This is a genomic window from Candidatus Methylospira mobilis (assembly GCF_009498235.1).
Taxonomy (GTDB): domain Bacteria; phylum Pseudomonadota; class Gammaproteobacteria; order Methylococcales; family Methylococcaceae; genus Methylospira; species Methylospira mobilis.
Window position 1 is genome coordinate 4,601,513 of the sequence record NZ_CP044205.1, and the last position, 56,239, is coordinate 4,657,751.

The window sequence follows — 56,239 nt, forward strand, 5'->3', positions numbered from 1 at the left end:
GCCCCCCGCTATTTGGGTGCCAGGGCTAGCGCCAGAAAATCGCTGCCGGCAATTCTTGCGCCGCGCCGGTCAATGACTCGCCGCCGGTTTCGCGCAGCAGCTGATAGATTTTACCGATAGCGGCTTTTTCAGGGTTTCCCCATTGATTGACGATACCGGCGCAATAGTCGCGCCTCAGTATTTTTAATATGTTTTTATCGTTTTCCTGGGTAAGCGGCGCGATTTTGCTCCAGGCCTGATCCGAACTGCACAGCAGGCTGCGTGCTTCCGCCGACGCGGCGATAAAGGCATCCAGCTCTTTGCTGTTTTTGAGCGCCCAGCCGTTTTTGAAAACATACCCGAGATTGGGTACGGCGACTTCTATTCCTAGCCCGCGTATCATGTCGCGCCCGTCGAGTATGCGCCGGTAGCCTTGCGCTTCCTGGCGCGCGGCAAAATGCCAGAAAGTGAGAAGTGCATCCAGTTTCCCGTCCTGCAACTGCTGATTAAGCAGGGGTGGCGCGGCAAAAACCGGTTGCGCGTCGCGTTCCAGATTCAGCCCTGCCAGGCGGGTCGCGTAGGTTTTTAACAACAACCAGTTTTTGTCCAGACCGCCGCCGGCGATTCCCAGCCGTTTGCCGCGCAAATCGGCCAGCGAGCGGACGGCGCCGCCAGCCGAAGCCATGATTGCGCCGGCTTGCGTTGAAAAAGGAATGAACTTGAAGTCTGCGCCTTGTTGATATTGGTGGGACACCCAAATCCAATCCGTTGCGATGATATCCAGGGTGTTGGCTTGCAGTCCGATTTTGCCGGCATCGGGGTTGGCGAGCAAATGCACGTCAAGCTCGACGCCATATTTTTTATCAAGTCCTTCGTTACGTATGGCCTCCAGTTCCCAGTTAACGGTTCCGAAAGTCAGCACGCCGATTTTTATGCTGCCGGATGATGCATCGGCCAGGACGGGTACGGACAGTATGAGTGCGATGAGTGCGGCGATGAATATACGTATCGACATGATCTATTTCCGGTGCCGGCTAAAAGGCGCAGCAGCTTAATGTGAATGAAATGCTTTTGGACGTTTGCGCAGGGCGTTCGTGTATGCTTGCATTCATGAAGCGGATGGAAAAGCGTTGCTTGCCTCCGCTAAACTCGGCGAAGTAGGGAAGCCGGTCATCCAGCTCGACCTGCAGCATCTGGAACGGTAATGCTGCATCCAGGGATTTCTGGAAAAAGCCGTTGTCCGCTTGCTCCTCAGTGATGTTTGCGCTGTTTCTTATCAGATGCAGCGAGAGGTCTACGGCTTTGCGCAGGGTATCGAGCGAACCGATCCAGCCTAGAAGATCCTGCCTGCGCAGATCGTCGTCTTTTCTTAGCCAGTAATGGTAGTAAGGCAAATCAAAAGCGCAGATGGCGCTGAGTGCGGTGCCTTTTTGGCCTACGGCCTTGAGCAGTTCGTTTTCGGCCATGCACAAGCCGATCTTGTTCTGATTCGAGTATAGCGCTTCGCTGGTTTGCGCTATTTCCGCCAATAATTTTTCAAGCGCGCCATGCTCTACTTCAGGGTTGTCCATCAGTTTTTCCAGTGAGCCGGTGTAGCGATCCAGCTCCTTGATGCATTCTGATTTCAGATCGACACGGCCTAAAAAACCAAGTAATTCGAGCAGGCTGCCGACGGTGGAGCTGCTTTCGAACTCGCTGTCGCCGCGCATGAAAAAATCGATGGTATCGAAAAGGCGTTCCAAGCGCAAAAATGCGCGTATACGCTCGTTAAGAGGAAACTCATATATGATAGGTGAACTCATCTTTGAGTTTTTCAATTGCTGTGGTTAGGTAAGCGCATTGGCTGTTAAAGCCACTAATCTTATTGATTATAGCGATTAATCTGGCGGAATTGGTAACTTTCGGCGGTCGGGACGGTGGTATTTTTCCGGCAGAAGGCGCAATTTCGTTGACACGGCGGCCAACGCTTGCGCCAGCGCCTGTAGGTGCGCTTATTTATAAAGCGGGCACGCATTCACTCTGTCTTCTATGAGCTGTTTAATTTCCTGAAACTCCGCTGATTCGACACTGTGGAAGCGCGTCTGAAAAGCGTATGAACTCAGATGCTCCGGTAAATCCAGAATACGAGGCATATAAATGGTTTCTTCTCTTGTTTGGCTGATTTTATTTTGAGTAGTGAGCGCATCTTTGGGGCTGCGCGTCGCCATTTTTCCAAACAAGGTGCCTGCGCGATCGGCGGCGAGATCGGTGAAACTGAAGCCGCTGCCGCTATGTATATCATTGATTTCTTTTGCAAATCCTATCATATCGGAAAGCGTTCGGTTGCCAGACATTGCCAGCGTGGCGGACAGCATGAAATGCTGAGCGGTGTCGACCCGCCGATTGAGCAGCGTGCCAAGACGCGGTAATGGCTCCGGTGCGGGTAATGTGCCATTGTCCGTCAACAGACTCCAGCCGTTTGCGTATGCGGTCAAAACCAGTATTAATGCACGGTTTTCTTCGACGGGATCGCCCAAGCTTGCAGCGGCTGTTTCCGTACGTGCCTTTGCCAGTTGAAACAGCGGCTGCATCAATGAGCCCAGGCTGATAAAGCGTTTCTTGCCGGATTGCGCTATGAGTTCCGCCAGCCGGTTGTGATAACTAAGCAAGCGATCCCTGTTTGCCAGGTCTGATTCGAGTTCCTGCGCCTGTCCCGTTGTTGAATTGTTCCAATGCAGTGTAATGCTGACCTGGTCGCTGCCGATATGAACGCCCTGTACTATCCGGGTGGCGAGGTCGTCATAGTGTTTAATCGAAGGAAATAGTCGCACTGCTTTCATCAGAACATAAACCAGCGGTTCCGGAATGACCAGGTGGCCGATATCCAGCCGTCTTATGATGGCGTGCGGCGTGTCGTCATCGGCGATCAGCGCAATATTGAGGTATATATTTTTTTGCTGCGTCGGCAATTTTATGGCGGCGCGAAACTCCAGGTGTTTTTCCTTGATGCGCGTTTCGATACGACCCGCCAGCTCTTTTTTCATGAGCAGAAAATTAGCGATGGCGGTAATGTCTTCCGCCGTTAATCTGAGTGAGCGTAGCGATTTTTGCTGCAAAGGATTTTCACTTGCAGGCTGCAGGTTGATATGCGGGGTAGGGAGCGCCAGTGGGTCCGGGTCGTTTGGAAATACCGAGGCTTTCCCCTGAAATGCCAGTTGTACCAGCAATAGTGGAAGTGTGACGAGCAGGCAGCCCGCCAGTAACGCTGTTTTGAAAAAGCGTCTTTCGTGCATGGTAAGCGCTGATTTAATGGTTTTTCCGGTAAACCTGAAGCAGGTTATTGATTTTATATTAAACGGCGTTGATCAATGTCGAAAAAAATCAGCGCTCAGCATGGTTTCAGCCGGTAATCTCTATTAAAACCGCATAGTCGGGGCCAGCCCGGCCTGCTATTGGCAGGTTTTGCTGGTTAATTATATCCGAGGAGCGGCGGGTCGGGCATTTTATGACTCCGTGGGCCTATAGGCTGCGCGGGTTGTTTATAATGTACTATTTTACTTGGTAATAGATGTTGTTGTATAATCATTTCAAATAATGAGGGAGTGCCGTGAGACTGACAACCAAAGGCCGCTATGCAGTTACCGCCATGCTTGACCTGGCATGCCATGCCGACGGGCGACCGGTTACGCTGACCGATATTGCGAAACGGCAAGCTATTTCCTTGTCTTATCTCGAGCAGCTCTTTGCCCGCTTGAGGCGGGGAGGCATGGTTGAGGGCGTACGCGGCCCCGGCGGCGGCTACCAATTGAGTAAAGATGCGTCCGAAATCAATATTGCAGAAATAGTCGCCGCCGTGGATGAGGCGATAGACTCGACGCGCTGCGGCGGCAAAGCCAATTGCCGGGGGGCGGAGCCTTGTTTGACGCATGAACTATGGATGGGGCTTAGTGAGCAGATCAGGCAGTATCTGTCGACGATAACGCTTGCGGATGTTTTGCAGCAGCGCTCGGCGCGAGGTGCGGAGTCGGCAGCTAACCGTCATGAACAACATGTCGAGGTAACCGCCCGCGTCGCGCTTGATTTCAGATAGCAGCGGAAATCGTCATAGCTGTGCTTTCACGGCTGCCGCCTGTTCAAGTTCGGCAATGCGGCTGTTCAGCAATGCCTGGCGTTTTTGTTTGATCCAATCGTACCATTGCGACAGTCCTTCACCGCCGGTCGCGGTCAGCTGAATAATGTCGGCCTCGGCATTCACCTGGCGCACATAGTGCAGACAACGCTCCAGATCGAAACTCAAATACGGCAATAAATCGATCTTGTTGATCAGCACCAGCCCGGCGCGATGGAACATGTCCGGGTATTTCAGCGGCTTGTCCTCGCCTTCGGTAACCGACAAAATCACCACTTTGGCGGCCTCGCCGAGATCGAACAAGGCCGGGCATACCAGGTTGCCGACATTTTCGATGAACAGCACGGAATGATCGGCCGGTTTCAGCGTGATTATAGCCTGTTCGACCATGCGCCCGTCCAGGTGGCAGCCCTTGCCGGTATTGATCTGTACTGCGCCTGCTCCGGTGGCGCGTATGCGCTCGGCGTCGTTTTCGGTTTGCTGATCGCCCTCGATCACATTCAGCGCATACTGGTTTTTCAGGTCTTGTATGCTGCGTTCGAGTAAACTGGTTTTACCGGAGCCGGGGCTGGACACCAAGTTGAGCGCGAGTATGCAGTGTTCGTCGAAATAGCGCCGGTTGCGCGCTGCGTCGGCATCGTTGCGGCCGAGGATGTCCTGTTCGATCTTGATGATGCGCGCCTGACTCAGGCCGCCGATGTGCAGACCGGCAGGCCCCAGCCCATAGTGGTGATGGTGGGAATGCCCGTGCGCATGGTCGTGAGGATGATCGTGGTTATGTTGATGATCGCCGTGATGATGTGCATGCGCAGTATCTTCCGCATGGCTGTGAGTGTCGCCGCAACCGCATACTGTACACATTTACTCTACCTCCAGAGCTGTAATTTTCAATTCCTCGCCGCCGGTAATTTGCAGCTGGTGTCCATCGCACAGCGGACAAGGCGCTTGATAATTGCCCACGGAGACCTGTCTGCTGCATTCGAAGCACCAGGCCGTTCCGGGAGTTTCGGTAATTTCCAGCACCGCCTGTTCGGCGGGGCCGTCCTTGCGCAGAAACTCGAAACCGAACTGCAAAGCCTCGGGATCGACGCCCGCCATCGGGCCTATCGCCAGACAGACCTTGCGCACGCGCGTAAAGCGCTGTTCGCGCGCCTGCGCGTCGATGATATCAATGATGCCCTGGCAAAGCGATAGTTCGTGCATGGCTGTTATTGTACGCCATGTTCGAGTAGAACATTAAACGCAACGCAAGGGTCCAGCGTTGCAACCCAGGCTTCTATCCGCCGTTGCAGATGTTCTTCATCACGGGCATCCTGGCCGGTCAGCGCGGAAGAGAGCAGGCCCAGTGGATGAAAGTTCCATTGCGTCGGCGCGATGATGCGGTAAGCGGCGATCAGTCCGTCACGCACTTCTACGCGATGCAGCAAACGACCGCGCGATGCCTCGACCTGCACCAGCGCCGTGCCGTTGGCCGCAGGCACCGCGCAGGCGGATAACTTGCTGCATGTGGGAAGCTGTCGAGGCAGGCTATCGAACAACAGGCGTATTTCCAGTAAACGCGCCAGACTGCGTGCGTATAAACCGTTGCCATGCGTGGTCACGGCTTCCCTGATCAATGGATGAACGGCCAGACGCGTGTAGGCATTGGTTTCACAAGGTTTGCCGCGCCAGTGGGGCGCGGCCAGGAACGCCTCGGCGTTTGACCCGCTCAGTACGGCTTCCAACTCTTCGGTTGCAGTCGATGGCAAGTGCTGGGTGTCGGCCTGACCAAATCCGGCCCACTCCGTTTGTGCGTAATGTTGCATGTAGCGTGCCGCAACACAAGCCTGGTCGCGTTGCCATTCGCCGACACCGGTAAGCGAAGGGTGGGTCCAGCCGAGAAAATCGCCCAGCATCGCATGCAGGCCAGACGACAATGCGCATAACGCCTGTTCATAGGCGGACGCGTCAGGCGCAAGCGTCCCATAGGGAAATTGATAGAGCGCGGAGCTGTCCAGCGCCTTGCCGAATGCCTGCGCCGCCGCCAACATCGCTTGCGGCAACTCGGGTGTGATCTCTCCCGAAGATAAGTTAAGCAGCAGGTTCAACGCATGCTCCTTGATGATTTCCACGCTGCCGGCTATGGCGCGAAATTGTCCGACTGCAGGTGGAGCCGGAGCCAGCAACGCCTGCTCGAACGCGTTGACTGCGGCGCGCTGATGCGCATGTCCGCACAGCGCAAACATCAGCGAGAACAACTGGATGGCCTCCTGCGGCGTTTTTCCGTACGCCAGCTTGTCGACCGTCTGCACGGCGCGTCCGTGCAGTTTGACCCCGGCGATCCTGCCGTCAGCTATGCCGCAACGAATCGATAGTTCGCTTTTGCGATTCACTCGCGTTCTGTCGCGTCCGCACAGGCCAGAAACACCTGCCTGGGGTTATCGCATTGCGGACAGCTCCAATCCGGCGGCAACTGCTCGAATCGGGTTCCGGCGGCAATCTGCGCACTGTCGTCGCCCAGTTCCGGGTCGTAGAGATACCAGCAAATCCGGCACTCGTAACAGCCTGAACGGCTCATGTTTCGTTTACCGTTTCCAGCTCCGCGCTTATGGACCGCAAACGTTCGAGCGTGTCTTCCAAGTCTTCGCGCGCGGCGAGGGCGACTTGGGGCATATCGGTGACTTCCAGCGTATTCAGTATTAACTGCTCGCCGGAGTTGAAATACTGCACCCACCAGACATGCGGAAAGCGCGTCAGGCTGATACGGCAATCGCCATAGCCGCGCGACAATATCGACAATCCGGCCAGGCCCAGCGTTTCCACCAGAAAAGCGTTGTCTTCCGGCGACAGCGGCAACAGGGACAGGTTTATGATTTCTTCGCGCCCGGCGGCAAACGCCCCGGACTTTGCGGACAGTTCATGGAGCAGGGCGGGGGCGTTCATGAGCCCGGTCGGAAAGGTTTGCGGCAATTCAGCTTTCAGATCCTGGGTTTTTGCTGTCGCGAGTATGATGCCGGGGATATCGCCTGTTTCCAGGTAATCCTGCTGCAACTGCCCTCCCTGTGCGATTTGCACATGCCAGACGCCGGTAAAAACGGCCTCATCGACCATTACACTTTGCCCGGATCGATCTGCCAGGATGCTGATTTCCCCGGTGCCGAGCAGTTCGCGCGTAAATTTTACCGTTGCGGCATCGTGCGGCGATAGATCGACAGGGGTGCTGCCGACGCCGTTTAAACAATTGACCAGCCCTTGTTTCAGCTGTGCCAGGATGTGGCGGCCATCTCCCTCGACGGAAACATCGTATAAGGAAGGCGCGGCAAAGGTATGCATCGCCTCCGGCATCGCTACATAGCGGCAATCGGGATCGTCGTAAGGGCTGATCGGCTCAGCGCAGTCGGAAGCTATTTCGAGATGTTTATCGAGCACTTGGTTCGCCCAGTTCGGTTAAATACCAGACATACGAGAATATTGGCGCAGTCCTTCACAACCGCCCGGCCAGTAAAAACACTATAAATGATTAACCGTTGACCTTCCAGCGATAGTTTTGCCGCAAAGCTGCGAAATCCAATCGGCTTTTGGCGTCCTGACAAAAAATCGGCTCGTCAGCCTTAATCGCAGTTCCTTGATTGAACGTCATTTTCTGTTTTATTCCAAAGTGCAGGCCTGAACATTGACCATACTCCGACCAAGATCGCCGGAACACTGAGCCATTGCCCCATACTCAGCGCCCAGGCGCTGTCCAGCGTGGACTGATCAGCCTTGAAATATTCCATGACGAAGCGCGCTCCGAACACCAGCGCCAGAAAACGCCCGAACAACAGGCCCGGAGGGCAGTTCGATGTATGTCGCAGGTAAAAACGTAGCTGCAAGAGAAAAATCAGCAGGTAACACAGCGCTTCGTAGAGTTGCACTGGATGGCGGGGAACCGCATCGATGCGCGTGAACACCACGGCCCAAGGCTGATCGCCGGGTTTTCCGAGGATTTCCGAGTTGCAGTAATTGCCCAGACGAATCAGAAAACCGCAAGCCGGCGCCCAAATGGAAATCCGGTCGCATATCCATAAAAACGGCTGCTCAGGAAAACGCCGTGCATACAGCCAAAGCGAAATCAGCACCCCGACTACGGCGCCGTGACTGGCCAGGCCTCCTTCCCATATCGCGAAAATCTTCGCCGGGTGCGCGAAATAGAAATCGGGATTGTAAAACAGCACATGGAACAGTCTGGAGCCGACCACAGTGCCGGCGATGATATGGAACAGCAGGTCGTGCACCTGATCGACAGGCTTGTTTTCGCGTTTGAATATCACCATGAAAAACGGCGTGCCCAATGCGAAAGTTGAAGCAAACAGCAGGCCGTACCAGTACACCGGCACTGTGGTGCTGCCGAAGTGCAGCGCAAACGCGACGGGGTCCGGATTCCAGGTCAGCATAGGGTAGTGCTAGCCGGTCTGAGTGATGCGGATTGCCTGGGTCGGGCAATATTTTTCCGCCTGCCGCGCTTTTTCCAGCAGCGCGTGATCGGCCTGCGCATCAAGCAGCGTAACGCGTCCTTCTTCATCGACATGGAAAATTTCCGGCGCTTCCCCCGTGCAGGCGCCGTGACCTTTGCAAAGATCCATATCGATTTCTACCTGAAAGCCGGCCGCTGCGTGCGGGCAACCTCCGGCAGCCTGGTGGTGTAGACCGGGCGATGCGTTGTCTGAGCTGGCGGTTGACGCGCGGTTATTCCGCTGGTAGCGGATCAAGCAGGGCGAGCCGGGCTCGACTACCATTTTTTTATAGTCGTCGCGGTAGCTTTCCGCGGGGGCTGACAGTTCGAAGCGGTAGCGCATCAGTAACACGCTGATGATGGCTTTGATCTGGAACAGCGCAAAGGCATTGCCGGAGCATTTGTGTCTGCCGCCGCCAAATGCCTGCCAGCCGTACAGATTGCGGTCTTCGCCGCGTTCGGGCGCATACCGGTCGGGGTCGAATTGCTCGGGGTTCGGAAACAGCTCGGCGCTGCGATGTGTTACCGAAGGCGCGGCGCAGACAAACTGTCCCGCCTTGATCACAAAATTCTTTACGCGAAAATCCTTGACGACTTTGCGCATCAGGATGATCAACGGCGGGTGCAGTCTCAGTACTTCCCTGATTACATTTTCCAGGCGCGGCATCTGCCGTAACGATTCGAAGGTGACCGGGTTGCCGTCGCCGAACAACCCTTCCAGTTCCTGTTGCACCGCTTGCAGATGTTCTGGGTGACGCAGCAGTTCGATCAATACCCAGGCGGTAGTGCCTGAGCTGGTGTGGTGGCCTGCAAATACCGCGGCGATCAGCATGCCGGTGATTTCGTGCGCGCTGAGTTTGCTGCCGTCGTCGTAGCGCGCGTCGATCAGCGCCTGGAAGACGTTGGTCGACTGTTCCCGGCTGTGCGCGCGTTTTTCCATGATGGCGGCCACCAGCTCCTGCAGGCGCGCGCGCGCGCGGTCCCTGCGCTTGAATACCGGCAGCGGCAGGTAGGGGAAAACATAGGCTACCGGCTGTATGCCGTGTTCCAGATCGTGATAGATTTCGGCGAACTGCTCGTTGAGCTCGTGGCGGAATTCCGATCCGAGCAGACAGTGGCTGGAAGTATAGATGGTCAGCAGTTTGGTGAATTCCAGCAGGTCGAGTTGCCCGCTTTCGCCCCAGTTTTGAATCAGTCCTTCGACTTCGGCAACGATGGTGTCGGAATAGGTGCGCATCGGTTTGTCGCGCAGCGCCGGCATCAGCATTTGCAATTGCTGGTTTTTACGTTCGATCGGCGCATCGAACACCACGCCTTTTCCGAATATCGGCGTCATGATTTTGTAGGCCGGCCCTTGATCCAGCACATCGTCAGGAGCTCGGTAAAACGCCTCGCTGGCTTCGGCGCCTGTCAGCAATACCATGTTCTGATGAAACATTTTGAATTCGGCGACATCCCCGAGCCGGGCGCGCAGTCGCATCATGAAGTCATGGGGGTTCTTGCCGAAGTCGAGTATATGTCCGAGCAGCGGCAGCGAGCCGCTCAGTTTGGGCGGTGTCAGGGCGTCTTGATTATTCATGAGTGTCCAACGAATCCGTTATGGGATGATCCGGTGATGATAAAGTATTGCTATGATATTTATTAGATGCGCCGCACATGAGAACATCTTTTTTATCGTTATTTATCTTTTTTATCTTTTAATCAACGCAAATTTATCTTTTAATCAACGCAAAGGAAAAATCAACGTGCCTGCTTACCCTCGTGAAGAACTGGAAGAAATGGTGGCGCGCTGGCTGCAGGCCAACCGCGTGGCGGAAAACCAAGGCGACTGGATTAAAAGTCTGGGCGCTATGTACACGGAAGACGCTGAATATGGCTGGAACATGGGACCTAACCGCGAGTTTCTGGCGCGCGGGCGGCGTGAAATCGAAGAATGGGCTTTGGGCGCTCACATGGAAGGGTTCGAAAAATGGCGTTACCCTTACGACAAGATTATCATTGATGATAAACAAGGTGAAATAATCGGCATCTGGCGTCAGGTAGCGCCGGTGCTGCGCCCGGATGGCAGCGAATACGAAGTAGCCGGTCTGGGCGGTTCGTGGTTCCGCTATGGCGGTAACTTTCAATGGAGCTGGCAGCGCGATTTTTTCGATTTGGGCAATGCGAAGGCTATGTTCATGGATCTGGCGGCCGATGGCCGGCTTGAACCTTCGGTCAAGCGGCGTCTGGGTAAGCTGGCGCGCGGACAGGCGCTTCCCGGCGTATATGCGTTGCATGCATCGCCGGGTGTTCTGCATGGCGCGAAAGCGCTCTTTACCATGGCGCGGATTGCCTTACTGGGAAAATAAGCTTTGGTAGTTTTGTTTATGTATTTGTATTTTAGTACAGTAATGGTAATAGGCAGTCCGCCGATAATTATTTGTAGACGCAAGTATTGTTTTGTCGCAGAATATCCACAAAGTGTGGAAAGTATACCAGTAGTGTGGCGGGTCAGATTAAAGCCTATGAGTTAGTCAGGCAATTTCGCGCACAGGAATACGGGCTGTACACTCCGTGGTGAGATTTTCGGCCGATGTGGATGCAGTCTTGTCACGCTTGAAAGAATCCGGAAATATTTGGTCACATGACAGTATCGAATAAGGACGACCCACAAGACAGTGCGCTATTAACCCGGGAAGCAATACTCGGGTCGTCTAGACGAGCTCAACAGTATCTGCTGTCATTGCAGAAAACGGAAGGGGATTGGGAAGGCGAGATGGTTTGGTGCAGCATGATACTTGCCCAGGCAGTGATCGTGCGCACCATCACCGGGCATCCCTATACTGAAAGTGAAAAGCGGCTTATTGTCCGGCATTTTAGCGTAACTCAAGCGACGGATGGTTCATGGGGGATGCATCCGGAATCTCCGGGCTATGTTTTTTTCACCACGCTTGCCTATGTAGCGCTGCGTCTGCTCGGGCTGTCTCCACAGGATGATCTGCCGGCGCGCGGACTAAGCTGGATACATGCGCAGCCGCAGGGCGTCAAAGCCATACCTACCTGGGGAAAATTCTGGCTGGCCTTGCTGGATCTGTACGACTACCGCGGTTTGAATTCTGTCCCGCCGGAGTTGTTTTTGTTGCCTGAATGGCTGCCGTTCCATCCCCGCCGTTATTATTGCCATACACGCCAGATTTATCTGGCGATTGCTTATCTTTTCGGTTTGAGATTTCGTGCCGAATTGCCGGATGGATTGCGTGACAGCCTGAGGCAGGAGCTTTATGGCGATGAGTATGCGCAAATAGACTTCGCTGCGTTGAGACATCTGTTGGCTCCCAGTGATGTTTACGTGCCGATTACCCCGCTGTTGCGCGGTGTTTACGATCTGCTTGCCGCCTATGAGAGCGTGCATAGCAAGGCATTGCGCAATAAAGCCTTGGGGTTGTGTTTGAAACATATCGTTTATGAGCTGAAAGTCAGCAATTATCAAGGTATTTCCCCGGTAAGCGGTCTATTGAACTGCCTGGTGTTGTTTGCAACGGATAAGCAGCACCCCGAATTGGCGCCGAGTCTGGCCGGAATAGAGACTTGGCGCTGGCAGGATGAAGAGGAAGGTTTGCGATATGTGGGCGCACACTCCAATACATGGGATACCGCTTTTGTATTGCAGGCGCTGGCCGAGATGCGTGCGCCGGCTCCGGAGGTTAATGGTGCGGTCAATCGCGCGCATGCCTTTTTGGCGCGCGCGCAGATCGTTGACGAATTGCCCGATTACCAGTCTCACTGGCGCGATAGCGCGCTGGGTGGCTGGTGTTTTTCCGATGGCCGCCATCGCTGGCCGGTCAGCGATTGCGCCGCCGAAGCGTTAAGCGCGTTGTTGTCGCTCTATGAGCATCCGGACATGTCGATAGACCGTCCGTTCGAGCGCCTACGCCTGGATCAGGCTGCGGACTTCATTCTGTCCAGGCAGAATGCCGATGGCGGTTTTGGCACCTACGAACGCCGGCGCGGTGGTAAACTGCTGGAAAAGGTTAATCCATCGGAAATGTTCGGTCAGTGCATGACCGAGCTTTCCTATATCGAATGCACCAGTTCGTCGCTGGCGGCTCTCGCGCATTACCGTAAACGCTTTCCATCGCATACAATAACAGGATTAAATGGCGCGATAGCTCGGGCTGTGACTTTTTTGCGTGCCCAGCAGCTCAAGGATGGTTCTTTTCAGGGGTTTTGGGGCATCAACTATACTTATGCCTGTTTTCATGTCGTGCGTAGTTTGCGCATGGCTGAGGTTGCAGTGGATGATGGATTAGTGCAATCTGTGGCACAATGGTTGCTGACGCATCAAAAGCCAGATGGCGGTTGGGGCGAGCATTATACGAGTTGTCTTGGCGGTCGCTATATCGAACATGAGCAAAGCCAGGTCGTGATGACCGGTTGGGCGCTGATGGCGCTGGTTGAGGTATGCCCGCATGATCATGTTGCGATTCGGCGCGGTTACGGCTGGCTGCTGACGCAACAGCTTGAGAGCGGCGCATGGCCGCGCCAAGCGGTAAATGGGGTTTTTTTTGGGGCAGCCATGCTGGATTATCGTTTATATCACAGCTATTTCCCCGCTTGGGCGATATTCCGTCTGGCGCGCTTGCTGGGTGAATAGGGTTAAGCGTACTTGATCAGCTGCGAGGTTGACTGGTGCGGTTTGGAATGGCCGTGGGCATGTGGCGAATTTGCCAGCATATAATTTTAGCTAATTTCAGGAGCTTGAAATGCAAGAAACGACAGCTAACCGTGAGCGTGTAGATGTCCTTATTGCCGGAGGGAGCATAGCGGGTGTCGCGGCAGCGGCGGCGCTTGCTCAGTTGGGATTGCGGGTATTGATCGTCGAGCCTTCGCCGGACCAGGGCCGGCGTCTCGCCGGAGAATTAGTGCATCCACCCGGTATCGATGGACTACGAGAGCTTGGGTTGCTTGCCGAGCACGATGGTTTGGGGCAGAAGGTGCAGGGATTCGCCGTGTTTTCCCAGGGAGGGGAGGCCGGACCGCAGCCCATGGTCTTGCCTTACGGCGAGGTAGACGGCAAACGCCCGGTAGGGCTGGCTATCGAGCATACGACTCTGAAGGAGCGATTGCTGGAGCGCGTAAAAACCTTTAACGCCGTTGACGTCTGGCAAGGAGCTCGCGTAACCGCGATGAATTCCGTGGAGGGAGGATCGTATGTTGCTACTGTGGATACCGGTTCTGCCGAGTCTGAATTGCGCGTTCATGCCAGACTGATACTGGGGGCGGACGGGCCGATGTCGCAAATGCGCAAGATGATCGGTATCCAGTACGAAACTCAGCGCTATTCCGGCATGATGGGTACGGAAGTCAGTGATGCGCATTTACCCTATCACGGCTATGGTAATATCTTCCTGAACCAGGTGGGAGTGTCCTATGCCTATGCGATAGGCGGCGGCCGCGTACGCGTGATGTTCGAAATTCTGAAGGGTGCGGATCAGAAGGGATCGATAGCTGCGCATTTGGCGGCGTTCCCTGATGAATTCAGACGGGAAGTGCAGGAAGCCATGATGGCCAGCAAACCGCTGGCGGCGGCGAACTACTGCATCATTCCGGAAACCACGGTCAAAGGCAACGTCGCCCTGATAGGCGACGCGCGCGGCTGCTGTCATCCGCTGACGGCGTCCGGCATCACTGCCGCCGTTAAGGATGCGTTTGTGCTGCGCGACGCTTTGCGTAAGCATAACCTGGATGTAACCGCCGCCCTGCGCGAGTATGCGCAGGTGTGCGATCAATTGCAGCTAACCCGTCGCACTCTGGCGGAAGAACTGCGCGAAGCGTTTCTTGCCGAAACGCCGCAGGCGAAATTGCTCAAGCAATGTATCTTTTCCTACTGGAAAACCAGTCCGCAGGGACGCGCCGAGTCCATGAATCTGCTGTCCACGCTGAATAGCAGCATTATTGCGCTGGCAGTGCAGTACGCGATGGTGGCGCTGCAGGCTTTCCGGTTGCTGCCGCAATGGATAAAAAGCAATGCGCTGATGGATTGGGTCCGCGGCGTGATCGGTCTGCTTTTCAAAAGCTTGAGCTTTCAATATGTGGCGATAACACAGCGAGTCAAATAGTCCGTTCCGTCCTGGCGTTCGCGCCGGGCTTGATAGTTGATTCGGATTCGAGAAGCAGGCCGCGCACGCGCGGCCTGCTTTCGTTCTGCTCAGGGCTTGGTAAGCTGATCCAGCGACCAGCGCGGACGCACCCGTATTTCGCTTCCTGCCTGGATTTCGCCCGACAAAAACCGTTGACAGCCTGCAAACGCTATCATTGCGCCATTGTCTGTGCAAAACTCGGGCCGAGGGTAGTACACTTCGAAGCCGTCCTGGCGCGCCAGTTCCGTAAAGCGGGAACGTATGCGTCCGTTGGCGCTGACGCCTCCGGCGATGACCAGTGTTTTGATTCCGGTGGCGGCAATGGCGCGGCGGCATTTAATCGCCAGCGTATCCACAACCGCTTCCTGGAAGGCGACGGCAATGTCAGCCTTGTCTTGACGGCTGCCCCCGGTGGCGGCGAATGTCGTGAGGGCGTGGGTTTTGAGACCGCTGAAGCTGAAGTCCAGGCCTGGGCGGTCGGTCATCGGGCGCGGGAATTTAAAACGTCCGGGTTGCCCCTGTTCGGCCAGTTTAGCCAGCTCGGGTCCGCCTGGGTAAGGCAGTCCCAGCATCTTGGCTGTTTTATCGAAGGCTTCTCCTGCCGCATCGTCAACCGACTCGCCCAGGGTTTCGTAATGTCCCATCGTCGCAACCTTGACCAGTAGTGTATGTCCGCCCGAAACCAGTAATGCGATAAAAGGGAAGCGAGGCGCACGGCTCTCCAATAAGGGAGCAAGCAGATGCCCTTCCAAATGATGGATGGCCAGCGCCGGGACGCGCCAGGCCCATGCGATGCTGCGCGCTACCGATGCGCCCACCATTAGCGCGCCGGCCAGCCCCGGTCCGGCGGTATAAGCGACACCGCCGATGGTTGGCTCGCCGGCATCACGGATAACGCTGCGGACCAGTGGAATAATTTTTCGAACATGATCGCGAGACGCCAATTCCGGCACTACGCCGCCGTACTCCTGATGTATGCCGATCTGACTGAAGAGCCGGTGCGCCAACAAGCCTTGCTGCGCATGGTAAATTGCGACGCCGGTTTCATCGCAGGAGGTTTCAATGCCAAGGATATTCATGAATTAATTGTACTGTAGTTTACTGTTTGGCAGAAATTTTCGAGTTTTAGCTTTTAATTTATGCTGTCAGGCGGGTATAATCGTGAATTCGAGTGGGGGCGACCGGTAGGGTCCGGCCTCCGTGTCAGAATAGTTTGTGTAGATAACGCGGGAAGTTACATGCCATCCATCAGAATTAGAGAAAACGAGCCTTTTGAAATCGCCATTCGCCGCTTCAAACGCGCCTGCGAAAAAGCTGGCGTACTGTCCGAAGTGCGCCGCCGTGAAGCTTACGAGAAGCCTACCGAAGAGCGTAAGCGCAAAGCGGCGGCAGCGATCAAGCGCCATTTGAAGAAGCTTTCCCGCGAACGTTTTGCCTTGCAGAACCTGCGCAAAGGGCGTCCGGTAGTTTGATTGCAGTCTGGTTGTGAGCTATGACAGATACGCTTAAGCGCCGCATACAGGATGACATGAAGCTCGCGATGAAAGCGGGCGACAAGTCTCGTCTGGGAGTCATCCGTCTCATCCTTGCTGCCGTGAAACAGCGCGAAGTGGATGAGCGCATAGAACTGGATGATGCCCAGGTTCTTGTCGTGCTCGATAAAATGGTCAAGCAGCGACGCGAATCCGTTTCCCAGTACTCTGCCGCGAACCGTAATGATCTGGCTGAAGTAGAGCAAAACGAAATCCTGATCATACAGGATTATTTGCCGCCAGCGCTGAGCGCTGAGGAGATCGAAGGGATGATAGCAACAGCCGTCAAGGATGCCGCGGCCACCACTGTAGGCGACATGGGCAAGGTGATGGCCTTATTGAAACCCTTGCTGCAAGGCCGGGCGGATGTAGGGGCGGTCAGCGCCCAGGTCAGAGCAAAACTGAGCGGCGCTTAATTTCTCGCGAGGCTCTGTCGCAATGATGCAGGATGTATAGTGGCGCTGTCCTGCTGATATCTACCGCGCCTGCTACTGTGTGCAGGTTCGTTTATGGCTGGCAAGATACCGAAATCGTTCATCGACGAATTGATCAGCTGCACCGATCTGGTTGATCTGATTGATGCGCGTGTGCCTCTAAAAAGAATAGGGAGCAATTTTACGGCTCGCTGTCCATTTCACGATGAGAAAACTCCCAGTTTCAGTGTAAACAGAGAAAAGCAGTTCTATCATTGCTTCGGCTGTGGCGCCAACGGCAACGCCATCAGTTTTTTGATGGATTACGAGCGTCAGGGCTTCGTCGAAGCCGTCGAAACATTGGCCGATATGGCCGGTCTGACCGTTCCCAGCGAGGCGGTGAACCAGCATACGCCGGTTGACAATAATCAGAACGTCTATGCTTTGCAGCAGCAGGCAGCCGACTATTACACTCAACAGTTAAAGGAACATCCCGAGTCGAAACGCGCGGTCGATTATCTGAAGCAGCGCGGCGTCAGCGGTGAAATCGCCGCGCGTTATCACTTGGGCTATGCATCCTCCGGTTGGCAGAATCTGCCCAAATCGTTCTCGCCCGAGCTGTTGCGAGCAGCCGGACTGAGCGTCACTAATGAGCAAGGTCATAGTTATGATCGTTTCCGCAACCGCATCATGTTCCCGATTCGGGATCGCCGTGGCCGGGTCATAGGCTTCGGCGGGCGCGTAATTAATACGGAGGATACGCCTAAGTATCTGAATTCTCCGGAAACGGTGGTTTTTAAAAAGGGCCGGGAAGTGTACGGCCTTCACGAATTGCTTGCTGCGGTACGAAAGCCGGAACGAATTCTGATAGTGGAAGGCTACATGGATGTAATCGCGCTGGCGCAGATGGGCTTTCCCTGCGCCGTGGCGACGCTGGGAACTGCGACATCGGGCGAGCACGTGCAATTGCTGTTCCGCTATGCTCATGAGCTTGTTTTTTGTTTCGACGGCGACGTAGCGGGACAAAATGCCGCCTGGAAAGCGGCGGAAACCAGTCTGCCCTATCTGCGCGACGATAAGCATATACGTTTTTTATCGCTCCCGGCGCAGCACGATCCGGATACGCTGATTCGGGAAGAAGGCCTGGAGCGTTTCGAGCTGCGCGTCAAAAGCGCTCTGCCGTTTTCCGAATATTTTTTCCAGCAATTGGGACAAAAGATAGACGCCGGGTCAATTGAGGGGCAGGCCAGTCTGGCGCAAATGGCAAGGCCGCTGCTCGAAAAAATTCCGGCGGGAGCATTTAAGGACGGGATGCTGGCGCGTCTTGCGGATAAAACCGGTCAGGAACGGAAACAAACATTGCTGCGGCCCCGGCGCACCGGAAACGTCAGACCTGCGCTTGCACGCACCGTACCGTCGACATTGCGAGCTATTGTCGTGATGTTGCTGCAAAATCCTTCGTTTTTCGCATTGATGGATGCAGAAACGCGTGTGCTGCTGGAAACGCATGAAAAGGCCGGTTTGCTGATCAGAAAGCTGGCGCATGTCTGGGAGGGGAATCCTTCCATTCAACTCGGAGGAATACTTGAATCTTTCAGGGGTGAGCCTGAAGAAACTCAAGTGCGGCAGCTGAGTGTATGGGATGACCCGCTACTTGCCAAAAAGACCGAGGTTGATTTTCTGGATGCGATCAGAGCTTTTGTGCGCAACCTCAAGGAAGAACGGCTCAGTACTTTGATAAGAAAGGCAAAAGTTATTGATCTGTCGGACGTTGAACGGAACGAAATGCGAAAGTTACTGTCCCAGAAATGATATTTCGCGACACAGGGCCCTTGAAGAATGAAGGGCTGATGACTATATTGCTTTAATCTGGTAATACTTTTACTTATAATGAAAAGTTGGATTTTTGTGGCGCCAGGAACCAATCGGATCAGTCGATGACTCAAGAACAGCAGCAATCACAGCTTAGAGAACTTATTGCCAAGGGTCGGGCGCAGGGCTACCTGACTTATGCCGAGGTAAATGACCATTTGCCTGGTGATATTGTCGATCCCGAGCAGATGGAAGACATAGTCGGGATTATCAGCAACATGGGCATCGAAGTCCATGAAGAAGTGCCTGATACCGACCTGATCGCCGGCAATGCGGTCGTATCCGAAGACGATGAGGATGAGGCGGCGGAAGTTGCCGCGGCCCTCGCATCGGTGGATGCGGAGCTCGGTAGAACCACGGACCCGGTACGCATGTACATGCGTGAAATGGGTACGGTAGAACTGCTGACCCGTGAAGGCGAGTTGAAAATAGCCAAACGTATCGAAGCAGGTTTGAACCGTGCTGCGATGGAGCTGGTGCGTTTCCCGTTGGCGGTCGAGCACTTTATTGCTTCGTTTGACCGTCTGGAAGAAAACGGCTTGAAAGTTTCCGATCTGATCTCGGCGATTGTCGATCCCAACGCGCCGGAACCGGTGGTGCTGGACGAGGGGGTCGAAGCTGAAGTGGCCGAGGATGCCGAGAGCGGGCCTGATCCCGAACTGGTGCGCGAAAAGCTCGAAGCGTTTAAAAAACAGTATAAAGTTGCCGTGCAGGCACAGAACAAGCACGGTAAGGATCATGAGCGTGCAGCTAAAGCATTTGCCGATCTGGGGGAAAGCTTTCTCGAATTCAAGAAAACGCCGCTCTTTTTCAAGGAGCTGACCGATACCTTGCATGGTTCCGTGGAAAAAATCCGTGAACAGGAACGGTTCATCATGAATCTAGCCATCAGCAAGGCAAAAATTCCGAAGAGCGAGTTCCTGTCTGCTTTCCTGGGTAACGAAACCTCAGCGGAATGGCTTAATGTGATTCTTGGACGCGGAACAGCTTCTGCGCAGGCGTTATCCGGCTATGCGGACGATATCAAGCGCGCGCAGTCGAAAATGGCGGCGATCGAAAAGGAAAGCGGCTTGTCGGTGGCTGAGATCAAACAGATCAACAGTTCGATGTCTATTGGCGAAAGAAACGCGCGTGAAGCCAAGCGCGAAATGATAGAAGCCAACTTAAGGCTGGTCATTTCCATCGCGAAGAAATATACTAACAGGGGTCTGCAGTTCCTCGATCTGATTCAGGAAGGTAATATCGGCCTGATGAAGGCGGTCGACAAGTTCGAGTACCGCCGGGGCTACAAATTCTCGACCTATGCCACGTGGTGGATACGTCAGGCGATTACGCGTTCGATTGCGGATCAGGCTCGCACCATACGCATACCGGTGCACATGATCGAAACGATCAACAAGCTGAACCGTATTTCGCGGCAGATGCTGCAGGAGATGGGCCGCGAGCCTACCCCGGACGAGCTGGCGGTGCGCATGGAAATGCCGGAAGACAAAGTGCGTAAAGTACTCAAGATCGCCAAGGAGCCGATCTCCATGGAGACGCCAATAGGCGACGACGAGGATTCGCACTTGGGAGATTTCATTGAAGACTCGCGCGTGATGTCGCCGATTGAATCAGCGACGGTTGCGGGGCTCCGTGAAACCACCCAGCAGGTGCTGGCAGGTCTTACCGCGCGTGAAGCCAAAGTACTCAGAATGCGCTTCGGGATCGATATGAATACCGACCACACGCTGGAAGAAGTCGGCAAACAATTCGATGTAACCCGAGAGCGCATACGGCAGATAGAGGCAAAAGCCTTGCGTAAACTACGGCATCCGTCGCGGTCCGAGCAGCTCAAGAGCTTTCTTGACATAGAGTGACAATTTCGGGCCCTTAGCTCAGTTGGTTAGAGCAGGGGACTCATAATCCCTTGGTCCAAGGTTCAAGTCCTTGAGGGCCCACCAAGAAAAACAAAGGCTTGCATGCTATGCAAGCCTTTTTTATTTCACCAATTTGCCTCTCAGGTACAATTTCGGTACAGTGCTCAGCACAAAACACTGTAGCGAGGGTCTTGTGGCGACCATTGTTAAGACAGATTCCGGCACCTGGAAAGCGGTTATCCGAAAGGCCGGATGGCCGGACTGCGGCCAAGACTTTTCGCACTAAACGGGATGCTGAAGATTGGTCACGACGCACTGAAGATAAAATAGTTCGCGGTATCCATATTCAGCGTGCACCCGCTGAACGCATGACGGTTAAAGCCGCTCTTGAAAAATACCAGACCGAAGTAACGCCGACCAAACGGCAATCAACGCAATCCGCAGAGGTTAGAAGGGCAGCAATTCTGATAGCTAATTTAGGGAAATATTCCCTTATTGCCCTTACTGCTGAAATTATTGCCCAATATCGCGATGAGCGTCTTGCCGGCGACTTGAACGATAAAGGCGAGCGCGTGCCACGTAGTAACAGCACCGTTCGCCTGGAGCTTGCCCTTCTGGGGCATATGTTCACGGTGGCCACCAAGGAATGGGGCTTGGGGTTGACCTATACCCGGTTCTCAACATCCGTCGCCCTGCTCCCTGCCCAGGGCGAAACCGCCGACTTTCTACCGAAGAAGAACAGCGGCTTTTCGAAGCTGTTGCCGCGTACTCAAACCTCATGCTGGGTTGGATTGCCGGTATCGCCATTACCACTGGCATGCGTTGGTCTGAGATTTTGACGCTGCGTCGCAACCAGGTTGACATTGAACGCCGCATCGTGCGGCTGCTCGAAACCAAAAATACCTCTCCGCGCACCGTGCCATTGAGCAAGGAAGCTACCGAGTATTTTCGGCAGGCGCTGAATAATCCGATTCGCCCCCTTGATACGGATTTGATTTTGTTTGGCGAGCCGGGCAAGGATGGCAAGCGCAAGCCTTATCAGTTCAACGCAGTCTGGGTGCGGCTGAAAAAGAAGCTGGAGTTAGATGACTTCCATTTCCACGATTTGCGCCATGAAGCGGTTAGCCGCTTTGTCGCGTCGGGTTTGAGCGATCAAGAAGTTTCCTCGATCAGCGGCCACCGCTCGATGCAAATGTTGAAACGCTACACCCATTTGCGCGCTGAGGATTTGGTCGATAACTTGGATAAGTTGGCCACAATCGACTCTTTAAAGTAACGGCGACATTTTTTTATTCTATCTGAAACGGATTTTTTGTGACGGATATTTAGGGTATCCGCTATTTTCTGTTGACTCAATCCCTCCCGCTGCATCCTTAGAATTTGAATATCAAGCTCTTTCAAGCTTGGTGCGTGTGCATAATCATAAGCAAATCGTCTGATTACCTTATCGGCTTCAATATCGACGCCGGGGAAGCAGCTCAAAATACTGTAGCTTTGTATCAGAGTCGATTGAAACCGCTCCTTAAGCTTTTTGCGGGCGATTCCATTTTGTTGGCTAAAATTGCCGTAGTCGTGATCTCTGCAAAAGCGTCGGCTGTTGTATGTATCGTTTTTATTCTCTTTTTGGTTATTTTCGTTTTCTGCGTGAGCGGAGAGCCGCCAACACATCTCGCAAAAGGGATAATGCTCATTATTATGGAGTGGCAGTTCGTCAATTGCGCCGCTATTTCCTGGTTGCTTGCGGCTGATTAGAGACTCCAACAAACATAGCAAAGATTCTAACGTAGCTATTATGGGTTCAACTTCGCTCCGCATCGATTCATATTGTCCTGTAAGGTGCAACGCTCTGATACAGGCTCTAAACTCACCCTCAATGGATATCAAATTTCCTGTTTTTGCAAAACAACGCTTAGCTTCCTGGGACAGCGTCGAGTCCGAGTAAAATAAATCCGCCAATTGCGAAAGATAAGAGCGGACAGCACCATCAATATCCCGCCGCAAAAAAGTCCACACCGAGCGGTTTTTCATATTTAGGCTGAGCGAAGGGCGGTCGTCAACGTTTTTCGTGAATTTGGAGATGGCAGCCGCAACTACAGGATCGCAGTTTGGCCGTGGCAAACAAAAATCGATCAGCGGGTCAGGCCGGAATTCGGTTTTCGTGCGCTTTTTTCTCGGTTTGATTTCGGTTGGGAACTGGCCCTCTACCAGCGCTGAGGCGAGCATTGAGGTGAGCTTTTCCATGCTCCAACCGCAATTATTAACGATTACGAAATGACCCGGCGGAATTGGGGGATCTAACTCGCCTGTCGGCCAGACCTGTTTCTGTTTTTGGGGTTTATAAATCAGCTTTTTCGTTCCGTCAGGATATGTGCGCCAAACCTCGCCTTGCAGAGTGCGCATGAGACATGGGGTGGAATGCCTGATAAAAGTTTTGTCCATAACGGATACGTTTTTTGTCTGGTTGTGGGGTCTACGGGTTTCTATTGAAAACCCCGTGCACATTGGCAGGCCTCGCAAGTCTCACTCGCGTATACTAGTATATTATAGTTTTCTAATTCATTAGCGTGGGCGGGTAAGGGGGGCGCAGGTTGTTATGTTCGGCCCGACAAGTTCAGGTAACTTTCAGGCTTGGAACAGACTGGGTATCGTGTCGTGATACTAGACTATATGTGAGTCAACACACCGGAGCATCGCATTGAACCACGCACTTAAAAAACTGAACGACGAACTGTCCGCCGCACGCGCAACATTGACGCAGGCGCTTGTTGCTGGCGAAGACACGACGGAGGCGCGGGCGGCTATCGCGAGGATCGAAAGCGAGATTGCCTTACTGGAACGTCAGTCCCGCGAATCTGCTGAGTCGTCCAGGCTGGCGGCTGAGTCTGTCATTGAGAGTATGGCGCTCGAACTTGCACACCAGACGCACGATGCCATTGCAGCCGCCGCCGAATTGCCGGGCCTGACAGAGATAGCGGGCGAGCCGTTGCCTGAATTGCCCAAAAACCCGGAAATTGCGCGTGCTGCGTTTGCCGTTGCCCGTGCAAGCGCCGCGCTGGAGCGGGCCGAGGCCGATTTTAAGCCGCACGCCGCGGGTGTCAGTGCGTTACGGGAGCGGCAAGCCGATAACTGTCTGTTATCAAATCAATTAAGCAGCGGCGTCTGAATGGCGATGAGCGTGCCAGTGACGCTATCGAACTTGAGTTGTTGATGTCCGACGCAACCGCGCTTGGTGCGCTGGATGTTGCGCATACCGAACTGGAGCGATTGCAAAAAGTGGCCGTTTTTGATGCGGCCAAAGCACGCGTTCAGCAGGCTGAGGCCGTGTTTGTTGATGCGTGGCGCTTGATGGTTTCGAGTGGTCGCGCGGTTGGCAAATACTCACCCTGGGCTGAGTATCAGGCCAACCCTGCAATGCGCCGCGCGGTCACTGGACTGATTGTTCCGGGCCTTGCGGCAGGGGATTTTTTATACGCCTGCACAATCCAGGCCGGGCTGTTACTTTCGTTGATGAATTACTTGACCGTTGTTCCTTCCATGCTTGCGGAGATGCCTCGCGCCTATCCGTTGGTTCCGCGTTACGAGGGCCATGGGATCAGGCGTTGCGCGTATCGTGATTACCTGATTTTCTACCGGGTCATGGACGACCTCATTGAGGTCATCCATATCCTGCACGGCGCTCGAAATTACGAAGCGCTGTTGTTTCCTGAAGACTTATCAGCTTAACTGCGCTGATAAACCTCCCCCCCCAATTTCAAAAACTCCGCCGACATCTCCTCCATGCCTTTTTCCAGCGCTTCGGCTTCAGCCAGACCCTGCTGTCTGGCGTAATCGCGCACATCCTGGGTAATTTTCATCGAACAAAAATGCGGCCCGCACATCGAGCAGAAGTGCGCCTGCTTCGCGCCTTCCTGCGGCAGGGTTTCGTCGTGGAATTCCAGCGCCTTCTCAGGATCTAGGCTGAGGTTGAACTGATCGGCCCAGCGGAATTCGAAACGCGCCTTGGACAGCGCGTTGTCGCGCAATTGCGCGCCGGGGTGTCCTTTAGCCAGGTCTGCCGCGTGCGCAGCGATTTTGTAGGCGACAATGCCGTCGCGCACGTCCTGCTTGTTCGGCAACCCTAAATGCTCCTTCGGCGTGACGTAGCAGAGCATCGCGGTGCCGTACCAGCCGATCATCGCCGCGCCGATCGCCGAGGTGATGTGGTCGTAGCCGGGAGCAATGTCGGTGGTCAATGGTCCCAGCGTGTAGAACGGCGCTTCGTCGCAGACGGCGAGCTGTTTTTCCATGTTGGCCTTGATCATGTGCATCGGAACATGACCGGGGCCTTCTATCATGACCTGCACATCGTGCTTCCAGGCGATTTTGGTCAGTTCGCCCAGCGTTTCCAGTTCGGCGAACTGCGCGGCGTCGTTGGCGTCGGCGATGGAGCCGGGCCTCAGGCCGTCGCCTAATGAAAAGCTGATATCGTAGGCTTTCATGATTTCGCAGATGTCTTCGAAATGCGTGTACAGAAAGCTCTCCCGATGATGGGACAGACACCATTTCGCCATGATGGAGCCGCCCCGGGAGACAATGCCGGTGGTGCGTTTTGCGGTCAGAGGAATGTGCGCGAGGCGGATTCCGGCATGGATGGTGAAATAATCCACGCCCTGTTCGGCCTGCTCGATCAGTGTGTCGCGGAAAATTTCCCAGGTCAGGTCTTCGGCCTTGCCGTTGACTTTTTCCAGTGCCTGATAAATCGGTACGGTGCCGATCGGCACCGGCGAGTTGCGCACGATCCATTCGCGCGTTTCATGAATGTTCTTGCCGGTAGACAAATCCATCACCGTGTCGCCGCCCCAGCGTATCGACCACAGCATCTTTTCGACTTCTTCTTCTATCGATGAACTGACCGAGGAATTGCCGAGGTTGCAGTTGATCTTGACCAGGAAGTTGCGGCCGATAATCATCGGCTCCGATTCCGGGTGATTGATGTTGGCCGGTATGATCGCGCGTCCGCGAGCAACTTCGTCGCGCACAAATTCCGGAGTAATAAACTCTGGAATACTGGCGCCAAAAGACTCTCCGGGATGCTGATTTTGCCACTGTTCCTTGACTGCGTGCAGTTTCTGGTTTTCGCGGATCGCGATGAACTCCATTTCCGGGGTAACGATGCCCTGACGCGCATAATGCATTTGCGTGACATTGACACCGGTTTTGGCGCGCCGCGGTGCGCGGATGTGTTCGAAGCGCATATCGGCAAGTTGTTCATCCACCTGACGCAGACGGCCATATTCGGAACTGGGGCCGCTCAATTGCTCTGTGTCCCGGCGTTCTTCTATCCATTGTTGCCGTATGGCCGGCAGGCCCTTGCGCAGATCAATGGCGAGCGCAGGGTCGGTATAAGGGCCGGAAGTATCGTAGACGTAAACGTCCGGATTTTTTTCCGCGCCCTGGGCGGATGGCGTGTCCGATTGAGATATTTTGCGCATCGGTACACGGATACCTGGTCGACTGCCGCCCAGATAAATTTTCTCCGAGGCGGCAAAGGGAGCGATAGAAGCCTTTTTGGCCGTTACTGCATCATGAAGGAATTGTTTTGGAACTGCGCTCATTGCCTACTCCGGATACTTTATTAAAACCAAAGGGGAAGGCAGCGGGTATTGAGACTGTTTGCGGCTTTACCTACGCCGGTATTATCCGGATCAGGTTCAAAGAGTGTCTCTCAGCCTTTGCTTTTACCCTTATTAAAGTTAAAGGTTAAGCGCGGGCACCCCCAGCCTTAGCTGGGGCTAAACTAAGCCATTAGCGTCCGTTTTGCAAGTGTGACGATGCACTGGAGCCTGCTTGTCTGCCGGGGGCGAGTTGATTTGGGGTGTCGAAATGCGTCAGCCTGCAAAGATGGCTTTCCGTTTCGCACCAGCGTTCCGTCGTCAGAGTAATCGATGCGACGCCGCAGGTCGGGATGTTGGTGATATGCGCGTCGGTGAGGTCGTTCGTCAGCGTGGTCAGGTCGGGGTTATGCCCTATCAGCAGCACGCATTGCCATTGATCGGAGAAATTGCGTATCAGTTCGAGCAAAGCGTCGACGCCCTGCATGTATATGGCTTCTTCGATGAGGATTTGATCGCGCGGGTAGTCCAGTAAATCCGAGATTATATTGGCGGTTTTGATAGCGCGCGCGGCGGGGCTGGAAAATATCCTGTCCGGGTGTATGTCCATCTCGCGCAGGCGTTGTCCTATGAGATAGCGATCCTGTTTTCCTCGCTTGTTGAGAGGCCGGTCGCGGTCGGTGAGATCTGCGTGCTTCCAGCTGGATTTGGCATGACGAATCAGCGTCAGTGTTTTCATTCGGATATTTTTATCGGTGCTAAGCGCCGGTTGCTGAAATTGCCTGCCGGACGTTAAATTTTGTCAAACTTAAAGATACTGCATTTTTACCTGTCAATGTATACTTGGCGCATAATAGAAGCTGTATATCCATAAATGGCGCATGCAGCTCGTTTCGATGTTCTGCGTAGCGCACCGGTTGCCGGGTAAGGACCTGGCGAACACAAAAATCAATGAGAGGAGTTCCCGGTTTTAGCCATGAGAAAACCAATCGCGATGTTCTGGTTGTGTATGCTTTTCCTGTTTACACGGCTTGCGTTGGCCGAGGAAGGGGCTCAGCCCCCGGTTGCCGCGCTTCAACCCAGGGTTTTTGCGTTCGCCGAAGTCGAACAGCAGGCAAAGGATCTTGCAACGCGCCCTTATGCGAAAGACGATGGCGGGTTGCCGGAGTTTCTTGGGAAGCTGGATGCCGATCAATACCGCGCCATCAATTTTCGTCAGGACAAGTCGCTCTGGCGCGATGAAGGCCTGCCGTTTCAGGTTCAGTTTTATCACCGCGGTTTTATTTTTCGCAACAGGGTAAATGTCAATGTCGTGGAACAGGGTAATGCGGCGCGTCTGGCCTATAGTCCCGAGCTGTTCGATTTCGGGAAAAATTCGCCTCAGGGGCCGTTACCTGCCGATTTGGGCTTTGCCGGCCTGCGTTTTCATTATCCGTTGCATCGCGACGGCAATCCCGACGAATTTGCCGTTTTTCTGGGGGCCAGTTATTTCCGGGCGGTAGGGCTGGGGCAGATTTACGGCATTTCGGCCAGAGGGCTGGCGATCGACACCGGTTTGCCCAAGGCGGAAGAGTTTCCCGTTTTCAAGGAGTTCTGGATTGAAAAGCCGGCCCGGCAGAGCGACCAGCTCGTGGTTTACGCATTGCTCGACAGTCCCAGCGCAACGGGAGCGTACCGTTTTGTCATTCATCCCGGCATGGAAATCGGTATGGAGGTCAGTGCGCATATCTATGCGCGTAAAGGCACGGAGCGTATCGGTATCGCGCCGCTGACCAGCATGTTTTTCCATGGAGAGAACACTGACCGGTTTTTCGACGACACGCGTCCGGAGGTTCACGATTCCGATGGATTGCTGACCTTGCGCAGCAATGGCGAACGTGTATGGCGTCCGTTGAACAATCCCAAGCATTTGCGCATCAGCGTCTTTCGCGACCAGAACCCCCGCGGGTTCGGCCTGATGACGCGAGATCGCAATTTCGAGCACTACCAGGATTTGGGGTCGCACTATGAGCAGCGGCCCAGCGCCTGGATTGAAACTATCGGGAACTGGGGCGCGGGTTCCGTGTATCTGATCGAAATACCCAGCGATGCGGAAAAGTACGATAATATCGTTGCGTTCTGGGTGCCGGACCAGCCCATGGACGGAACCAGGGATTTCAGCTTCCAGTATCGGTTGCATTTCAGGCCGGATGAGCCGGCAGCTCCTGATCTGGCGCATGTCAATGAAACGCGTATCGGCTCATCCCTGCTCTCCGGGGCCGAAACGGATGCGCGACATTTCGTGGTAGACTTTCAAGGCGACGCCATGAATCGCTATGGCGACAAGGCATTGATCGATGCCGATATCAGCGCCTCTTCCGGTCAGGTGAGCCACGTTTCGGTACAGAAAAATATAACAACCGGCGGATGGCGCTTGAGCTTCGATCTGACGCCTGAAAAGGATAAAGACCCGGTCGAGTTGCGCGCCGTATTGAAGTCGAAGGAAGACATTTTGACCGAAACCTGGGTATATCAATGGAGCCGCTGGTGACGATAGCCATGTCGAGCGCAGTTTTGCCTGATAAACCGGCCGGTTATGGCGCAGTTACCGATGTTGTTCGTCAGGAATCCGGTCCATTTGCTGCCGATAATGCCGCTACGGCATTAGCCGGCGGCGATATCGATTTTCCACAGCTTCGGGAGCGTCTGATAGCCTATTTGAACGTGCTGGGCATCAAGGATGCCGCAAAAAGCGATGTAATTGCTGCGGATGCGCTGGCGCGCGCGCGCCGCAAGGTTGCGCCCGGATTGCATGAAGAGCTTTTCCGGCGCGCGCTGGAAGATATCCAGCGTAATCTCGATCTGGCATTGACGCGCGCTTTAGGCCTGGGCCTTGCCTCCGATGCGCGCGCGGTTTCAGGTGCGCGCGCGGCGGTTTTGATGGGACAAGGCATCCCGGCGGACATTTTGCTTGACCCGGCAGTCCAGCAGGCGATCGATATTGAAGGTTTGCGCCGCGTGCTTCCCCAGGCGACGCCTCCCGAGTCGGCTTTATCCATGCAGGAACAGCCGCTCAGCTTTTTCTTTGGCGCCTCCTCTCTTGCGAAAACGAAATAAAACCAGCGTGCTCATTGATCGCCACATGACTTCTCAACAAGTAAAGGTAAAATCGGCGCCTTCGCGCCTCTGGCGGCGCACCCTGTTTTTTTCGCTGGTGGTGCTGACGACGCTTTTGGCCATGTTCATGATTACCAGCGCGTTTTTTCAGAACGGGTTGACGCCGCAGGAAACTGTGCTGCTGATACTGTATGCAATGCTCATTCTATGGGTAAGTACCTCGTTCTGGACCGCGCTCATCGGTTTCGCGGTATTGCTGCTGGGAGGGGACCCCGGTTCGATAGGGCGCATGCCGCCGCGTCCGGCGCCGGAAGAAGGGGACAAGAGTCCGGCGTGCACCGCGTTGGTGATGCCCATTTATAACGAAGATCCCGCTCGTGTTTTTTCCGGGTTGCGCGCGATATACCAGTCGCTGCTCGAAACCGGGCGCGCGGACGAATTCGAACTTTTTATCCTGAGCGATACCCGCGACCCGGACACCTGGATGCAGGAGGAAAGTCATTGGTACCGCATGTGTTGCGACTTCGCCGCGCATGGCCGCATCTTCTATCGCAACCGCGAAAAGAATTTGAGCCGCAAGAGCGGCAATATCGAAGAATTCTGCAAGCGCTGGGGCGGACGTTACCGTTACATGATCGTGCTCGACGCCGACAGCGTGATGGGCGGCGGCGCGCTGACGCGTATGGTCGACCTGATGGATGCGCATCCGCAGGTGGCGCTGATCCAGTCTCCCCCGCTGCCTGTAAACCAGCGTTCGTTGTTCGCCCGCATACTGCAATTCGGCAGCAGTCTGTATGGCGATATGTTTGCCGCGGGCAGTTCATGGTGGCAGCTTTCCGACAGCAATTACTGGGGACACAACGCCATTATCCGCATGCAGCCATTCGTGAAGCATTGCGGTCTGCCGAAGCTGCCGGGACGCGAGCCGTTCGGCGGTGAAATTTTCAGTCACGATTTCGTTGAAGCCGCCTTGTTGCGCAAGGCAGGGTGGGAAGTCTGGCTCGGCTACGATATACAGGAAAGCTATGAGGAATTGCCGCCGACATTGATCGACTACGCCAAACGGGACCGGCGCTGGTGCCAGGGCAACCTGCAGCATCTGCGCATGATTACCGCGCGGGGTTTTTCCGGACTCAGCCGTTTGCATATGTTGATGGGCATCATGTCCTATGTTTCCTCGCCGCTATGGCTGCTGTTTTTATTGTTCACCGGACTGGAAGCCTATGTGCAAACGCAGACGGTACCGGTGTACTTTTTCGGCGACAACATTTTTCCGGTATGGCCGGAGTCTTATACGGTGGAAATGACGACGGTATTGCTGGTGACGCTGCTGATGCTGTTCGCGCCCAAGGTGTTCGGTTTGTTTCTGCTGTTTGTCCGGCATGACAAGGTCAAAGCCTACGGCGGCTATCTGCGCGTAACGTTGAGCGTGGTGCTGGAAAGTATTTTTTCGATGCTGACGGCGCCGGCGCTGATGCTCTATCAAAGCAAGTTCGTAGTGGCAATACTGTTGCGGCGCAGCGTCGGCTGGCCGCCGCAAAACCGCGGGGAGCACCGCCTGGGTTTCGGCGAAGCGGTTCTGGCGCATGGCGGACAGACCCTGACCGGGTTGGTGGCCGGATATTTAAGCTATACCTACATCCCCAATTTTTTCTGGTGGTTTATTCCGGTTTTGACCGGATTGATACTGGTCATACCGGTTTCGATTATTTCCAGCAGTACGTCGCTGGGACAACTGACGCGGCGCATGGGCTTGTTTCTGACTCCCGAGGAGTATGCGCCTTCAGACGTGATACGTTATTTGAAGGAAAATTTGTCCCGGCTCGAAGCGGAGCAGGAAGGCGGCGATGACGCCATATCAGGCGGCGTCCGCGATCCGGCTGCATGCAGCCTGCATCTGGCTTTGCTGCCGCATCGTCCGGTCAGAAAACGTTTTCGTCATGAATTAAAGGCCTTGCTGTACAAGCTGGTCGAAGAGGGGCCGGAGCGTCTGTCATCGCAGGATAAACGCACACTGATCTCAGATCCGGAAACGCTGATGCGCCTGCATAATCTTGCGTGGAGCAGCCGGAAGGATGGCAACACGGTTTGACTCGCGAGAGTCAAAGCCTTGAACAAAAAGTCACGAAAGCGTAACTTGTAGCGTATAGAGTTAGAACGGTGTTGAATCGGCGTATACGGAAGGAGTGAGCGGCTCATGTACGAAAATCTTGAAACAGCGACTAATCCTGAAAGTTTGAGACGTGTTGTCATCGATCCGGTTACCCGGGTTGAAGGGCACGGAAAAGTGACCCTGCTGCTCGACGAAGACAATCATGTCAAACAGGCTCGATTGCACATCGTTGAATTTCGCGGTTTCGAGCGCTTTATCCAGGGGCGGCCTTATTGGGAATTGCCGGTCATGGTGCAGCGATTATGCGGGATTTGCCCGGTAAGCCATCATCTGGCCGCCGCGAAGGCGGTTGACCAGCTGGTCGGTGTCGATCGCTTGACTCCGACAGCGGAGAAACTCCGGCGTTTAATGCACTATGGGCAGACGCTACAGTCGCATGCGCTGCATTTTTTTCATCTCTCCACTCCCGACTTGCTGTTCGGTTTCGACGACCAAGCGGAGCACCGCAACATTGTCAGCGTATTGAAGGAATATCCCGAGCTGGGATTGAAGGGCGTAAATCTGCGCAAATACGGACAGGAAGTGATCCGCGTGGTGAGCGGCAAGCGCGTACATGGCACGGCTGCGCTTCCGGGGGGCATGAACAAGGCATTGACCGCAGCAGACAGGGATTTTCTGCTTAAGGATATAGACGAGGTGACGCTCTGGGCCGACGAAATAGTCGAGCTGATACGCCAGATATTCCTTGCCAATCCGGAATACCACCAGCATTTCGGTAATTTCCCGTCCAACTACCTGGGGTTGGCCAGAGAGGATGGCGCTTTCGAGTTGTATCATGGCGGACTCAGGGCAAGAGACGAACACGGCAAATATATTTTCGATCATGTCGATTACCGGAAATATCCGGAGTATTTGCGTGAAGAAGTTCGTTCCTGGACTTACATGAAATTTCCGCATATTGTCAGCTTGGGGCGCGATAACGGCTGGTATCGGGTTGGTCCGCTGGCGCGCTTGAACAACTGCGATTTCATTTCCACGCCGCGCGCCGAAGCCGCGCGCCGGAACTTCATTGCTTACGGCGGCGGAAACCCGGTGAGCGCTTCGCTGGCTTATCACTGGGCGCGCATGATCGAATTGCTGTATTGCGCCGAGGCGATACACGAACTGCTGGAAGATCCGGAGCTGCTGGGTACCGATCTGGTTACGCAGGGCGAGAAGCGTTTCGAGGGCGTCGGTGTAGTCGAAGCGCCGCGCGGCACCTTGTTCCATCATTACTGTATCGATGAAAACGATCTGGTTACAAAGGCAAACCTGATCGTGTCGACCACCAATAACAATCAGGCGATGAATGAGGCGGTTCGCGCGGTGGCGGCGCGTTATCTGGATGGTCAGGAGCTGACCGAGGGTTTGCTTAATCATTTGGAAGTTGCGATACGCGCTTATGATCCTTGTCTGTCCTGTGCAACCCATGCGCTGGGAAAAATGCCGCTGGAGCTGGAGTTGCTGAATGCGGAAGGTGCTCGAATAGACCGGCTGGCACGAAATAGTCAAGGCGAGTTTTGTCAGACGCTCGGATGAGCGCTGGTCTAACGGCTTCAGTGCTGATTAGCGCTTGCGGTAATCCCAGCCGGGGCGACGATGCGCTGGGGCCGCTGCTTCTGGAGCGGCTTGCCGCGGCGGGCGTTGGGGCGGGCGTCGAACTGCTATGCGATTTTCAGTTTCAGCCTGAACACGCGCTGGATTTGGAAGGGCGTACGCTGGTGCTGTTCGTCGACGCCCATGTCGAATGCTGTCCGCCATATTCTTATCAGCGGTTGACTCCACGCCGCGATAACAGTTATACCACGCATGCAATGAGTCCGTGGTCGGTGATGCAGGTATATCGCGATATAAAAGGCATGGAGCCGCCTCCTGCTTTTTTGTTGAGCCTGCGTGGAGAGCGCTTCGAATTGGGGGACGACGGATTAAGCGGGGCGGCTGCGCAACACCTTGATGCCGCTGCCTCCTTTTGCATAAGGCTGTTGGAAAACCGGAATATAATTTTTTGGGATAGCTTCGCTGATCCTATTGAGAAACTCTGATAGATTCGAAAATCCCTCCTCACGATACGAGGAGGGGTGGTGACCATACACGCGGCGCTTGTGGCTAGAAGTTGGGTTTTTCAGTCGCCATTGCGTAACGCTCAATGCTTTCGAGGATTTCCTTCTCCGCTTCTTCACGATTGCGCCAGCCTTCGATTTTGACCCATTTTCCGGGTTCCAGGTCCTTGTAGTGTTCGAAGAAATGGGAAATCTGCGCCAACTGCGATTCGTGTATGTCTTCGTAGGAGTTGACGTTTTTATAGAGCGGAGAAAGTTTGTCGACCGGCACCGCCAGGATTTTGGTGTCGCCGCCGGCTTCGTCGGTCATCTTTAAAAGACCGATCGGACGGCAGCGCGCTACCGAGCCGCTCAGCAGTTTGGACGGAGCTAAAACAAGCACGTCTATCGGGTCGCCGTCTTCGCCCAGCGTGTGGGGGATATAGCCGTAATTGCAGGGGTACTGCATCGCGGTGCCCAGGAAGCGGTCGACGAAAAGTGCGCCGGTTTCCTTGTCAACTTCGTACTTGACCGGATCGCTGAATGCCGGGATTTCAATAACGACATGGATGTCGCTGGGGATGTGTTTTCCGGAACTGACTTTCATCAATGCCATGGTGATGAGGCTCCTCGGTTATGTGTGGATGGAAAAACTTGAATGTGAATTATAACAACTCGAAGCGTTTCATAGCGGTTTCGAATTATAATCCGGGAAAATCGTTATCGTCTGTCAGCCGGGGAACCGTATCTTGATCGAATCAGCACCTTATCAGCCCTTGTCGTCTTCACATGAATAAAACAGTTCCAGCCGCTTCGAACATGCAAAAAAAATCCTCCTTCATCTCAATTTTACTCAAAGGCGGCCTGCTGCTGATTTTACTGGGGTTAGGTGCGCTGGTGTATTTTTCTCCGATCCGCGTTTGGCTGGCGCAGGGCGCGTTGATAAAAGCGCAACTGGCGCAGTTCGGCATGGCTGCGCCAGCCGTATTTACCCTGTGCACCGCGATGCTGGTAGCGATAGGAGTTCCGCGCTTATTGTTGTGTTCTCTGGCCGGGGTGATTTTCGGCTTTGCCTGGGCGATTACGCTGACGCAGATTGGTACCGTGTTGGGGGCCTACTGTACCTTTTTATTCATGCGTTTGCACGGGCGCGACTATGCATTTCAGCATTTTCCGCGTTTACGCAGGTTTTCCCGGAAACTGGAAGGGCATGGGCTGATGTCGGTGCTGATTGCGCGGCAGCTGCCGGTTAACGGCTTCTACAACGATATCATTCTGGCGTTGTCGCCGGTAAGCCACCGCAGTTTTCTGGCCGGTACATTCATTGGTTTTTTGCCGCAAGGTCTGACAGCTTGTCTTATCGGCGCAGGTCTGATTCAGGCCGATACGACGCAAGGCATCCAGTATATGGCTTTGGCATTAATCCTGTCGCTGTTACTCGGACTGGGCTTGCGCCGCTGGATCAGCGTCAGAAAAGCCTCGTATACGCTACGGTAGGAAGAGAGTTCCCGCATGCAAAAGAAAGTCATTTTTACGCTGCTGTGTTTTCTATTTTTGAATAAAGCCCAGGCAGGTTTTTCGTCGGTCGAACCTGCTCCGAATGGCGGTTTACCGACCGAGCAGCCGCTGAGCGATCTGACGCCCGCGGCATTAAGCTATGAACAGGCGCAGCAACTGGAAGCCGCGGCAGAAAAAAACGATAGCCAGGCCCTGGAACAGCTGCGGCATGCTGCCGAGGCGGGCGACGCCGAGGCCCAGAACGGCATGGGCCTGTATGATTATAGCCAGCGAAAATACGCCGACGCACTGAGCTGGTACAACAAGGCCGCCGCTCAGGGCAATGCCCACGCAGAGGCCAATCTTGGCGTACTTTACACCTATGGTCTGGGCGTTGCGCAAAACTACGCGCAAGCGCTGTCCTGGTACCGCAAGGCGGCGGAACAGGGCGAAGCGCGCGCTCAAACCAGTCTGGGCGATCGCTACATCAGCGGGCAGGGCGTTGCGCAGGATTTCGCTCAGGCAGCCGTCTGGTACGGCAAGGCAGCCCAGCAAGGCGATGCGTATGCGCAGAACGGCCTGGGAGCGCTCTATGCCGGCGGGAGAGGCGTGGCGCAGAATTTTTCACGGGCGGCTTCCTGGTACTGCAAGTCGGCAGTGCAGGGCAACGTGCGCGCGCAGTCCGGGCTTGGCGATTTATACGCCAGAGGCCAGGGCGTTGCGCAGGATTACGCCAAAGCTTCTTATTGGTTGTGCAAAGCGGCAAGAAAGGGCTATGCGCCGGCAGAGGCCGTCATTCAGCAGTATTCCCGTAGCGGACTTATAGCAGCTCAGTGCGCCGATACTTCCGCGGGGCAACAGATGGACTGCCCCGGCAAGTAAGCAGGAACGCGCTATGTTTCCTGGACGCAGTCGCTTCTTTTCCACATGCCGGAACGCCCTCCCGATTTTTCCAGCAGGCGCACATCGCAAATTACCATGCCCCGATCTACTCCCTTGCACATATCGTATATGGTTAACAGCGCAATCTGGGTTGCGGTAAGGGCTTCAATTTCAACGCCGGTAGGGCCAACCGTCTTTGCCGTAACCGTACAATGCACTGCGCTGTGAACGTTATCCGCTTCAAGATGAATATCGATATGAGTGAGTGCTATGGGATGACATAACGGGATCAGATCGGCGGTGCGTTTTCCCGCCATGATGCCGGCGATGCGCGCTATGCCTAAAACATCGCCTTTACTATGTAGTCCCGATACGATCAGCGACAGGGTTTCCGGCTTCATTTCGATGCGGCCCTCGGCGATGGCGACGCGTTCGCCGGCGGTTTTCATGCCGATATCCACCATGTGCGCGTCGCCGGATGCGTTGAAGTGCGTTAAGAGCGTCATGAGGGTTTCCGAGGTGTAAGATATGGAATACAGTGCTGGTTTAAGCCCATCATTACCGAATTTATCTCACCATGCAAATTTTACCGCGCGATTTTATTGAAACCGGCGAAGGACTTTTTTTTGCGGTAGTCGACAGGGTGATGGAAAATGAACGCGTCCTGTGCTTCCTGCGTTATGGCAGTCCGCACGGAATTACCGTCAAACTGGATACCGCAGCCGCTAATTCACTATTACAGACGTACTATCCAGCCTATTTGTATTATTCACGCCGTCTGAACGCAAACCTGCATGCGGTACCGCTGGAAAATATCAAACATCACCACTCTTCGCGCGTGCGCGTGCAGAGCATGCTCGAGTCAAATATATCGGCAGGACCCATCGTGAACGCGATCGAGCTAAAGCTGGTAACGCTGATTCGTTATCTGGAAGCGCAGGGCGTAAGACCTGAAGATGCCGGTGTAACCGGGTCGCTTTTGATTGCACAGCAGCATGCCGCATCGGATATCGACCTGGTGTTTTACCGGCGCAGCAGCTTTTTTCTTGCGCAGCGCGCCGTTGCAGCCGGAATCGAAAACGGTGACTTGCAAGCGCTGGATGAGGAGGACTGGCAGGCCGCCTGGGGCAGACGTGGCTGCGAGCTGGATTTCGATAGCTATGTGCGGCACGAGCGTCGCAAGGGTAATAAGGGTATGCTGGACGGCACCAGGTTTGATTTGGCGCTTGTTGTCGATGAGTCTGGAGAGGAAGACCGTGGTGTTTGGGTAAAGCTGGGCGCCAGACAAATTCAGGCGCGCGTGAGCGAAGACGCTTATGCCTATGACCAGCCCGCGCGTTATATGCTGGATCATGACGAGGTTGGCGAAATTCTTTGTTTTACCCACACCTATGTGGGGCAGGCCCGTGCCGGCGAGATGATAAGCGCATGCGGCATGCTGGAGTTGTCGAACGATGGGCGTCGCCGCTTGATAATAGGTTCCAGCCGCGAAGCGCCGGGAGAATATATTCGGGTATTGTGGGGCGAATGAATGGGGATGAAGCGCCTGCCGTCAAGTATGACGCAAGCGATTGAACCCGCCGGAAACAGTCTCTCCGGCTGGCGCAATCGCTATTTCAGCTCAGGCAGAAGCTGCGCGTTTATTGCCGCAATTCGCTGTCACGATAGTGTACATCGATCCAGCAGCGGGGCAATTCTTCCCCTGATGGAAAGATCAGTTCCGATTTTTCGAAATTTTCAGGGTCCTGTAGTTCTTCGCCGTAATGCGAACGTCCAACTGCTACCTTGAGCAAGGGGTTGAATAAATCGCTGAGGCTGAGTATCTCGACCAGATGATCATCTTGTTTTCTTTTGAGAAACATGACACTGCACTCCTTATTGTTTTGATTAGGAAATACCGATCACTATGGAGTTACGCCGGAGATGCGCCGACGGGCCTGAAACCCACCGTCCTGTTTCAACAATATCTGAAGCTGGGTGCCCCAGACAGGTTGGAAAGCGAACAATCAACACTTCCCCGGCAGCTATCGTACCACCGGTATATAAACCGAACCACTCACTAATCCCCTTTATCGCGAATAACGCCCTTTATTTCTGCTCCGCTGACAACTTCCTTCTCCTGTAGCAGCTTTGCCACGGCATCAAGGGCTGCACGCTTATGTTCGAGAATTTCCTGGGCGCGCCGCTGACTGTCCTCAAGCAAGGCTCTGACCTCGGTATCGATAAGCCGCGCAGTTTCTTCACTGAAGTTACGCTCTTCGGGACCTTCGACATTCAAATATTGCAGGCGCTGTCTTTTTCCGTAGCTGAGCGGCCCCAGGATCTTACTCATGCCCAGTTGGCAAACCATGGCGCGCGCAATTTCAGAGGCTTTTTCCAAATCGTTCTGGGCACCGCTGGAAACACAGCCGAAAACAAGGTATTCAGCAGTACGTCCGCCCAGCAGAATGGCGAGTTGATCCTTTAGTTCAGCTTCCGTCGACAAAAACTTTTCTTCTACCGGCAATTGCAAGGTATAACCCAATGCCGCAACGCCGCGCGGAATAATTGAAACCTTGTGTACCGGTTCTCCGGTGGGAACGGTTTCGGCTACCAGGGCGTGCCCTGATTCATGGTAGGCAACCCGGCGTTTTTCCGCTTCGTTCAGTGTCCTGTTCCTTTTTTCGGGACCGGCCAGTACGCGGTCGATGGCAGCCTCGAAGCGCTTCATGTCGATGTCGTCGCAATGATCGCGCACAGCTATAATTGCGGCTTCGTTGGCGATATTGGCAAGATCTGCGCCGACAAAGCCGGGTGTGCGCTGAGCGATGACGCGCAGATCGATATCGTTGCCCAGTTTCATGTTTTTGGTGTGCAGAGCGAGTATGGCGATACGGTCTTCGAGGCCCGGTTTGTCCACGACGATCTGCCTGTCGAAGCGGCCTGCGCGCAGTAAGGCACTGTCGAGGATTTCAGGACGGTTGGTCGCGGCCATCACGATGACTCCGACCGAAGGGTCGAAACCGTCCATTTCGGTAAGCAGCTGGTTCAGGGTTTGCTCGCGCTCGTCGTGCCCGCCCATGACGGCGGGTCCGCCGCGGGAGCGGCCGATAGCGTCAAGCTCGTCGATGAATATGATGCACGGCGCTTTCTGGCGAGCTTGATCGAACAGGTCCCGCACTCGCGACGCGCCCATGCCTACGAACATTTCGATAAATTCTGAACCACCGATGTTGAAGAAAGGCACGCCTGCTTCGCCCGCCACAGCACGCGCCAGCAGCGTCTTGCCGGTTCCGGGCGGGCCGACCAGAAGCACCCCTTTCGGCATATGTCCGCCCAAACGCTGAATGCGGGCCGGGTTTTGCAGAAACTCGATAGTTTCCTTTAGCTCCTGTTTTGCGTCCTCGGCCCCGGCCACATCGTTAAATGTCACTTTCGGCAAGGAGTCGGCATGTATGCGTATGCGATTCCTGCCCAGGTTGAGGGTGCCGCGTCCTGCGGTAAAGCGGCGCGCCATCCAGCCCCAAAGCAGTAGCATAAAACTGATCGGCAGCAACCAGTTGAAAATGAAGTTGCCAAACCAGTTGCTGCCGTAACGCACCGTGTATTTTACGCCTTGTTTCTCCATGCTCTCGGCGAGCGCTTGATTCCAGAGCGGCACAGTGGAGAAATGCCTGACGACGGCGTCAGCCGGATCCGGTTTCAGCGTGCCGAAAATGACTTGTTCGGTCACTACCGCTTCCTGTATGCGCTGTTCGTTTACATATTGCAAAAACAGGCTATAGGGGATTTCTTGCTGACGCGCCTCCTGGTATCCCTGCCAGAAATACAGCATGGCGATCACGAGCAGGATATAAAAAATCGAATTCGACTGCAGATTGGCGCGGATGCCATTTGTTCCTGACGACTTAAGGTCTATGCGCGGCTCATGTTTAGCCGTCAAGGTGTCGAAGTATTCGGTCAGTTTTCGTCTAAGATCCTCAGCGCCTTTTCGGAGAAATTCAAGCAGAGTATGTTTATTCATTGGAACTCTCCTGTTTGATTGGAAAAACCCGGCTACGGCAATAAAAAGGGATCAAATGCAATAGTTGCAATAGTCGACGGTGCCGGCGGATGGGTGTGTACGGGGTTTTTGCGCTACGCTTGTCAAGCGTAGCTATCGATACGACGCCACTGGCGTATGGCGCCGGTAGCGTAAGCGAGGCCTGGTCTTGTTGATCGGGAAACGACATGCTGCATCCGATTATGACTTGCTCATATGATCGTAGCAGTTTTTTCCCTGCGCAGCAAAATGTGGTTGCCGCTAACCCGTAGCTGCATGCTGGGGGCGAAATATCGACGAAACTGCTGGAATAGTGCGCTACAAAAGCTATAAATCGATGCCGGTATGAAGATGTCAGCCGTTCAACAGGGTTTGCAAGTGTTGCTGATATATTCCCCATGGCTGTATGCGCGGCCAGCGCTGCTGCACTTCGCCGTTGCGCAGCAGTATCAGCGCGGGAAAGGTATCGATACCGTAAATCAAGGCTAAAGCCGTGACCGCCTGCGGCTCGGCGACCGCGGCGCGGAGCGCGGGGAAGCTTTTCAATAACTCCGGCACCACCACCGCAACGTCGAAATTTTCCGGGAATGTCTTGGGATCGTTGAATAGGCACAGCAGGACATATTCATGGCTTTGCGCATAAATGCGCGCCGCCTCACGATCCACTACCGGCATGCCTTGCGCACTCAAACGTGATATCAGATCCGGAAGGCTCATGAGGCGGGCTTTAAAAAGTCGGGTAACTGCGGCTCGCGGCCTGCGAGATCGGGAAACCAGCGATCGACATCCGCTTCGCCATGCATGATCCGATGCAGGCCGGCCACTGCCGCCTGAATCTGCAACGCCCGCTCCGGCTCCAGTTCTTCGCGCGCCGCGTCCAGAAATACCAATAGCCAGTTGCCGGCGGTCTGTCTACCCACCAGCCGGGTATCGATCATGCGCGCCTCGCCAAGGCCTTGGCAAAGCGCTTGAAACTCACCGGCTTCTATCACCTGCATCGCTAAGCCTATGCACATGAATGACCCGCTTCACGTAAATTCAAAAAACGCGCGTCGCCGATGCGGCATGCCGCATCGGGAGCGGGACGCTGGAGCTCGTAATTGGCAAGCGCCAGCGCGTCGCCGCTCACTCCGGGATCTTCCTGCTTGCGGCGCGCGGAAATAGCATGCGTTTGCAGATAGGCAAGCACGCGCTGCATCGCCGGTTCCAGTTGCGCCCTGACGGTGGCGGTCAAGCTGCCGCCGTAGTCTTCCAGAAGTTCCGGTTGCACGCCGACCAGATACAGGTTTTCAGGACGCTTGCCCAGCAGTTCCGATAGCGCCAGAACCTCCTGAAAACTGACCTGATGCAGGCTCATTTTTTTTGCGCCGAAATAGGCGGGTACTGCGTCGTTACTCAGCTCGACCAGCGATCCCGGCGGCAGATGAAAATCGACCGCATCCAGGATAACCAGGGTATCGGCTTCCTGCACATAAGGGATCAAACCCAGGCCCTGTGTGCCGCCATCGACCAGACTGACATTTTCCGGGAAATCGAAACCTTGTTGCAGAGCCTGCACCGCGCGCACGCCAAAACCTTCGTCCGCCCAGAGGATGTTGCCGATGCCGAGTATGAGGATTTTTTCAGTCATTATTGCAAATGTGCCGTAGAAATGGGCTTAAGGCCGCGATTAACCGTTTTATCGCGGCCTTAAGCCCGCCCCTGCAATGAATCAGTCCGTGTGGGGTGTTTGGAATATCTCAAACTACGGCCTGTCGTCTTTCCAGCGCCGCCAGCCGTCCTTCATAGTTGAGAGCAGTGATTGGCGCGACATAAGGTTTTCGCGCACCGCGACGTAGATATGAGTCATGGTGAAAACTACCAGATACCACATGCCGACATGATGCCAGGTATGCGCGCCCTGACTTTGTCCCAGCAACGGAATCACCCAGCCGAAAAGCCGGTCGGCCCAGCTGCCCTGGCCCAGACCTTCGCCGTACAGTGCAAAACCGGTCACGATCATGAACAACGCGCCCAGCACATAAAATATGAACAGGGCCAGACCCGCGAGCGGGTTATGGCCGATATGCTTGCGCGGCTCCTTCACCAGAAACAGGTACCAGAGCACTTCATGCCATAAATCGTCCCACCATTTTAGCTTGTAAACTTCCGGTACAAACAGTTGGCGGGCATACTCATTGCCGACGAAAGCCCAGTACACGCGTCCGATAAAACCTAGCGCAAGCACGTATCCGGCGGAAAAATGAGCGAAGCGGATGTTGCCGAGCAGGAAGTGCTGACTGGCTTCATCGTACACCGACACTACCGGCGGCGACGCAATCAAATAGCCGGTAATCGCCAAAACCACCAAAGCCAGCGCATTGACGCCATGCCACAAACGCACCGGCAGTTCGTAAACATAAACCGGCTTATCCAGGGGACTGATCGCAGACATGACACTCACTCCTAATTCAATACGTGCGCAACGATGCTTATGACTCGGCTGGGCGCGGGGCCGTATTTACGGCCTGCACGCGGATGCCGAACAGGTACTTCAAGATCAGACGCTTTGGCTCAACAACACGAAACCGGTGGCTCCGATGACCATGCCCGTCGCGCGATACAGCGCAGGAATCCTGACCAGCAGCCGTCCCAGCACAATGCCTGCGCCATGCAGCACGGCGGTTGCAGCGGAAAAACCGGCGGCATAGCCGGTAAAGTCCACGCCATTCTGCATTTCAGCGCCGTGGGCAAAGCCGTGGAAAGCCGCAAACAACGCAACCAGCGCCATGGCCAACGGCAGGGATACCCGCGCCATCGCGCACACGAACGCGCCGAGCAGCAACACCGACAACGCAATAGCCGAATCAGCCACAGGCAGTGAAAAGCCGCTGGCGCCCAACGCGCCGCCGGCGGCCATGAATGCAATAAAAGCCAGCGGCAAATACCCGCATTGCCGCAAATCGCGCGCAATGAAGGCCGCCCAAAGCCCAACGCTCAGCATTGCCAGCAGATGATCCAGGCCCATGAACGGATGAACCCAACCGCTGAGCAAGCCTTCGACCGGATGACCGGTATGCGCAAAAACAGCAGGCGAAACCAGAACCAACAGTGCCGCTACAAATCGTTTCATTGATATTCTCCGGGTTGGGAAAGCATAAAAAGCAGTTAGTCCACGAAAAACACGAAAATTTTCAGAGATGCAAGCATACATTAATTACTCGATTAGACGGATGAATTACTTAAGGAAACGCTGAATAAAGCGTTTTCGTTCATGGTTCGACTATGCTCAGGAGAGCCCTCTCGAAGGACTTAATCAGCGCTTCCTTAATGCACAAATAAATATTTTTCGTGCCTTTCGTGGATAACTTTAACTCGCTTTTATTACCGCACCTTTACTTCGGTCAATTCCCTGCCGTCCGCATCCATCACATGGGTCGAACAGGCCAGACACGGATCGAAACTGTGCAGGGTGCGCAGGATTTCCAGCGGCTCGTCCGCTTTCGCCAGCGGCGTATTCATCAAGGCGGCCTCGAACGCTCCGATATTGCCCTGCGGATCGCGCGGCGAACCGTTCCAGGTAGTCGGCACGATGCACTGATAGTTGTCGATCTTGCCGTTTTTGACCTTGATCCAATGTCCCAGTGCGCCGCGCGGCGCTTCGGTGGTGCCGACGCCCTGCGCTTCGGCAGGCCATGTATCCGGGTCCCATTTCGCGACATTGGCGGTCGTCAAATCACCCGCCTTGATGTTCGCTACCAGCTTGTCCTGAAAATGCTTCATCAAATGCGCGCAATAAGAGGCTTCCAGGCCGCGGGCTGCGGTGCGGCCCAGCGTCGAGAACAGCGCGGTGACCGGTAGGCCCAGTTCGCCCAGCAACTGCTCGGTCGGCCCCTTGATTTCAGGGACGCCCTTGGCGTAGCCGACAATATAGCGGGCCAGCGGTCCGACTTCCATCGCATGGCCGCGCCAGCGCGGAGCCTTGATCCAGGAGTATTTTGCACTCTCGTCCAGATTCTCGATGTTGGTTTTTGTGCCCCTGGTTTTGCTGCCCAGCACGAAACGCGGTTCGGTCACGCCGTTGAACGGATGCAGCCCGACGCTTTCGTTATCGTAGCGATACCAGGAGTGGGTCACGAACTCCTGAATCTGCTGCGGGTCCTTGGTATCGACGTCGAATACCTCGTTCAGATTGCCGTTGATGATCGCGCCGCGCGGCAACAGCAGATTCGCTGCCGTACGGTCGTTGGCCTTTTCCGGGATATCGCCGTAACTCAGCACGTTGGTGGCCGACAAACCGCCGCCGTACTGCCAGTCCTTGTAGAAGGACGCGATTGCCTTCAAGTCGGGGATATATACCTGATCGATAAACTCGATGGTGCGGTCGATGATCGACGAGACCAGGTTCAGGCGCTCCATATTGACCGCGCCCACCGCGCCGACGCCGTCAACGTTGATCGCGCACGGCACGCCGCCGACCAGCCAGTTCGGGTGCGGATTCTTGCCGCCGTACACAGTATGGATTTTGACGATGTCTTTCTGGAAATCCAAAGCTTCCAGGTAATGCGCAACCGCCATCAGATTGGCTTCAGGCGGCAGCTTGTAGGCGGGGCTGCCCCAGTAACCGTTGCTGAACGGCCCCAGTTGTCCGCTTTCGACAAACTTTTTCAGACGCGTCGCGATATCGCTGAAATAGCCCGGCGAAGACTTGCCCCACGGCGAAATGCTCTGCGCCAGAGCCGACGTCGCCTTCGGATCGGCCTGCAGCGCGCTGACCACATCAACCCAATCCAGCGCGTGCAGATGATAGAAATGCACCAGATGATCGTGCGCCTGCAGCGTCAACTGCATGATGTTGCGGATCGAGTTGGCGTTTTCCGGTATGTTGATGTTCAACGCGTCCTCTACCGCGCGCACCGAAGTCAGCGCGTGGGTGCCGGTGCAGACGCCGCAGATTCTTTCGGTAAACGCCCATGCGTCGCGCGGATCGCGGCCTTTCAATATCACTTCCAGACCGCGCCACATGGTGCCGGACGACACCGCGTTGCGGATGACGTTGTTTTCGTCCAGATTGACCTCGCAGCGCATGTGGCCTTCGATGCGGGTAACCGGATCGACGACGATGCGCGTGCCGCCGTCGTTCAGGGTAAAACCGTTGGGTGTTTGGGTAACAGTCATGATCGGTCAGGCCTCAGCTGGTTTTATCGGTGTGGGAGGTTTTCGCCTTGCCGGCGGAAACCACCGCATGGCCCGCAATCGCCGCGCCGACCGCGCCGGCGGCTATCAGCCCTGCGGTATCGGCGTTGGCTTCGATGCCGAACGCATCTATGCCGGACAGACGCTGATAGAACGGCCCCTTGTCCCAGAAGCCCTCTTCGGAGCAGCCGATGCAGCCGTGACCGGATTGTATCGGGAACGACACGCCGTCGTTCCAGCGCACCGTCGAGCAGGCGTTGTAGGTGGTCGGTCCCCGGCAGCCCATTTTGTACAGGCAATAGCCCCTGCGCGCGGCTTCGTCGTCCCAGTGTTCGACGAACTGACCGGCGTCGAAATGCGGACGGCGATAGCATTTGTCGTGGATGCGCTGACCGTAGAACATTTTCGGACGTCCCTGGCGGTCCAGATCCGGCAGTTTGTCGAAAGTCAGCATATAGGTAATCACCGCCGTCATCACTTCGGCGATCGGCGGACAGCCCGGCACCTTGATCACCGGTTTGTCGAGTATCACCTTGTGCACCGGCGTGGCCTGGGTTGGATTCGGCTTGGCCGCCTGCACGCAGCCCCAGGAAGCGCAGGAACCCCAGGCAATGATCGCTGCGGCGTCCTTTGCGGCATGACGCAGTTGCTCGACGAATGGCTTGCCGCCGACGATGCAATACATGCCGTCCTCATTCAGCGGAGGATTGCCTTCCACAGCCAGGATATAGCGCCCCTTGTATTGCTTGATCACGTTTTCCATCGCCGCTTCGGCCTGATGGCCCGCCGACACCATCAGGGTATCGTCGTAATCCAGCGACAGCATCGACAGCACTACGTCTTTCGCCAGCGGATGCGCGGAACGGATGAAGGACTCGGAGCAGCAGGTACATTCGAGACCGTGCAGCCACAGTACCGGCGTGCGGGGCTTGTTTTCCATCGCATGCACGATGTTGCCGACAAACTGCGGCCCCAAAGCCAGGGAGGAGGCAGTCAGACTGCAATACTTCAAAAAGCTGCGCCGGCTTATTCCCTGCCGTCGCATCACATCGTAAAAGCTCTCGCGGCCTACAGTCATCGGTCTCCTCCGCTTCTGGATTGTTGTTGTTCCGGCCTGGTTGTCATGGCCCGAACATCGAACGCGCGGAACCCAATAAGCCTACAGCGCGTATGGCATTTAGTATGCCACTATGCAGGTTACTGATTCCATGAGGCAGGGAAGAAAATTAGCTTGTCACATAAATGACATTTTGTTGTGCAGCGATACGACAATGTCGTTTTACCGACCCGTCCGCGCACGATAGCGACAGGCGCCGGTGTTTATTCCCCTTTCCCTGCGGGCATAGAGGGAGGGAAACATGGGTCGAATGCCGGCAGTAACGTTAACAGAAAGCGCTGCCCTACCGCATGTCGCCGTGGGCGCGGAGTCGGCTGGTTGAGAGAACCCGCTGGTACACGGCAAACACCCGTATGATCGGAAGCGGCGTTTTTGTCATAACCGGTCAGGCTGGTTCTTTAACCGGGTAATAAACGCTGCCACTGCTGCCCGCAAGGTCGCGTGGAAATTCCGCCGAGCCAGGGTTTCGATTAAAACCGTTCCTTATTCCCTCCAATAATGCGAAGTTTTCAGGAACGCTTTCCAGGTTTTTCCTGCCGCGGCCAGGCGTTCGGCGGCTTCGCGTTCATGCCACCCTATTATCAGTCCGGCGGCGAAGGCGTGTTCGGTCAGGTCATTGTTCCGGTTTTTGAACGGGGCCTCGGCGGACAAACCGGCCAGCAGCAACCGTGCAACGGCTACGTCGTTGATATGACCGAGTTCATCCTGTAGCGATGACACTACTAAAGCCGCTTCTCGCGCCGCCTTGCCGGGCCACAGGGAGCGAAAAAACTCGGAGGCGTAGCGCAGTTTTTTCAAATCGATCCGCAGGGCATGACGGGCTTTCGGCTCCAGGCGCCGGAAATGGCGTCCGGCTTTGCCGGCCTTACGCCGTCGCCGGGTGAGGATAGCGGCGGCAAAGGTTTTGACCGGTAGCAGGGTGGCTTCCGAGAGCCGGGACTCCCCTTCGATCCAGGCGGCAAGGTTCACGCAGAGGGCGATCAAGCGCGGTGATCGCAGCGCTTCGCCCGCCGAGACATACGCCCGGTCGCGCCGCCCGGCTACCTCGGCGGCGAGCGCTTGCAGCCCGCAGTGGTCCGGCAGGGCGGCGATCACCGGTCCGGCGATTTCGTCCAGGAAAACGTCGAGGTTGCGGGCGTCGCCCAGCGTTCCGGCAGCCCAGCGTAATTCCTCGCGCAGGGGGAGGGCGCTCTCGTCCAGAACGCCGGAAAACAGCGTGAACGCCGAGCGCAGCCGTCGCAACGCCACGCGGGCCTGATGCACGGCTTCCGGATGGTCGCCCTGCGCCAGGCAAACGGCATTACGCAGAAAATGCACAAGGCCGCCGCGCAGGATCGCTCTGATGGCCTCGGCCAACGGCATTTCCGGGTGCAACAGGATTTCCGGCGCCTTGACCGGTTGCGCATTCCCGTTCGCCGGCAAGGCATCTCCGCGCTGCGTTTCAAGCAGCCCCGCTTCGGACGATAAATTTCTGTCCTGCTTGTTGTTGGTACAGGATTTTCCCTGCTCGTTTTTCAGGCGATTGATTTCAGCCTTCAGCGCCTGAAGTTCGTTCTCCGGAACAGGATTTTCGCCGGTCAACCGCTCCATGATAGTTAATAGCTTTTTGACGGCAACCAGACTTCCGCCATTTCCACGCGGCGTAGCTTCTTGGCTCATGGCGCTGTTTTTAGCCGATATGTCGTAGTTTTTCATGAGTGTGAAAACTCCGGATAGATATGCGCTGCCGGCAACATAATGACGCAGGCGAGGCGAAGACGCGCAACGGGCGGTCGCGCCCGGATCGAGCACAGTAAAAGTATGTCCGAAAAGCACAGCGATAGATACCTGCGCCGGCATCCGTCGCGCGCGCAGCCGGTGGTCGGCATGCAGACTACGGCGTGTTATGCAATGAGCAGGCAGACGGCGCTCGATTTAATCCTGCGACAGGCGCAGAGCCTGCCCGGAGCGCAGCCGTAAGGAACGAACGGCAGGCTGTCGTTTCCGTTCGCGGTTGGCTTGTCGAACCATGAACGGAAACGCATTATTCCGCATTTACTGAAACTCCGGACGAGGCCGCGAACGTGTTTTTTTCATTGACCCCAGCCGACTTTTAAATCCTTGTGCAGCCGGTTGGTAAATTCAACGAGATTTTCATGGGATTTCGCCTTATCGAAAATCGGAGCGCTGAACTCCGATACCAGAATGAATTGCGATAAAATTCCGTAAGCGGTAATGTCCAGGGTCGTGGGTTTATCGCCGAAAAAATAGTCTTTGACGCCCAGGAAGTCGGACAGCGCTTTCAAGTCCAGGTTGCCTTTTTCCGCAATTTCATCGTCGGAAAGACGCCCGATTCCCTGCTTGTAAAGCGCTTGCCTGACGTCGTTTCGCGCCCTGCAGGCAACAACTTTGTTAAGCGGAAACGGAATGCCTCCAAAAAATAATTTGTTCAAGGTATTTGCGTTATGTTCCAACGCCCAGCGGGCATGAACCAGAACCCAGTAGAGGTGTTCGTCTATCATTTTGATAAATGCGTGCGCGATGGCTTTATCGGTGCCGCTTAGATGGCTGTCGATATCTTTGCCATAGGTTTCCTTCAAATACTGCAGGATAAAGCTTGAGTCGGGAACGATATTGCCGTTGTCTTCGATATAAGGCAGTTTTCCTTTGGGCGCTTTGCGTAAATATTGAGCGCCGTTCAGCGTTTCATAGGGGATGCCCGCCAGTTTCAGATAAGCTTCAACCTTGACGCAAAATGGGCTGGCGTCGCATACATCACCTACCGGTCCGAATTTGTAAAGTTTAATCATTGAATGACCTTCTGTTGTCCATGTTATAAAACGATACGCAAAACGCTCAATCGCAATCCGTCACGCTGAAGCCGAACGCTCGGCAAGTCGTGGCAGGAGTGAATACCCGACCGGGCTTCGCGAACACCTCGCCATCATCGATGATGCAACTGACAGTTTCTGTCAGCAGAGATACATTATTGCGGTTGAACGCCCTCGATTTCCCGCCACTCCTTCAGCAACGTCTGCCGTCGGCGCGGGTAGCGTTGTTCGGAGATGGTCAGGGAAGTTATCCGGTCCGCGCGGAAATGGCGGAATGCCTGACGCAGTTCGCACCAGGCAACGACAATACGGATATGATCGAAAAAAGCGAGCGCGAACGGCCAGATCGTGCGCGCGGATGCAGCGTCCTGGAGGTCGCAATAAGTAATGTCCAGTTTACGTTCCAAGCGGATCGCCTGACGAATCAGCGGCAATTCCGCTTCGCCTGCCGGAATGTCGGCGCCGGGGCCTATCAGCAGCGTGGAAGTGTCGAGCATTTCCCGCAGATCGCCCGGAAGCACGGCGGCAATTTTTGCCAGCGCGTTACGCGCAGCGGAACCGAGCCGGGTATCCGCGCGATCGACCACCCAGCGCGAACCCAGCACCAGCGCTTCGATTTCGTCTTCCGAAAACATCAACGGCGGCAGCATAAAACCGGGACGCAGGACGTAGCCAAGACCCGGCTCGCCTTCAATATGCGCGCCTTGCGCCTGCAAGGTTCCGATATCGCGGTAAAGCGTGCGCACACTGACGCCCAACTCGGCGGCCAACGCCGCCCCGGTTACCGGATAGCGGTGGCGGCGCAAAAGCTGGATCAGATCGAACAGGCGTTGAGTGCGGGACACGCGGTGTTTCCTTCCGAACGGAGAAGAGACAAGTATCTCATTACATATCGCTATTTTGGGTGAGTGGCGTTCGCTAACTGCTGCTTTCTAAGCTGCCTATGCGGCAGCGAACGCTGCGGCGAATGGATCGTTTTCGTTGTAATATTTCTAAGCTGCCTATGCGGCAGCGAACACGATCAATGCGCAAATAAGCGGCGTTGTAATTTTCTAAGCTGCCTATGCGGCAGCGAACGATAGGGCGAAGCCAGGGAATGGCGAAGGGTATTTCTAAGCTGCCTATGCGGCAGCGAACCCAGCACAGCCAACGCATGCAAAGGGTCAGTGTTTCTAAGCTGCCTATGCGGCAGCGAACACCGGCTGTGAGCGCCCACAGTTCGCCTTTTATTTCTAAGCTGCCTATGCGGCAGCGAACAGCGATTTCATCGCGTTGAGCGCGATATTCATTTTCTAAGCTGCCTATGCGGCAGCGAACCATGATGTGTTACCGGAACGATAAACGGTTTGTTTCTAAGCTGCTTATGCGGCAGCGAACTTTAATGCCGGCGCTGATCCGGTGGCTACGATTTTCTAAGCTGCCTATGCGGCAGCGAACACCCTGTCGACTGAGCGGTTATGTTTGCCCTTTTTCTAAGCTGCCTATGCGGCAGCGAACTACGCTGAGCGCGTGCGCTTCTTCGATAACAATTTCTAAGCTGCCTATGCGGCAGCGAACGAATGGTTGATGCCAAGATTGCGACCGTAGACTTTCTAAGCTGCCTATGCGGCAGCGAACGATCTGCGACAATATCCGTTGGTGTCGCTGATTTTCTAAGCTGCCTATGCGGCAGCGAACTTCGGCAAGAAGGGAGTGATTTACCGCTTGATTTTCTAAGCTGCCTATGCGGCAGCGAACGGGGTCAGAGGACGCGCTCCGGAGGCGATGCATTTCTAAGCTGCCTATGCGGCAGCGAACGACCTGTGCGCCGCCTACATGCTCGACAAGCTTTTCTAAGCTGCCTATGCGGCAGCGAACGAAATATCCAATAACCTTGCAGCATGCTCAGTTTTCTAAGCTGCCTATGCGGCAGCGAACGTGCATGCGTTGCGGCTATTCCGGAGACGCGTTTTCTAAGCTGCCTATGCGGCAGCGAACGTCAATGCGCCCCCGGTATAGTTCGCGTCCTTTTTCTAAGCTGCCTATGCGGCAGCGAACAGCTGCGCACCGTATTCCAGGCCTAATTTTTTTTTCTAAGCTGCCTATGCGGCAGCGAACAAGATAATCGGCTTATGAAGTCATGCCCATATTTTCTAAGCTGCCTATGCGGCAGCGAACAATCTATATGCCGCAGTTTGCGCCGCGCGTATTTTCTAAGCTGCCTATGCGGCAGCGAACCGGGAAGGGCGTACACGCTGCGCACCGATTCCTTTCTAAGCTGCCTATGCGGCAGCGAACATCACCAAACGCGGCTTCACCCTGCTGGCGATTTTCTAAGCTGCCTATGCGGCAGCGAACACCTCGCGCGATCTGTTTGATAATCTGATCTTTTTCTAAGCTGCCTATGCGGCAGCGAACTACAGAAAATCGAAACAGCCGCCGCTCATTTTTTTCTAAGCTGCCTATGCGGCAGCGAACACGTTGAGCAGGTGAGGAACTAAGCTACCCATTTTCTAAGCTGCCTATGCGGCAGCGAACCGAAAGAGTTTCCCGGCGTAGCCAATTTTCTTTTTCTAAGCTGCCTATGCGGCAGCGAACTTCATGTTCTTGTATGCTTTCCAGCTCTTCGTTTTCTAAGCTGCCTATGCGGCAGCGAACATGAAGACGACCTGAAAACGCGCTTGATCCCTTTTCTAAGCTGCCTATGCGGCAGCGAACATGAATGATGGCGGCGTCACATGGCTGGCAATTTTCTAAGCTGCCTATGCGGCAGCGAACTTGATACAGGGATTTGTTCCGGTTCTGGTTTATTTCTAAGCTGCCTATGCGGCAGCGAACCCACACGCGGCCCTTGTGGGTTACGGATGCCTTTCTAAGCTGCCTATGCGGCAGCGAACAACTTTCGCGAGGCGGCGACCAAATTCCTATTTTTCTAAGCTGCCTATGCGGCAGCGAACTTTATGACTCATCATTCGAGCGTAATTGAATTTTTCTAAGCTGCCTATGCGGCAGCGAACGAGTAGTGCATTTCAAAATGTTGCATCGTATTTTTCTAAGCTGCCTATGCGGCAGCGAACGCTCCGCATGCGGCTTGCGGTTCGCCCTTGACTTTCTAAGCTGCCTATGCGGCAGCGAACTTCATACACCTCGTCCGGTATTAAAAGTACCTTTTCTAAGCTGCCTATGCGGCAGCGAACCATAGCAGAGGAAACCAAGCGTCCGTGCAGTTTTTCTAAGCTGCCTATGCGGCAGCGAACTGTGCGCCGAATTAAAATAAGATAAATACATCAATAGGCTGGGCGCAATTATCCATTTTTACCAATGAAAAATCGCGCTCAATATAAGGTATTGATTAGATTTGGTTTTTAAAGAACGGCAATTTGAAAAGGTCAAAAAATGGGTACGCTGCTTATCCGGCTTAGACCGTAGGCGCTGAAACCGGCCTGTACCAGGGCCGGTTTCTCGGCGTAGCCGACGAACAGACAAAACCGTTCGCCGTTGGTCTGGCTGTTCATCCACACATAAGGCGCATCGGCGCGCCGTTCGCTAAAGTTTTCCAGTGCGGCCAGCGCCTGTTCGAAGCCGATGTTTTCGCGTCGCGCCTTGCGACGCGCCAGTCTGGCTTTGCTGCTCTTCGGCTGTATGCGTGGGTAGCAGGCATAGGCGCGGATACGTTCGGGTACGGGACGGATGCCGGTCAAATGGATGTAGTCGCTGAAACGGCTCAGCCATTGCGCAGCGTTAAAGCGTTCGAGCAGCGCTTCGCTTTCGGCCAGCAGCCGCAGCTTGTTGCCGAGCAGGCACTGTTGCGCATCGTAGCCGGGGAAGGCGACGCCGACAGGTACGCTGCCGTTAGCCTCCTGAATTTCAACCAGTCCCAAATGAATTTGCCGGTAGAGCTTTTCCCACAGGAAATGCAGCCCGATATCGGCGTCGGGCAACAGGGTGATATCAATATAGCGGTTCATGGATTAGTCCTTGCCGCTTTCGCCGAATACGCCGCCGCGCACCAGCACCGCCATCACGTAATGCTCGTCGTTTTTGTGATCGAGCTTGCCTCCGCGCGCGAAACGGTCGAACAGCGTGTAAAAGTCGGCTTTTTCCTTCGGGGTGCGGTAGGCTTTGCCGAGACTGGTCACAGCGCCGTAAGGCTCTATCGCAATCGGGCCTGCGCCGTTCTGGCTGTCGTCGTGCGCCGGATACCAGGTGTCGATAGTGCGCAACGCGTTGCCGATTTTTTGCGAGTGCATGCCGGCTATGCCGTCGATCTGGTAGAGAATCTTGCTTTTCTTCGACTTGCTGTTGCCTTTGTCCAGCACCAGCTCTTCGCTGGGATAAACATCCTGCGCTAACCCTATCTGCGCATAAGCGCTGATTTCCAGCAACAGGAATTCGGTTTTGCCGGACAAGGCGGCGGCGATTTTGGCGGCAAGTGCGGCGATATCGGCATGATTGAGATCGAAGCTGTGGGTGCCGACGGTTTTAGCGTCGAAAACCCAGCTTTGCGCCTCGCCCTGATTCAACACCCTGACCGCAACTTCGATGCGTTCCGCGCCGACGCGGTTGCGCCATAAAAAGCGGGCGTTGGCGATGTTGACCGCGTAGCGTCCGGCCAGCTCGGTAAATCCTTCGGCGTCGATATAGGCTTTGGCCGCCTGCGCGTAACTGGCGCTGAATTCGGCGCTGTTGCAGGCCGACGGTCTGTAAATTGGGCTTTTCCACTTCGGCGTCCAGTTTCAGCGGATCGTCCTGCAACGGCTTTTTCAGGCGGTTGGAAATGGTGCCGCGCACCGATTTTTCCTGCAGTTTCAGCGGCGCTGCCGGCCCGTATTTGTTTTCCCAGGCGACGCCGTAGAAACGTCCGTCGGAAGGAACCAGTTTTTTCTCGAATGCGAGTACCGTGGCGATGGGCTTGTCTTTCTTAGCCATGATGTATTTTCCTTGCTGGTAGGTTTGCGATGATTGTATTGGCCCTCACCCTAGCCCTCTCCCGCAGGGAGAGGGGACAAAGGGCTGCGACTGCGATGGTTTTGTTCGATCAGGTAAAGATGGTTTTCCGCGTCGTAGCGGCTGCGCCAAAGTATTTCGTCCAAGTGCCGGATGCGGTACGGCATCCTGAACTCGCCCAGCGTGACCAGGCTTTCGGCGAAACGGTGCGGGGTATCCGGGTCGCGCTGATTTTCGGCACGGCCCGGTTCGCTGACGCCATGGAAGCCGGTTGCGATCGGCACGATCCAGCCGCCGCTTTTGCGTTTCGCCGTCCATTCCACTGTGCCGTCGTCCGCTATTTCGCTGCGGTAGGCTACCTTCAGGTAATCCAGCAGCGCGTCGATGGCGTCCGCGCCGTTTTGCATCGCGTCTATCATCAGGTCGCGGCGTTCGATCAACGCATAGCCCGGCATTACACGGCGCATCAGGGAGCGCAACGCCTTGATTTCGTCAACAGCTATGAACTCCGGCTGAGAAAACGCCAGAATATCGCCTCCGGCAACTTTCCATCCGGCGTTAATATGGCCCGACAAGGACGCCCGTAATGCTTCGCGATCGAGCGGCAGGTTCTCGCATTCCACTATCAGCGAAATATTGAGATCGCAGCGCGCTTCTTCGATAAACGAAGGGCGTTCGCCGTTTTTATCGAGCGGATTGCCGGTGCCGACGATGGAATGCACATAATCGCCGCGCCCCCGGTGGGTGTGCAGGGTAATGGCGTGGCAAACCACGCCGATGCTGTTGAAAAGCGGTTCCGGGTTGCCGGTCTGATTCATCCGCCGCTGCAAGGCATGTACTGCGCCGAACCAGGCGGTCATTGCCGGAAAGCCGATGGTATAGGGGCTGGACAGCGCGTTGGCGTTGTGGATCGAGATTTTCGGCAACAGCAGCATCTGTTTCATCTTCATCTCCACCCCTCCCGATGTTCGGCAATCACGCGCCGGATATGCGTCAGTTCGACATCGCCCACAGCAACATGTTCTTTACCTAAGATTTTTTTATAGGTATATACAAACCAATGCGCGTAATCTTTCATGATCGGTTCCAGCCAATCGTCGGTATTTTCGCGCTGTTCGCGATAGTGTTCATCCAGCCAGATTTTTTGCCGCAAGGGTAAGCGGGTATTTTCCGACCATCCGGCTGGCAGTTGCCGCATCTGCCAGCATTTGTCGATGACTTGCTCCACGATCTGCAAGATCAAATCATCGCGGGCCTGGCGGTTTTCCATGTCATTCCGGTAAAAAAGCAGATTGCGGTGAAAGGCCTGGAAATCGCGTTGATACTGTCTGTAATACAGGCTGTCGGCAAAAAAACTTAATTTTGGCACGCGCACTTCGCGCGCTTCCAGTTGCGGCGGCAAGGATGGCAACAGATAGGCCGTGCCTCCGTTTGTGCTATTCAATTCACTGATATTTTGTTTATTCGAACCGCCGTAGCCGATCTCGGTCAGGTTATAAAGCTCGTCGTAACCGTGTTCGTTATGCTGCTGTTTACGCCGGTCTTCGCGCGCCTGTTTTGCGGCATCGGAAAAGCGCATCGCGTTGATGCGCGCTTTCAGCGCGAACATCAGGCCGGAGGGCGTCAGTAGCGACAGCAGGTGATAGCCTGCATCGACCGGGAAATAAACCTGTTTGATTTTTTCGGAAGTTTTAACGGTATCGGAAAGCTCGGTGATAGAAAGCAAGCCTTGCTGGATTTCAATAAACGGCATCGACGGTATTGTTAATTGTTGTTTAATATAAGCGCTATCTTGCTGTAGATGTTCCAAGATAGATTTTCCGTCTGTCAATTGGAGCGATAGAAATTTCCAGATGGGAATGTTTGCCGATGTGTCAAAAATAGTATCGAGCTCAGTATCGGCATTACCTGTTCGCAAAAAACCATCAGCTTTGAAATTGGATGTTGCACAGATTTCACTGATGTTTTTGGCGTCAGGATGGCTGAATTTAACGGGATGGCTGACTCTGGATAGTTTATTTGCTTTTTTTGCTGCGCTCGGCAACCAATCATCCAGTTCTTTTTCCAGTTCTGATGAGCTTGGATTTGACACATTTTTTATCCGGGCGGATAAAAATGCTTGTAATACAATATCTAGCATATCATTGTCCTTCTAAAATTCAGGGCAAATAAGGGTGTAGTGTAGAGTAAATTAATTTACAACCTGTGTTATTAACGTTGTTTTTGCTTACTACCGAGTAGGTAGCTTATAAAGCTTTGCCGTACATTTTTACCTACATGAAGTCAATATTAAACCAGTTTGCAGGTACAATACGCCTGCTATTTAATAGTGAGATGAACTATGGCAATCGAATCCAACAAACAGGACGTTCTGAAAATTCGCATGGATGCGGTAACGTTACAGCTACTCGAACGGGCCAGAGGCTATGTTGACCTGGACAGAAACAAATTTATTCGTCTAAGCATTCGGGAAAAGGCGGACGCCGTTATTTCGGAATATGAAAAAACCCGCTTCAATGCCGACGACTGGCAACGGTTTTTCGACATGCTGGATAATCCGTCCGAGCCAGGCGAACACAT

At 54.8% G+C, this 56,239-nt stretch carries 53 protein-coding genes, 1 tRNA gene, 1 pseudogene, 1 CRISPR repeat array and 1 riboswitch (1 of these 57 only partly in view); of the genes and pseudogenes, 23 read left to right on the forward strand and 32 right to left on the reverse strand.

Features of this window, described 5'->3' with window-relative positions:
- Window positions 1-25 precede the first annotated feature (25 nt).
- The 3 genes from F6R98_RS21005 to F6R98_RS21015 form a co-directional block, all read right to left on the reverse strand.
- Entirely contained in the window at window positions 26-994 is a 969-nt protein-coding gene (locus F6R98_RS21005; protein ID WP_153250753.1) for an ABC transporter substrate-binding protein, read from the reverse strand.
- A gap of 19 nt (window positions 995-1,013) precedes the next feature.
- Window positions 1,014-1,781, reverse strand: a complete 768-nt coding sequence (gene zapD / locus F6R98_RS21010; protein ID WP_153250754.1) for a cell division protein ZapD — start codon at window positions 1,779-1,781, stop codon at window positions 1,014-1,016.
- Window positions 1,782-1,970: 189 nt separating this feature from the next.
- On the reverse strand, window positions 1,971-3,251 hold the full coding sequence (locus F6R98_RS21015; RefSeq protein WP_153250755.1) for a hypothetical protein: 1,281 nt from the start codon (window positions 3,249-3,251) through the stop codon (window positions 1,971-1,973).
- A gap of 314 nt (window positions 3,252-3,565) precedes the next feature.
- Between F6R98_RS21015 and F6R98_RS21020 the strand changes: the two genes are divergently transcribed.
- Window positions 3,566-4,048, forward strand: a complete 483-nt coding sequence (locus F6R98_RS21020; protein ID WP_153250756.1) for a Fe-S cluster assembly transcription factor — start codon at window positions 3,566-3,568, stop codon at window positions 4,046-4,048.
- Window positions 4,049-4,060: 12 nt separating this feature from the next.
- Here F6R98_RS21020 and hypB read toward each other — a convergent pair whose 3' ends face one another.
- The 7 genes from hypB to F6R98_RS21055 all read right to left on the reverse strand — a co-directional run bounded on the left by hypB (window position 4,061) and on the right by F6R98_RS21055 (window position 10,137).
- Window positions 4,061-4,948: a hydrogenase nickel incorporation protein HypB gene (gene hypB / locus F6R98_RS21025; RefSeq protein WP_153250757.1), complete on the reverse strand. Its 888-nt coding sequence runs from the start codon at window positions 4,946-4,948 to the stop codon at window positions 4,061-4,063.
- Complete coding sequence (hypA, locus tag F6R98_RS21030; protein ID WP_153250758.1) at window positions 4,949-5,290, reverse strand: hydrogenase maturation nickel metallochaperone HypA; 342 nt, start codon at window positions 5,288-5,290, stop codon at window positions 4,949-4,951.
- Between the two features lie 5 nt (window positions 5,291-5,295).
- Window positions 5,296-6,459 carry a nickel-dependent hydrogenase large subunit gene (locus F6R98_RS21035; protein WP_153250759.1) on the reverse strand — a complete coding sequence of 388 codons (1,164 nt, stop codon included), beginning with the start codon at window positions 6,457-6,459 and terminating at the stop codon, window positions 5,296-5,298.
- Window positions 6,456-6,644: a rubredoxin gene (locus tag F6R98_RS21040; protein ID WP_153250760.1), complete on the reverse strand. Its 189-nt coding sequence runs from the start codon at window positions 6,642-6,644 to the stop codon at window positions 6,456-6,458. Before F6R98_RS21040 ends, F6R98_RS21035 begins: the two co-directional genes overlap by 4 nt.
- Window positions 6,641-7,495 (reverse strand): hydrogenase expression/formation protein, encoded by an 855-nt coding sequence (locus F6R98_RS21045; protein ID WP_228125001.1) that lies wholly within the window; start codon window positions 7,493-7,495, stop codon window positions 6,641-6,643. Before F6R98_RS21045 ends, F6R98_RS21040 begins: the two co-directional genes overlap by 4 nt.
- Window positions 7,496-7,677: 182 nt before the next feature.
- Complete coding sequence (lgt, locus tag F6R98_RS21050) at window positions 7,678-8,499, reverse strand: prolipoprotein diacylglyceryl transferase (RefSeq protein WP_153250761.1); 822 nt, start codon at window positions 8,497-8,499, stop codon at window positions 7,678-7,680.
- A gap of 9 nt (window positions 8,500-8,508) precedes the next feature.
- On the reverse strand, window positions 8,509-10,137 hold the full coding sequence (locus tag F6R98_RS21055; protein ID WP_153250762.1) for a cytochrome P450: 1,629 nt from the start codon (window positions 10,135-10,137) through the stop codon (window positions 8,509-8,511).
- Between the two features lie 52 nt (window positions 10,138-10,189).
- Here F6R98_RS21055 and F6R98_RS21060 point away from each other — a divergent pair, with 52 nt between their 5' ends.
- From F6R98_RS21060 to F6R98_RS21070, 3 genes are all read left to right on the forward strand, one after another.
- The gene (locus F6R98_RS21060) at window positions 10,190-10,906 is read left to right on the forward strand and encodes a nuclear transport factor 2 family protein (protein WP_228125002.1); all 717 of its coding nucleotides are present in this window, start codon (window positions 10,190-10,192) and stop codon (window positions 10,904-10,906) included.
- A 275-nt stretch (window positions 10,907-11,181) separates the two neighbouring features.
- Window positions 11,182-13,191 carry a 2,3-oxidosqualene cyclase gene (locus tag F6R98_RS21065; RefSeq protein WP_153250764.1) on the forward strand — a complete coding sequence of 670 codons (2,010 nt, stop codon included), beginning with the start codon at window positions 11,182-11,184 and terminating at the stop codon, window positions 13,189-13,191.
- 109 nt (window positions 13,192-13,300) lie between these two features.
- Window positions 13,301-14,656 carry an FAD-dependent oxidoreductase gene (locus tag F6R98_RS21070; RefSeq protein WP_153250765.1) on the forward strand — a complete coding sequence of 452 codons (1,356 nt, stop codon included), beginning with the start codon at window positions 13,301-13,303 and terminating at the stop codon, window positions 14,654-14,656.
- Between the two features lie 89 nt (window positions 14,657-14,745).
- Here F6R98_RS21070 and tsaD read toward each other — a convergent pair whose 3' ends face one another.
- Complete coding sequence (tsaD, locus tag F6R98_RS21075) at window positions 14,746-15,756, reverse strand: tRNA (adenosine(37)-N6)-threonylcarbamoyltransferase complex transferase subunit TsaD (protein WP_153250766.1); 1,011 nt, start codon at window positions 15,754-15,756, stop codon at window positions 14,746-14,748.
- Window positions 15,757-15,915: 159 nt separating this feature from the next.
- Between tsaD and rpsU the strand changes: the two genes are divergently transcribed.
- From rpsU to F6R98_RS22340, 7 genes are all read left to right on the forward strand, one after another.
- Window positions 15,916-16,149, forward strand: a complete 234-nt coding sequence (gene rpsU / locus F6R98_RS21080) for a 30S ribosomal protein S21 (protein ID WP_153250767.1) — start codon at window positions 15,916-15,918, stop codon at window positions 16,147-16,149.
- Between the two features lie 20 nt (window positions 16,150-16,169).
- The gene (locus F6R98_RS21085) at window positions 16,170-16,625 is read left to right on the forward strand and encodes a GatB/YqeY domain-containing protein (RefSeq protein ID WP_153250768.1); all 456 of its coding nucleotides are present in this window, start codon (window positions 16,170-16,172) and stop codon (window positions 16,623-16,625) included.
- A 93-nt stretch (window positions 16,626-16,718) separates the two neighbouring features.
- The gene (dnaG, locus tag F6R98_RS21090) at window positions 16,719-18,434 is read left to right on the forward strand and encodes a DNA primase (protein ID WP_153250769.1); all 1,716 of its coding nucleotides are present in this window, start codon (window positions 16,719-16,721) and stop codon (window positions 18,432-18,434) included.
- 86 nt (window positions 18,435-18,520) lie between these two features.
- Window positions 18,521-20,353 (forward strand): RNA polymerase sigma factor RpoD, encoded by a 1,833-nt coding sequence (gene rpoD, locus F6R98_RS21095; protein ID WP_228125003.1) that lies wholly within the window; start codon window positions 18,521-18,523, stop codon window positions 20,351-20,353.
- A gap of 7 nt (window positions 20,354-20,360) precedes the next feature.
- Window positions 20,361-20,437 (forward strand) — tRNA-Ile (locus F6R98_RS21100).
- A 284-nt stretch (window positions 20,438-20,721) separates the two neighbouring features.
- Complete coding sequence (locus F6R98_RS22335; protein WP_228125004.1) at window positions 20,722-21,192, forward strand: site-specific integrase; 471 nt, start codon at window positions 20,722-20,724, stop codon at window positions 21,190-21,192.
- Window positions 21,132-21,629 carry a site-specific integrase gene (locus F6R98_RS22340; RefSeq protein WP_228125005.1) on the forward strand — a complete coding sequence of 166 codons (498 nt, stop codon included), beginning with the start codon at window positions 21,132-21,134 and terminating at the stop codon, window positions 21,627-21,629. Before F6R98_RS22335 ends, F6R98_RS22340 begins: the two co-directional genes overlap by 61 nt.
- Here the strand turns inward: F6R98_RS22340 and F6R98_RS21110 are convergent.
- The gene (locus tag F6R98_RS21110) at window positions 21,557-22,753 is read right to left on the reverse strand and encodes a hypothetical protein (RefSeq protein ID WP_153250771.1); all 1,197 of its coding nucleotides are present in this window, start codon (window positions 22,751-22,753) and stop codon (window positions 21,557-21,559) included. The genes F6R98_RS22340 and F6R98_RS21110 overlap by 73 nt on opposite strands.
- Before the next feature lie 295 nt (window positions 22,754-23,048).
- Here F6R98_RS21110 and F6R98_RS21115 point away from each other — a divergent pair, with 295 nt between their 5' ends.
- Entirely contained in the window at window positions 23,049-23,516 is a 468-nt protein-coding gene (locus F6R98_RS21115) for a hypothetical protein (RefSeq protein ID WP_153250772.1), read from the forward strand.
- A gap of 44 nt (window positions 23,517-23,560) precedes the next feature.
- On the forward strand, window positions 23,561-24,076 hold the full coding sequence (locus tag F6R98_RS22345) for a type II toxin-antitoxin system RelE/ParE family toxin (RefSeq protein ID WP_228125006.1): 516 nt from the start codon (window positions 23,561-23,563) through the stop codon (window positions 24,074-24,076).
- Here F6R98_RS22345 and thiC read toward each other — a convergent pair.
- Window positions 24,073-25,947 carry a phosphomethylpyrimidine synthase ThiC gene (gene thiC / locus F6R98_RS21125; RefSeq protein ID WP_153250773.1) on the reverse strand — a complete coding sequence of 625 codons (1,875 nt, stop codon included), beginning with the start codon at window positions 25,945-25,947 and terminating at the stop codon, window positions 24,073-24,075. The two genes, F6R98_RS22345 and thiC, sit on opposite strands and share 4 nt — an antisense overlap.
- A 49-nt stretch (window positions 25,948-25,996) precedes the next feature.
- Window positions 25,997-26,120: riboswitch (TPP riboswitch) on the reverse strand.
- Window positions 26,121-26,137: 17 nt separating this feature from the next.
- The gene (locus F6R98_RS21130; RefSeq protein WP_153250774.1) at window positions 26,138-26,683 is read right to left on the reverse strand and encodes a SixA phosphatase family protein; all 546 of its coding nucleotides are present in this window, start codon (window positions 26,681-26,683) and stop codon (window positions 26,138-26,140) included.
- Window positions 26,684-26,920: 237 nt separating this feature from the next.
- On the opposite strand from F6R98_RS21130, the gene F6R98_RS21135 reads away from it, so the two are divergent.
- The 5 genes from F6R98_RS21135 (at window position 26,921) to F6R98_RS21155 (ending at window position 33,234) form a co-directional block, all read left to right on the forward strand.
- Entirely contained in the window at window positions 26,921-28,474 is a 1,554-nt protein-coding gene (locus tag F6R98_RS21135; protein ID WP_153250775.1) for a glucan biosynthesis protein, read from the forward strand.
- Entirely contained in the window at window positions 28,459-29,040 is a 582-nt protein-coding gene (locus F6R98_RS21140; RefSeq protein ID WP_194270055.1) for a hypothetical protein, read from the forward strand. Before F6R98_RS21135 ends, F6R98_RS21140 begins: the two co-directional genes overlap by 16 nt.
- 25 nt (window positions 29,041-29,065) lie before the next feature.
- Window positions 29,066-31,132: a glucans biosynthesis glucosyltransferase MdoH gene (gene mdoH / locus F6R98_RS21145; protein WP_265588120.1), complete on the forward strand. Its 2,067-nt coding sequence runs from the start codon at window positions 29,066-29,068 to the stop codon at window positions 31,130-31,132.
- Between the two features lie 105 nt (window positions 31,133-31,237).
- Window positions 31,238-32,731 carry a Ni/Fe hydrogenase subunit alpha gene (locus F6R98_RS21150; RefSeq protein ID WP_153250778.1) on the forward strand — a complete coding sequence of 498 codons (1,494 nt, stop codon included), beginning with the start codon at window positions 31,238-31,240 and terminating at the stop codon, window positions 32,729-32,731.
- Window positions 32,728-33,234 (forward strand): hydrogenase maturation protease, encoded by a 507-nt coding sequence (locus tag F6R98_RS21155; RefSeq protein ID WP_153250779.1) that lies wholly within the window; start codon window positions 32,728-32,730, stop codon window positions 33,232-33,234. Before F6R98_RS21150 ends, F6R98_RS21155 begins: the two co-directional genes overlap by 4 nt.
- 64 nt (window positions 33,235-33,298) lie before the next feature.
- On the opposite strand, the gene ppa is transcribed toward F6R98_RS21155, so the two are convergent.
- Entirely contained in the window at window positions 33,299-33,847 is a 549-nt protein-coding gene (ppa, locus tag F6R98_RS21160; RefSeq protein ID WP_153250780.1) for an inorganic diphosphatase, read from the reverse strand.
- Between the two features lie 203 nt (window positions 33,848-34,050).
- Between ppa and F6R98_RS21165 the strand changes: the two genes are divergently transcribed.
- Entirely contained in the window at window positions 34,051-34,728 is a 678-nt protein-coding gene (locus tag F6R98_RS21165; protein ID WP_194270056.1) for a TVP38/TMEM64 family protein, read from the forward strand.
- A gap of 15 nt (window positions 34,729-34,743) precedes the next feature.
- Complete coding sequence (locus F6R98_RS21170; protein ID WP_153250782.1) at window positions 34,744-35,610, forward strand: tetratricopeptide repeat protein; 867 nt, start codon at window positions 34,744-34,746, stop codon at window positions 35,608-35,610.
- Window positions 35,611-35,621: 11 nt separating this feature from the next.
- On the opposite strand, the gene moaC is transcribed toward F6R98_RS21170, so the two are convergent.
- Window positions 35,622-36,116, reverse strand: coding sequence for a cyclic pyranopterin monophosphate synthase MoaC (moaC, locus tag F6R98_RS21175; RefSeq protein WP_153250783.1), 495 nt, complete (start codon window positions 36,114-36,116; stop codon window positions 35,622-35,624).
- 71 nt (window positions 36,117-36,187) lie between these two features.
- On the opposite strand from moaC, the gene F6R98_RS21180 reads away from it, so the two are divergent.
- A complete protein-coding gene (locus F6R98_RS21180; protein ID WP_153250784.1) occupies window positions 36,188-37,141 on the forward strand; it encodes a hypothetical protein in 954 nt (317 codons plus the stop codon).
- A gap of 109 nt (window positions 37,142-37,250) precedes the next feature.
- Here F6R98_RS21180 and F6R98_RS21185 read toward each other — a convergent pair whose 3' ends face one another.
- From F6R98_RS21185 to F6R98_RS21230, 10 genes are all read right to left on the reverse strand, one after another.
- Window positions 37,251-37,472 carry an acetyltransferase gene (locus F6R98_RS21185; RefSeq protein WP_153250785.1) on the reverse strand — a complete coding sequence of 74 codons (222 nt, stop codon included), beginning with the start codon at window positions 37,470-37,472 and terminating at the stop codon, window positions 37,251-37,253.
- A gap of 197 nt (window positions 37,473-37,669) precedes the next feature.
- Window positions 37,670-39,613: an ATP-dependent zinc metalloprotease FtsH gene (gene ftsH, locus F6R98_RS21190; protein WP_153250786.1), complete on the reverse strand. Its 1,944-nt coding sequence runs from the start codon at window positions 39,611-39,613 to the stop codon at window positions 37,670-37,672.
- A gap of 372 nt (window positions 39,614-39,985) precedes the next feature.
- A complete protein-coding gene (locus F6R98_RS21195) occupies window positions 39,986-40,348 on the reverse strand; it encodes a thioredoxin domain-containing protein (protein ID WP_153250787.1) in 363 nt (120 codons plus the stop codon).
- Window positions 40,345-40,647 (reverse strand): HypC/HybG/HupF family hydrogenase formation chaperone, encoded by a 303-nt coding sequence (gene hypC, locus F6R98_RS21200; RefSeq protein WP_153250788.1) that lies wholly within the window; start codon window positions 40,645-40,647, stop codon window positions 40,345-40,347. Before hypC ends, F6R98_RS21195 begins: the two co-directional genes overlap by 4 nt.
- A complete protein-coding gene (locus F6R98_RS21205; RefSeq protein ID WP_153250789.1) occupies window positions 40,638-41,261 on the reverse strand; it encodes a HyaD/HybD family hydrogenase maturation endopeptidase in 624 nt (207 codons plus the stop codon). Before F6R98_RS21205 ends, hypC begins: the two co-directional genes overlap by 10 nt.
- Before the next feature lie 114 nt (window positions 41,262-41,375).
- Window positions 41,376-42,065 (reverse strand): Ni/Fe-hydrogenase, b-type cytochrome subunit, encoded by a 690-nt coding sequence (gene cybH, locus F6R98_RS21210; RefSeq protein WP_153250790.1) that lies wholly within the window; start codon window positions 42,063-42,065, stop codon window positions 41,376-41,378.
- Window positions 42,066-42,170: 105 nt separating this feature from the next.
- Window positions 42,171-42,743: a HupE/UreJ family protein gene (locus F6R98_RS21215; RefSeq protein ID WP_194270057.1), complete on the reverse strand. Its 573-nt coding sequence runs from the start codon at window positions 42,741-42,743 to the stop codon at window positions 42,171-42,173.
- Window positions 42,744-42,994: 251 nt separating this feature from the next.
- Complete coding sequence (locus F6R98_RS21220; RefSeq protein WP_153250792.1) at window positions 42,995-44,788, reverse strand: nickel-dependent hydrogenase large subunit; 1,794 nt, start codon at window positions 44,786-44,788, stop codon at window positions 42,995-42,997.
- Window positions 44,789-44,801: 13 nt separating this feature from the next.
- Window positions 44,802-45,884, reverse strand: coding sequence for a hydrogenase small subunit (locus F6R98_RS21225; RefSeq protein ID WP_153250793.1), 1,083 nt, complete (start codon window positions 45,882-45,884; stop codon window positions 44,802-44,804).
- 522 nt (window positions 45,885-46,406) lie between these two features.
- A complete protein-coding gene (locus F6R98_RS21230; RefSeq protein ID WP_194270058.1) occupies window positions 46,407-47,618 on the reverse strand; it encodes a CHAD domain-containing protein in 1,212 nt (403 codons plus the stop codon).
- 105 nt (window positions 47,619-47,723) lie between these two features.
- On the opposite strand from F6R98_RS21230, the gene F6R98_RS21750 reads away from it, so the two are divergent.
- Window positions 47,724-47,882, forward strand: coding sequence for a hypothetical protein (locus tag F6R98_RS21750; protein ID WP_194270059.1), 159 nt, complete (start codon window positions 47,724-47,726; stop codon window positions 47,880-47,882).
- A 113-nt stretch (window positions 47,883-47,995) separates the two neighbouring features.
- Here F6R98_RS21750 and F6R98_RS21235 read toward each other — a convergent pair whose 3' ends face one another.
- The 6 genes and pseudogenes from F6R98_RS21235 to csy1 all read right to left on the reverse strand — a co-directional run bounded on the left by F6R98_RS21235 (window position 47,996) and on the right by csy1 (window position 55,799).
- Window positions 47,996-48,712, reverse strand: coding sequence for a glutathione S-transferase family protein (locus F6R98_RS21235; protein ID WP_153250795.1), 717 nt, complete (start codon window positions 48,710-48,712; stop codon window positions 47,996-47,998).
- A gap of 176 nt (window positions 48,713-48,888) precedes the next feature.
- On the reverse strand, window positions 48,889-49,578 hold the full coding sequence (locus F6R98_RS21240) for a helix-turn-helix transcriptional regulator (RefSeq protein ID WP_153250796.1): 690 nt from the start codon (window positions 49,576-49,578) through the stop codon (window positions 48,889-48,891).
- Window positions 49,579-49,662: 84 nt separating this feature from the next.
- Window positions 49,663-51,969: direct repeats of the CRISPR family, unit length 28 nt; unit sequence TTTCTAAGCTGCCTATGCGGCAGCGAAC.
- 132 nt (window positions 51,970-52,101) lie between these two features.
- Window positions 52,102-52,680, reverse strand: a complete 579-nt coding sequence (gene cas6f, locus F6R98_RS21245) for a type I-F CRISPR-associated endoribonuclease Cas6/Csy4 (protein WP_153250797.1) — start codon at window positions 52,678-52,680, stop codon at window positions 52,102-52,104.
- Between the two features lie 3 nt (window positions 52,681-52,683).
- A pseudogene (gene csy3 / locus F6R98_RS21250) lies at window positions 52,684-53,641 on the reverse strand (type I-F CRISPR-associated protein Csy3).
- Between the two features lie 50 nt (window positions 53,642-53,691).
- Window positions 53,692-54,603, reverse strand: coding sequence for a type I-F CRISPR-associated protein Csy2 (gene csy2 / locus F6R98_RS21255; RefSeq protein WP_153250798.1), 912 nt, complete (start codon window positions 54,601-54,603; stop codon window positions 53,692-53,694).
- Window positions 54,604-54,605: 2 nt separating this feature from the next.
- Window positions 54,606-55,799 carry a type I-F CRISPR-associated protein Csy1 gene (csy1, locus tag F6R98_RS21260; RefSeq protein WP_153250799.1) on the reverse strand — a complete coding sequence of 398 codons (1,194 nt, stop codon included), beginning with the start codon at window positions 55,797-55,799 and terminating at the stop codon, window positions 54,606-54,608.
- A gap of 201 nt (window positions 55,800-56,000) precedes the next feature.
- Between csy1 and F6R98_RS21265 the strand changes: the two genes are divergently transcribed.
- Window positions 56,001-56,239, forward strand: the 5' portion of a protein-coding gene (locus tag F6R98_RS21265; protein ID WP_153250800.1) for a type II toxin-antitoxin system TacA family antitoxin. 136 nt of this gene lie beyond the right edge of the window; 239 of the gene's 375 nt are visible here — the first part of the coding sequence; its start codon is at window positions 56,001-56,003; its stop codon lies off the right edge, out of view.

What these genes read in the sequence shown, in the direction of transcription:
- F6R98_RS21235 (WP_153250795.1), bottom strand. Translation starts at nt 48,712, where the DNA reads ATGATTAAACTTTACAAATTCGGACCGGTAGGTGATGTATGCGACGCC.
- zapD (WP_153250754.1), bottom strand. Translation starts at nt 1,781, where the DNA reads ATGAGTTCACCTATCATATATGAGTTTCCTCTTAACGAGCGTATACGC.
- csy2 (WP_153250798.1), bottom strand. Translation starts at nt 54,603, where the DNA reads ATGAAACAGATGCTGCTGTTGCCGAAAATCTCGATCCACAACGCCAAC.
- F6R98_RS21140 (WP_194270055.1), top strand. Translation starts at nt 28,459, where the DNA reads ATGGAGCCGCTGGTGACGATAGCCATGTCGAGCGCAGTTTTGCCTGAT.
- F6R98_RS21165 (WP_194270056.1), top strand. Translation starts at nt 34,051, where the DNA reads ATGCAAAAAAAATCCTCCTTCATCTCAATTTTACTCAAAGGCGGCCTG.
- ppa (WP_153250780.1), bottom strand. Translation starts at nt 33,847, where the DNA reads ATGGCATTGATGAAAGTCAGTTCCGGAAAACACATCCCCAGCGACATC.
- hypB (WP_153250757.1), bottom strand. Translation starts at nt 4,948, where the DNA reads ATGTGTACAGTATGCGGTTGCGGCGACACTCACAGCCATGCGGAAGAT.
- dnaG (WP_153250769.1), top strand. Translation starts at nt 16,719, where the DNA reads ATGGCTGGCAAGATACCGAAATCGTTCATCGACGAATTGATCAGCTGC.
- lgt (WP_153250761.1), bottom strand. Translation starts at nt 8,499, where the DNA reads ATGCTGACCTGGAATCCGGACCCCGTCGCGTTTGCGCTGCACTTCGGC.
- F6R98_RS21195 (WP_153250787.1), bottom strand. Translation starts at nt 40,348, where the DNA reads ATGAGCCTTCCGGATCTGATATCACGTTTGAGTGCGCAAGGCATGCCG.
- cas6f (WP_153250797.1), bottom strand. Translation starts at nt 52,680, where the DNA reads ATGAACCGCTATATTGATATCACCCTGTTGCCCGACGCCGATATCGGG.
- F6R98_RS21750 (WP_194270059.1), top strand. Translation starts at nt 47,724, where the DNA reads ATGTCCGAAAAGCACAGCGATAGATACCTGCGCCGGCATCCGTCGCGC.
- thiC (WP_153250773.1), bottom strand. Translation starts at nt 25,947, where the DNA reads ATGAGCGCAGTTCCAAAACAATTCCTTCATGATGCAGTAACGGCCAAA.
- F6R98_RS21155 (WP_153250779.1), top strand. Translation starts at nt 32,728, where the DNA reads ATGAGCGCTGGTCTAACGGCTTCAGTGCTGATTAGCGCTTGCGGTAAT.
- F6R98_RS21180 (WP_153250784.1), top strand. Translation starts at nt 36,188, where the DNA reads ATGCAAATTTTACCGCGCGATTTTATTGAAACCGGCGAAGGACTTTTT.
- moaC (WP_153250783.1), bottom strand. Translation starts at nt 36,116, where the DNA reads ATGACGCTCTTAACGCACTTCAACGCATCCGGCGACGCGCACATGGTG.
- F6R98_RS21185 (WP_153250785.1), bottom strand. Translation starts at nt 37,472, where the DNA reads ATGTTTCTCAAAAGAAAACAAGATGATCATCTGGTCGAGATACTCAGC.
- F6R98_RS21215 (WP_194270057.1), bottom strand. Translation starts at nt 42,743, where the DNA reads ATGAAACGATTTGTAGCGGCACTGTTGGTTCTGGTTTCGCCTGCTGTT.
- F6R98_RS21150 (WP_153250778.1), top strand. Translation starts at nt 31,238, where the DNA reads ATGTACGAAAATCTTGAAACAGCGACTAATCCTGAAAGTTTGAGACGT.
- F6R98_RS21230 (WP_194270058.1), bottom strand. Translation starts at nt 47,618, where the DNA reads ATGAAAAACTACGACATATCGGCTAAAAACAGCGCCATGAGCCAAGAA.
- F6R98_RS21110 (WP_153250771.1), bottom strand. Translation starts at nt 22,753, where the DNA reads ATGCGCACTCTGCAAGGCGAGGTTTGGCGCACATATCCTGACGGAACG.
- F6R98_RS22345 (WP_228125006.1), top strand. Translation starts at nt 23,561, where the DNA reads ATGTCCGACGCAACCGCGCTTGGTGCGCTGGATGTTGCGCATACCGAA.
- hypA (WP_153250758.1), bottom strand. Translation starts at nt 5,290, where the DNA reads ATGCACGAACTATCGCTTTGCCAGGGCATCATTGATATCATCGACGCG.
- F6R98_RS21130 (WP_153250774.1), bottom strand. Translation starts at nt 26,683, where the DNA reads ATGAAAACACTGACGCTGATTCGTCATGCCAAATCCAGCTGGAAGCAC.
- F6R98_RS21065 (WP_153250764.1), top strand. Translation starts at nt 11,182, where the DNA reads ATGACAGTATCGAATAAGGACGACCCACAAGACAGTGCGCTATTAACC.
- F6R98_RS22335 (WP_228125004.1), top strand. Translation starts at nt 20,722, where the DNA reads ATGACGGTTAAAGCCGCTCTTGAAAAATACCAGACCGAAGTAACGCCG.
- F6R98_RS21135 (WP_153250775.1), top strand. Translation starts at nt 26,921, where the DNA reads ATGAGAAAACCAATCGCGATGTTCTGGTTGTGTATGCTTTTCCTGTTT.
- F6R98_RS21005 (WP_153250753.1), bottom strand. Translation starts at nt 994, where the DNA reads ATGTCGATACGTATATTCATCGCCGCACTCATCGCACTCATACTGTCC.
- F6R98_RS21205 (WP_153250789.1), bottom strand. Translation starts at nt 41,261, where the DNA reads ATGACTGAAAAAATCCTCATACTCGGCATCGGCAACATCCTCTGGGCG.
- rpsU (WP_153250767.1), top strand. Translation starts at nt 15,916, where the DNA reads ATGCCATCCATCAGAATTAGAGAAAACGAGCCTTTTGAAATCGCCATT.
- F6R98_RS22340 (WP_228125005.1), top strand. Translation starts at nt 21,132, where the DNA reads ATGCTGGGTTGGATTGCCGGTATCGCCATTACCACTGGCATGCGTTGG.
- F6R98_RS21060 (WP_228125002.1), top strand. Translation starts at nt 10,190, where the DNA reads ATGATATTTATTAGATGCGCCGCACATGAGAACATCTTTTTTATCGTT.
- csy1 (WP_153250799.1), bottom strand. Translation starts at nt 55,799, where the DNA reads ATGCTAGATATTGTATTACAAGCATTTTTATCCGCCCGGATAAAAAAT.
- F6R98_RS21220 (WP_153250792.1), bottom strand. Translation starts at nt 44,788, where the DNA reads ATGACTGTTACCCAAACACCCAACGGTTTTACCCTGAACGACGGCGGC.
- F6R98_RS21070 (WP_153250765.1), top strand. Translation starts at nt 13,301, where the DNA reads ATGCAAGAAACGACAGCTAACCGTGAGCGTGTAGATGTCCTTATTGCC.
- F6R98_RS21085 (WP_153250768.1), top strand. Translation starts at nt 16,170, where the DNA reads ATGACAGATACGCTTAAGCGCCGCATACAGGATGACATGAAGCTCGCG.
- hypC (WP_153250788.1), bottom strand. Translation starts at nt 40,647, where the DNA reads ATGTGCATAGGCTTAGCGATGCAGGTGATAGAAGCCGGTGAGTTTCAA.
- ftsH (WP_153250786.1), bottom strand. Translation starts at nt 39,613, where the DNA reads ATGAATAAACATACTCTGCTTGAATTTCTCCGAAAAGGCGCTGAGGAT.
- F6R98_RS21055 (WP_153250762.1), bottom strand. Translation starts at nt 10,137, where the DNA reads ATGAATAATCAAGACGCCCTGACACCGCCCAAACTGAGCGGCTCGCTG.
- F6R98_RS21225 (WP_153250793.1), bottom strand. Translation starts at nt 45,884, where the DNA reads ATGACTGTAGGCCGCGAGAGCTTTTACGATGTGATGCGACGGCAGGGA.
- tsaD (WP_153250766.1), bottom strand. Translation starts at nt 15,756, where the DNA reads ATGAATATCCTTGGCATTGAAACCTCCTGCGATGAAACCGGCGTCGCA.
- cybH (WP_153250790.1), bottom strand. Translation starts at nt 42,065, where the DNA reads ATGTCTGCGATCAGTCCCCTGGATAAGCCGGTTTATGTTTACGAACTG.
- mdoH (WP_265588120.1), top strand. Translation starts at nt 29,066, where the DNA reads ATGACTTCTCAACAAGTAAAGGTAAAATCGGCGCCTTCGCGCCTCTGG.
- F6R98_RS21170 (WP_153250782.1), top strand. Translation starts at nt 34,744, where the DNA reads ATGCAAAAGAAAGTCATTTTTACGCTGCTGTGTTTTCTATTTTTGAAT.
- F6R98_RS21040 (WP_153250760.1), bottom strand. Translation starts at nt 6,644, where the DNA reads ATGAGCCGTTCAGGCTGTTACGAGTGCCGGATTTGCTGGTATCTCTAC.
- F6R98_RS21015 (WP_153250755.1), bottom strand. Translation starts at nt 3,251, where the DNA reads ATGCACGAAAGACGCTTTTTCAAAACAGCGTTACTGGCGGGCTGCCTG.